This window comes from Streptomyces cavernicola (assembly GCF_029968035.1).
In the GTDB taxonomy this organism is placed as follows: Bacteria; Actinomycetota; Actinomycetes; order Streptomycetales; family Streptomycetaceae; genus Streptomyces; species Streptomyces cavernicola.
Genome location: NZ_JASCIQ010000003.1, coordinates 1 through 57,552 on the forward strand (window position 1 = coordinate 1; position 57,552 = coordinate 57,552).

At 70.2% G+C, this 57,552-nt stretch carries 48 protein-coding genes and 1 tRNA gene (1 of these 49 only partly in view); 16 read left to right on the forward strand and 33 right to left on the reverse strand.

The annotated features are described in order from the left end of the window. Positions 1-67: 67 nt before the first annotated feature. The gene (locus tag QIS96_RS03595) at positions 68-970 is read right to left on the reverse strand and encodes a trypsin-like serine peptidase (protein WP_282540866.1); all 903 of its coding nucleotides are present in this window, start codon (positions 968-970) and stop codon (positions 68-70) included. A 336-nt stretch (positions 971-1,306) separates the two neighbouring features. On the opposite strand from QIS96_RS03595, the gene QIS96_RS03600 reads away from it, so the two are divergent. Then, the gene (locus QIS96_RS03600) at positions 1,307-1,597 is read left to right on the forward strand and encodes a DUF6343 family protein (RefSeq protein WP_282540867.1); all 291 of its coding nucleotides are present in this window, start codon (positions 1,307-1,309) and stop codon (positions 1,595-1,597) included. 37 nt (positions 1,598-1,634) lie between these two features. Here the strand turns inward: QIS96_RS03600 and QIS96_RS03605 are convergent, their stop codons facing one another. The 5 genes from QIS96_RS03605 to QIS96_RS03625 form a co-directional block, all read right to left on the reverse strand. Continuing rightward, a complete protein-coding gene (locus tag QIS96_RS03605) occupies positions 1,635-2,264 on the reverse strand; it encodes a hypothetical protein (protein ID WP_282540868.1) in 630 nt (209 codons plus the stop codon). Positions 2,265-2,433: 169 nt separating this feature from the next. Then, entirely contained in the window at positions 2,434-2,766 is a 333-nt protein-coding gene (locus QIS96_RS03610) for a tetratricopeptide repeat protein (protein WP_282541095.1), read from the reverse strand. 225 nt (positions 2,767-2,991) lie between these two features. Further along, positions 2,992-3,375 (reverse strand): DUF3592 domain-containing protein, encoded by a 384-nt coding sequence (locus tag QIS96_RS03615; protein ID WP_282540869.1) that lies wholly within the window; start codon positions 3,373-3,375, stop codon positions 2,992-2,994. 10 nt (positions 3,376-3,385) lie between these two features. Further along, positions 3,386-3,994, reverse strand: a complete 609-nt coding sequence (coaE, locus tag QIS96_RS03620) for a dephospho-CoA kinase (protein ID WP_282540870.1) — start codon at positions 3,992-3,994, stop codon at positions 3,386-3,388. Between the two features lie 109 nt (positions 3,995-4,103). Continuing rightward, on the reverse strand, positions 4,104-5,042 hold the full coding sequence (locus QIS96_RS03625; protein ID WP_282540871.1) for a PAC2 family protein: 939 nt from the start codon (positions 5,040-5,042) through the stop codon (positions 4,104-4,106). Positions 5,043-5,267: 225 nt separating this feature from the next. Between QIS96_RS03625 and QIS96_RS03630 the strand changes: the two genes are divergently transcribed. Next, a complete protein-coding gene (locus QIS96_RS03630; RefSeq protein WP_282540872.1) occupies positions 5,268-6,227 on the forward strand; it encodes a right-handed parallel beta-helix repeat-containing protein in 960 nt (319 codons plus the stop codon). Between the two features lie 162 nt (positions 6,228-6,389). Here QIS96_RS03630 and rpsA read toward each other — a convergent pair whose 3' ends face one another. Then, complete coding sequence (rpsA, locus tag QIS96_RS03635; protein WP_282540873.1) at positions 6,390-7,901, reverse strand: 30S ribosomal protein S1; 1,512 nt, start codon at positions 7,899-7,901, stop codon at positions 6,390-6,392. A gap of 244 nt (positions 7,902-8,145) precedes the next feature. Here rpsA and QIS96_RS03640 point away from each other — a divergent pair, with 244 nt between their 5' ends. Continuing rightward, positions 8,146-9,111, forward strand: a complete 966-nt coding sequence (locus QIS96_RS03640; protein ID WP_282540874.1) for a class I SAM-dependent methyltransferase — start codon at positions 8,146-8,148, stop codon at positions 9,109-9,111. An 86-nt stretch (positions 9,112-9,197) separates the two neighbouring features. Then, entirely contained in the window at positions 9,198-11,705 is a 2,508-nt protein-coding gene (gene hrpB, locus QIS96_RS03645; protein WP_282540875.1) for an ATP-dependent helicase HrpB, read from the forward strand. Positions 11,706-11,725: 20 nt separating this feature from the next. On the opposite strand, the gene QIS96_RS03650 is transcribed toward hrpB, so the two are convergent. The 5 genes from QIS96_RS03650 to polA form a co-directional block, all read right to left on the reverse strand. Continuing rightward, complete coding sequence (locus QIS96_RS03650) at positions 11,726-12,724, reverse strand: DUF3068 domain-containing protein (protein WP_282540876.1); 999 nt, start codon at positions 12,722-12,724, stop codon at positions 11,726-11,728. 11 nt (positions 12,725-12,735) lie between these two features. After that, a complete protein-coding gene (locus QIS96_RS03655; protein ID WP_282540877.1) occupies positions 12,736-12,870 on the reverse strand; it encodes an SPW_0924 family protein in 135 nt (44 codons plus the stop codon). Between the two features lie 237 nt (positions 12,871-13,107). Continuing rightward, on the reverse strand, positions 13,108-14,946 hold the full coding sequence (locus QIS96_RS03660) for a lytic transglycosylase domain-containing protein (protein WP_282540878.1): 1,839 nt from the start codon (positions 14,944-14,946) through the stop codon (positions 13,108-13,110). A gap of 169 nt (positions 14,947-15,115) precedes the next feature. After that, complete coding sequence (locus QIS96_RS03665; protein WP_282540879.1) at positions 15,116-15,523, reverse strand: hypothetical protein; 408 nt, start codon at positions 15,521-15,523, stop codon at positions 15,116-15,118. Positions 15,524-15,780: 257 nt separating this feature from the next. Beyond that, the gene (polA, locus tag QIS96_RS03670; RefSeq protein WP_408907115.1) at positions 15,781-18,534 is read right to left on the reverse strand and encodes a DNA polymerase I; all 2,754 of its coding nucleotides are present in this window, start codon (positions 18,532-18,534) and stop codon (positions 15,781-15,783) included. A gap of 161 nt (positions 18,535-18,695) precedes the next feature. On the opposite strand from polA, the gene QIS96_RS03675 reads away from it, so the two are divergent. The 7 genes from QIS96_RS03675 (at position 18,696) to QIS96_RS03705 (ending at position 27,887) form a co-directional block, all read left to right on the forward strand. After that, positions 18,696-20,972, forward strand: a complete 2,277-nt coding sequence (locus QIS96_RS03675; protein ID WP_282540880.1) for an FdhF/YdeP family oxidoreductase — start codon at positions 18,696-18,698, stop codon at positions 20,970-20,972. 120 nt (positions 20,973-21,092) lie between these two features. Continuing rightward, positions 21,093-21,590, forward strand: a complete 498-nt coding sequence (locus QIS96_RS03680) for a PaaI family thioesterase (protein ID WP_282540881.1) — start codon at positions 21,093-21,095, stop codon at positions 21,588-21,590. A 647-nt stretch (positions 21,591-22,237) separates the two neighbouring features. Then, on the forward strand, positions 22,238-23,452 hold the full coding sequence (locus QIS96_RS03685) for a branched-chain amino acid ABC transporter substrate-binding protein (protein ID WP_282541097.1): 1,215 nt from the start codon (positions 22,238-22,240) through the stop codon (positions 23,450-23,452). A gap of 106 nt (positions 23,453-23,558) precedes the next feature. After that, the gene (locus tag QIS96_RS03690) at positions 23,559-24,488 is read left to right on the forward strand and encodes a branched-chain amino acid ABC transporter permease (RefSeq protein ID WP_282540882.1); all 930 of its coding nucleotides are present in this window, start codon (positions 23,559-23,561) and stop codon (positions 24,486-24,488) included. A gap of 5 nt (positions 24,489-24,493) precedes the next feature. After that, positions 24,494-26,278 carry a branched-chain amino acid ABC transporter permease gene (locus tag QIS96_RS03695; protein ID WP_282540883.1) on the forward strand — a complete coding sequence of 595 codons (1,785 nt, stop codon included), beginning with the start codon at positions 24,494-24,496 and terminating at the stop codon, positions 26,276-26,278. A gap of 5 nt (positions 26,279-26,283) precedes the next feature. Continuing rightward, positions 26,284-27,174: an ABC transporter ATP-binding protein gene (locus QIS96_RS03700; RefSeq protein WP_282540884.1), complete on the forward strand. Its 891-nt coding sequence runs from the start codon at positions 26,284-26,286 to the stop codon at positions 27,172-27,174. Continuing rightward, a complete protein-coding gene (locus tag QIS96_RS03705) occupies positions 27,171-27,887 on the forward strand; it encodes an ABC transporter ATP-binding protein (RefSeq protein ID WP_282540885.1) in 717 nt (238 codons plus the stop codon). Before QIS96_RS03700 ends, QIS96_RS03705 begins: the two co-directional genes overlap by 4 nt. Positions 27,888-27,975: 88 nt before the next feature. On the opposite strand, the gene QIS96_RS03710 is transcribed toward QIS96_RS03705, so the two are convergent. Next, positions 27,976-28,614, reverse strand: a complete 639-nt coding sequence (locus QIS96_RS03710; protein WP_282540886.1) for an ANTAR domain-containing response regulator — start codon at positions 28,612-28,614, stop codon at positions 27,976-27,978. Between the two features lie 101 nt (positions 28,615-28,715). On the opposite strand from QIS96_RS03710, the gene QIS96_RS03715 reads away from it, so the two are divergent. Continuing rightward, positions 28,716-28,800, forward strand: a tRNA-Leu gene (locus QIS96_RS03715). An 81-nt stretch (positions 28,801-28,881) separates the two neighbouring features. Then, positions 28,882-29,670: a helix-turn-helix domain-containing protein gene (locus tag QIS96_RS03720; RefSeq protein WP_282540887.1), complete on the forward strand. Its 789-nt coding sequence runs from the start codon at positions 28,882-28,884 to the stop codon at positions 29,668-29,670. A gap of 20 nt (positions 29,671-29,690) precedes the next feature. On the opposite strand, the gene pyk is transcribed toward QIS96_RS03720, so the two are convergent. The 8 genes from pyk to QIS96_RS03760 all read right to left on the reverse strand — a co-directional run bounded on the left by pyk (position 29,691) and on the right by QIS96_RS03760 (position 39,794). Further along, the gene (gene pyk / locus QIS96_RS03725; protein ID WP_282540888.1) at positions 29,691-31,127 is read right to left on the reverse strand and encodes a pyruvate kinase; all 1,437 of its coding nucleotides are present in this window, start codon (positions 31,125-31,127) and stop codon (positions 29,691-29,693) included. Positions 31,128-31,294: 167 nt separating this feature from the next. Continuing rightward, a complete protein-coding gene (locus QIS96_RS03730; protein WP_282540889.1) occupies positions 31,295-32,023 on the reverse strand; it encodes an SIMPL domain-containing protein in 729 nt (242 codons plus the stop codon). 75 nt (positions 32,024-32,098) lie between these two features. After that, positions 32,099-33,595, reverse strand: coding sequence for a lysine N(6)-hydroxylase/L-ornithine N(5)-oxygenase family protein (locus tag QIS96_RS03735; RefSeq protein ID WP_408907116.1), 1,497 nt, complete (start codon positions 33,593-33,595; stop codon positions 32,099-32,101). Further along, positions 33,592-34,977 (reverse strand): pyridoxal phosphate-dependent decarboxylase family protein, encoded by a 1,386-nt coding sequence (locus QIS96_RS03740; RefSeq protein ID WP_282540890.1) that lies wholly within the window; start codon positions 34,975-34,977, stop codon positions 33,592-33,594. The genes QIS96_RS03735 and QIS96_RS03740 overlap by 4 nt, the downstream gene beginning before the upstream one ends. A 259-nt stretch (positions 34,978-35,236) precedes the next feature. Then, positions 35,237-37,753 carry an aminopeptidase N gene (pepN, locus tag QIS96_RS03745; protein WP_282540891.1) on the reverse strand — a complete coding sequence of 839 codons (2,517 nt, stop codon included), beginning with the start codon at positions 37,751-37,753 and terminating at the stop codon, positions 35,237-35,239. Positions 37,754-37,954: 201 nt separating this feature from the next. Continuing rightward, positions 37,955-38,317 carry a hypothetical protein gene (locus QIS96_RS03750; protein WP_282540892.1) on the reverse strand — a complete coding sequence of 121 codons (363 nt, stop codon included), beginning with the start codon at positions 38,315-38,317 and terminating at the stop codon, positions 37,955-37,957. A gap of 197 nt (positions 38,318-38,514) precedes the next feature. Further along, positions 38,515-38,898 carry a chorismate mutase gene (locus QIS96_RS03755; RefSeq protein ID WP_282540893.1) on the reverse strand — a complete coding sequence of 128 codons (384 nt, stop codon included), beginning with the start codon at positions 38,896-38,898 and terminating at the stop codon, positions 38,515-38,517. 11 nt (positions 38,899-38,909) lie between these two features. After that, positions 38,910-39,794: a helix-turn-helix domain-containing protein gene (locus QIS96_RS03760; RefSeq protein WP_282540894.1), complete on the reverse strand. Its 885-nt coding sequence runs from the start codon at positions 39,792-39,794 to the stop codon at positions 38,910-38,912. A gap of 145 nt (positions 39,795-39,939) precedes the next feature. Here QIS96_RS03760 and QIS96_RS03765 point away from each other — a divergent pair, with 145 nt between their 5' ends. Next, the gene (locus QIS96_RS03765; protein ID WP_282540895.1) at positions 39,940-41,718 is read left to right on the forward strand and encodes a glycoside hydrolase family 35 protein; all 1,779 of its coding nucleotides are present in this window, start codon (positions 39,940-39,942) and stop codon (positions 41,716-41,718) included. 177 nt (positions 41,719-41,895) lie between these two features. Here the strand turns inward: QIS96_RS03765 and QIS96_RS03770 are convergent, their stop codons facing one another. Then, positions 41,896-44,982 carry an endo-alpha-N-acetylgalactosaminidase family protein gene (locus QIS96_RS03770; RefSeq protein WP_282540896.1) on the reverse strand — a complete coding sequence of 1,029 codons (3,087 nt, stop codon included), beginning with the start codon at positions 44,980-44,982 and terminating at the stop codon, positions 41,896-41,898. A 212-nt stretch (positions 44,983-45,194) separates the two neighbouring features. After that, positions 45,195-45,989 carry a S1 family peptidase gene (locus tag QIS96_RS03775; protein ID WP_282540897.1) on the reverse strand — a complete coding sequence of 265 codons (795 nt, stop codon included), beginning with the start codon at positions 45,987-45,989 and terminating at the stop codon, positions 45,195-45,197. A gap of 218 nt (positions 45,990-46,207) precedes the next feature. Between QIS96_RS03775 and QIS96_RS03780 the strand changes: the two genes are divergently transcribed. Beyond that, on the forward strand, positions 46,208-47,098 hold the full coding sequence (locus QIS96_RS03780) for a hypothetical protein (protein ID WP_282540898.1): 891 nt from the start codon (positions 46,208-46,210) through the stop codon (positions 47,096-47,098). 264 nt (positions 47,099-47,362) lie between these two features. Here QIS96_RS03780 and QIS96_RS03785 read toward each other — a convergent pair whose 3' ends face one another. From QIS96_RS03785 to QIS96_RS03805, 5 genes are all read right to left on the reverse strand, one after another. Then, positions 47,363-49,036, reverse strand: coding sequence for a DEAD/DEAH box helicase (locus QIS96_RS03785; RefSeq protein ID WP_408907121.1), 1,674 nt, complete (start codon positions 49,034-49,036; stop codon positions 47,363-47,365). A 124-nt stretch (positions 49,037-49,160) separates the two neighbouring features. After that, positions 49,161-49,364 (reverse strand): cold-shock protein, encoded by a 204-nt coding sequence (locus QIS96_RS03790; protein WP_282516245.1) that lies wholly within the window; start codon positions 49,362-49,364, stop codon positions 49,161-49,163. Positions 49,365-49,603: 239 nt separating this feature from the next. Then, on the reverse strand, positions 49,604-50,245 hold the full coding sequence (locus QIS96_RS03795; RefSeq protein ID WP_282540900.1) for a TetR/AcrR family transcriptional regulator: 642 nt from the start codon (positions 50,243-50,245) through the stop codon (positions 49,604-49,606). Next, positions 50,232-50,636 (reverse strand): DUF952 domain-containing protein, encoded by a 405-nt coding sequence (locus QIS96_RS03800; protein WP_282540901.1) that lies wholly within the window; start codon positions 50,634-50,636, stop codon positions 50,232-50,234. Before QIS96_RS03800 ends, QIS96_RS03795 begins: the two co-directional genes overlap by 14 nt. A gap of 7 nt (positions 50,637-50,643) precedes the next feature. Beyond that, positions 50,644-51,378, reverse strand: coding sequence for a vWA domain-containing protein (locus tag QIS96_RS03805; RefSeq protein WP_282540902.1), 735 nt, complete (start codon positions 51,376-51,378; stop codon positions 50,644-50,646). A gap of 111 nt (positions 51,379-51,489) precedes the next feature. Between QIS96_RS03805 and QIS96_RS03810 the strand changes: the two genes are divergently transcribed. Next, positions 51,490-52,248 (forward strand): SDR family NAD(P)-dependent oxidoreductase, encoded by a 759-nt coding sequence (locus tag QIS96_RS03810; RefSeq protein WP_282540903.1) that lies wholly within the window; start codon positions 51,490-51,492, stop codon positions 52,246-52,248. Between the two features lie 55 nt (positions 52,249-52,303). Here QIS96_RS03810 and QIS96_RS03815 read toward each other — a convergent pair whose 3' ends face one another. The 5 genes from QIS96_RS03815 to gltB all read right to left on the reverse strand — a co-directional run. Continuing rightward, the gene (locus tag QIS96_RS03815) at positions 52,304-53,140 is read right to left on the reverse strand and encodes a carbohydrate ABC transporter permease (RefSeq protein ID WP_282540904.1); all 837 of its coding nucleotides are present in this window, start codon (positions 53,138-53,140) and stop codon (positions 52,304-52,306) included. Then, positions 53,137-54,165: a carbohydrate ABC transporter permease gene (locus QIS96_RS03820; RefSeq protein ID WP_282540905.1), complete on the reverse strand. Its 1,029-nt coding sequence runs from the start codon at positions 54,163-54,165 to the stop codon at positions 53,137-53,139. Before QIS96_RS03820 ends, QIS96_RS03815 begins: the two co-directional genes overlap by 4 nt. A gap of 13 nt (positions 54,166-54,178) precedes the next feature. Continuing rightward, on the reverse strand, positions 54,179-55,474 hold the full coding sequence (locus QIS96_RS03825) for a sugar ABC transporter substrate-binding protein (RefSeq protein ID WP_282540906.1): 1,296 nt from the start codon (positions 55,472-55,474) through the stop codon (positions 54,179-54,181). Positions 55,475-55,986: 512 nt separating this feature from the next. Beyond that, positions 55,987-57,447, reverse strand: a complete 1,461-nt coding sequence (locus tag QIS96_RS03830; RefSeq protein ID WP_282540907.1) for a glutamate synthase subunit beta — start codon at positions 57,445-57,447, stop codon at positions 55,987-55,989. Then, on the reverse strand, positions 57,440-57,552 hold the end of the coding sequence (gene gltB / locus QIS96_RS03835) for a glutamate synthase large subunit (RefSeq protein ID WP_282540908.1). The gene runs 4,474 nt beyond the window's last position; 113 of the gene's 4,587 nt are visible here — the last part of the coding sequence; its start codon lies beyond the right edge, outside the window; the stop codon is at positions 57,440-57,442. The genes QIS96_RS03830 and gltB overlap by 8 nt, the downstream gene beginning before the upstream one ends.

Genomic DNA, 57,552 nt, shown 5'->3' on the forward strand with positions numbered 1-57,552 from the left:
GGAGGGCGCGGGGCCGTGGGAGGTCAGCGTCGTGGACGCGTGAGCCGGTGCCGTTCGGCTGGTGGGCTCAGCTCGCCTGCGCCTTCTCGTACAGGTTCTTGGCGTCGTCCCCGAAGTAGGGGCCGAACATGAAGCCCGGCAGGAAGGTGTAGCCGAAGCTGTTCACCGAGTTCTGCAGGCCGGTCCCGGTGGATTCGTTGAAGTCCTGGAACCAGGGGCCGCCGCTGGAGCCGCCGGTCATGTCGCAGGACAGGCCGTGGTCCGTGGACATCAGCGGGTCCTGGATGGAGTCCCCGCTGCAGTGGATCAGCTTCGAGCCGTCGTACGGGTCCGCGGCCGGGTAGCCGAAGGCGTACATCTTCTTGTTGTAGCCGGTGTTGAAGGCCACGCCCTGCGCACCCACGACGTCGGTGAGCTTCTTGCCGTCGAGCGGGTTCACGACCGCCGCGCCGACGTCGTAGTTGATGTCCTCGCTCGCGGTCCACTGCGGCGTGGACAGGGTCTTGGCGGCCGTCCACTTGCCGTGCGGCGCCTGCCCGTCCTTGTAACCGGGGACGAACACCCAGTTGGTGTGCCAGGCGCCGTCCATCTTCACGCAGTGCCCTGCGGTGAGGACCGTGGACTTGTTCGCGCTGGTCACGGCGTTGCCGGAGCAGGAGGCCTGGCGCCCCTGATACGTGAAGAAGACCCGGCCCGCGGTGCTGGTGACCTTGCCGCCGCCGGTCCAGGGCCCGCCCGTCTCGTCCTCGGCGCCGGGCAGTCCGGGCAGACCGGTCGCCGGCACCAGCTTCTCCACGCCCTCCTTGACCTTGCTCAGGTCATCGGGGTTCACAGGCAGTACGTCGAGCGGCTCTGCGGCCTGCATCCGCTCTGCCGTCCAGTAGTCCTCGGCCGAGGGGGCGGCGGAGGCGGAGCCGGTCTGCAACAGCAGTCCGGCGACAAGGGCGCTGGCCGCGGCGGCGGCGCTCATGGCCCTGTGGGGTATTCGAAGGCTGCGTCTACTCACGCTGCGGTTCTCCTTCGTCGGGAGGTGGTGCGTGCAGGGGGCAGCGTGCCACGTTTTCGACACCATGTCAGGAGCGTGTCAACACGCGGTCGTTGAGGATCCCGCCCGCCCACGGAACGCGACACTGCCGGCCTTCTCCCCCGCCCTCGCGGACGAATACGGCGTACCTGCGCCTCGACTACCGCATGGCCCCTCACGGGTGGATCCTGGAAGAAGCAGCACAACAGCGACACCAGCAGGGACTCCGGCAGGGGCGCCAGCAGGGACACCGGCCGGGCCCGGCGACGGGAGATGACTCCGATGCGCACGGGCAGTGAACCGATGACTGCGCGCAGTCCGCTCCGGATGCGGTTCTGGCTCAGCCTGTGGGGCCTGATCTGGGCGACCGCGGGCACGGCCGCCTTCGCCGTGACGGGCCGCCCCGGCTGGGCCGCCGCCTGCGGCGTCCTGTGGCTGGTCGTCACCGTCGACATGGCCTTGATCCTGCGCCACATCCACCAGGGCCCCCACTATCAGCCGGGCCGCGACATCCCCCCGTACGAACCGGACCACGGCAACCGCCGCCCGCCCCACCGGCCGCGACACGTCTGACGCGACGGAGGCGTGCCGGGCCGCCCGCCCCGGCTCCTCAGTACACGTGCGCCGCGAGACCGCACAGCCCGAGCCCGGCGGCGGCCGCCTCGCGCCAGCAGCGCAGCGGCCCTTCGAGCGCGCTCTCACCGTCGTCCAACGCGGACCAGTCCTGCTCCTCGGCGGCGGCTCTCTCCTCCGGCGAGAAGGAGAAGGCCTCCTCGACCTGCGCCAAGGTCGCCCGGACCGCGGCCGAGTCCAGCAGGAAGTTCCCGCACCACCCCGGGAGTCGGGCCGCCCGTCCCGGCCCGAGGGCGTGGAACAGGGCCGCGACCGCGTACTCCTTGCTGCGCACCGCGTGGAAGGGCTCCACCTCGTCCGCCGCCACGCACCACACGTCGTCCATGGCGCAGAAGTCGTCACCGAGGTCGGTCCCGTCGTAGAAGGCGTCAAGCGGTCCCGCGGCGGTCAGCTCCTCGAAGTTCCGCACGTCCTCGCCGATCTCGGGCCATCGCTCACGCCACTCCCGCCAGTGCGGCAAGGGCGCCACGCGCTCCCAACCGGCCCAGCGCCGCCGGCCTTCCGGGTCTCCGGCGGCAGCCTCGATGTGGGGTCGCATACGGGGCGCTAGCTCCGCCACGAAGGCGTCGTCGTGCGCGGTGATCAGCCAGGCCGATGTGAATCCCATGAGTGGACGTCACCCCTCCCCCTGGGCGTCTCCCCCGTGGGACGCCCATCTGCAGCCGTCACCACGCGGCCCCCGTGAACCGCGCTCGTGTTCGACTGTTTTCACCGTAGACGCCACCACTGACAACGCCCGCAATCTCAGGGGCAACTGAGGCTTCCGACGCGTCCGGCTACCCGTCGAACCGCGCCGCCGCCAGGTACTCCGGCTGCGGGTCGAGCGCCGCGGCGAGGCGGAAGTGGCGGCGGGCCTGTCCGGGCCGGTTGGCGCGTTCGTACGTACGGGCCAGGGCGAAGTGGGCGAAGGCGTTGTCCGGTTCGCGTTCCAGGACGATGGAGAACTCCAGCTCGGCGGCGCGCAGTTGGGCCGACGCGAAGAAGGCGCGAGCGCGCAGCAGCCGGGCGGCGGTGTTCTCGGGGTGTGCGGCGATGACCTCGTCGAGGAGCTTCACGGCGCCCCGCGGATCACGTGCGGCAAGAAGCTGTTCGGCCGCTCGGAAGTCGATGACATGCGTCTCAGGGTTGCGACCGGCGCCGCTGCGACCACGACCGTCGCCGGACCCGCCGGATGCGCTGCTGTTACGACCGATGCTTTCGGGCACGACTGCGTCCTTCCCTCACTGCTCGATTTCAACGCCCCCCGAACCAGCGCTATTCCACCCGAACCCGCCCGCGGACCCGGCCCGCAAACCCACCCACGAACCAGAGGCGCGCCCCGCACCGGAATCCCCTCAGGACGCCCGCACCACCAGCACCACGCCCAGCACCACGAGCGCCGCCCCGGCCGCCATGAACGCCTGGTCGACGCGGACCCGGTCCCGGCTGAGCAGCACGATCTCGCGCGGGTCGTCGGCGTCGTACGCGATCCTCAGTTCGCTGCCGCCCTGCAGCGGCCTGCGGCGGGTGCGCCGTACCGGCGAGACGATCTCGACGACTTTGCCGTCGGCCGTCTCGAACTGCATCCGCGGCCGGTCGGAACCCGGCTGCGGCGGCTTGACCAGCGCGTCCGCGGCCTGGACCGACTCCTCCATGAGCCGGGTCCTGCGCAGCCCGTAACCGCCGGCGAGGAACGCGACGAGCCCTCCGAGGGCGGTCACCACCGCCAGTACGACCATGGGCGGGGCCTCAGGCGTCGTTCGCGGCGGCGCGCCGTGCGAGGTCCTCCCAGACGGTGCGGACCCGGGGTTCCAGCGCGTCGAGGGGGCCGTCGTTGTCGATCACGACGTCGGCGATCTCCAGGCGCTTCTCGCGCGTGGCCTGCGCCGCCATCCGCGCGCGTGCGTCCTCCTCGGACATGCCGCGCCGCCGTACGAGCCGGTCGAGCTGGGTCTCGGGGGACGCGTCGACGACGATCACCAGGTCGTACAGCGGGGCGAGGCCGTTCTCGGTGAGCAGCGGGACGTCGTGCACGACGACGGAGTCCTCTCCGGCCGCGGCCTCCAACTCGGCGGAGCGCGCCCCCACCAGGGGGTGGACGATGCCGTTGAGGACGGCGAGCCGGTCCGGGTCGGCGAAGACGATGGAGCCGAGCCGGGGCCGGTCGAGGCTGCCGTCGGCGGCGAGGACCTCGGGCCCGAAGGCGTCAACCACCGCACGGAGCCCCGGAGTTCCCGGTTCCACGACCTCGCGCGCGATCCGGTCGGCGTCGATCAGGACCGCCCCGTACGAGGCGAGCAGCCGCGACACCTCGCTCTTGCCCGCGCCGATTCCGCCGGTCAAACCCACTTTCAGCATGCCCGGCAGCTTAGGGCCTCGCTTCACTCTGCGCTGCGCTCCCCCTCGGGATCTTCACGCCGATCTTCACGCCGACGGCACGCCCGCGCGTACGGCCCCGGGCCGCGCCTCAGCCGTCTCCCTCGCGCTCCGCGAGGAACCGCTCGAACTCGCGGCCGATCTCGTCCGCGGAGGGGATCTCCACCGGCTCGGCGAGCATGTTCCCGCGCGTCTCCGCACCGGCCGCCGCGTCGTACTGGTGCTCCAGTCCCTGGACCATGGAGACCAGCTCCTCGTCGCCCTCCTGGATCTGGCGGTCGATCTCGGTCTGTGTGCGGTGCGCCTCGGTGCGCAGCCCGTGCGCTGCCGCGGGCAGCACCAGGCCGGTCGCCGAGGTGACCGCTTCCAGGGCGGTCAGGGCCGCGTCGGGGTAGGCGGAGCGGGCGATGTAGTGCGGGACGTGCGCCGCGACGCCGAGGACGTCGTGCCCCGCCTGCATCAGGCGGTACTCGACGAGCGCCTCCGCGCTGCCGGGCACCTGCGCCTCGTCGAACGGCGTGCCGCGCCCCGGCACGAGGTCGCTGCGGTTGCCGTGCGGCGTGAGGCCTACGGGCCTGGTGTGCGGTACGCCCATGGGGATGCCGTGGAAGTTCACCGCGAGGCGGACGCCGAGCCGCTCGACGATCTGCTTGACGGCGGCCGCGAACCGCTCCCACTCGACGTCCGGCTCGGGGCCGGAGAGCAGCAGGAAGGGCGCACCGGTGGCGTCCTGCAGCAGGCGCACCTCGAGGACCGGGACCTCGTAGTCGGTCCAGCGGTCACGCTCGAAGGTGAGCAGGGGGCGGCGCGCGCGGTAGTCGATCAGCCGGTCGTGGTCGAAGCGGGCGACGACCTGTCCGGGGAGCGTGTCGACGAGCTTCTCGACGATCTGGTCGCCTGTCTCACCGGCGTCGATGTACCCGTCGAAGTGGTAGAGCATGACGAGCCCGGCCGACTCCTGCGCCAGCGCCATGTCGACGACCGCGAGGCCCTTCGGCTCCCACGTGTACAAACCCTCGGGATCAACCACAGTGACCGCTCCTCCTCGTGTTCGTACTCCAGAACACCCTCAGCCCCGCAAGCATTCCCACCCACACCCGTGCCGGATCCCTGAACCCGCCCTCGCCCGCCCCCGGTTGAGTTCCCGATCCTGCACCCCCTGGTCCAGACCTTGACGCGAGCATGCCGCGCCCCTACGTTCCCGGAACAGCCGCCGGTTCACAGACAGGCCCGGCATTCACGTAGGAGAACCCCCATGCGTACGCGTAGCCTCCTCGCCACCGCGCTCGCCCTTGCCGCCATGGGTGCGACCCCCGCCCTCGCCTTACCCGGAGCGTCCCCGGCGGCGGTCATCGACGTGGCCACGGCCGCCGAGCTGGAGTCGGCCCTGTCCTCGGCCAGCCCCGGTGACACGATCCGCCTCGCCGACGGCACGTACAGCGGGAACTTCAAGACCACGACGGCGGCCCGCTCGGACGCCCGTATCACCCTGACCGGCTCCCCGAAGGCGGTCCTCACGGCGGGCGGCGGTTACGGGCTGCACCTCGACGGGGCCGCGTACTGGACCGTGCAGGGCATGACCGTCACCGGCGGCCAGAAGGGGATCATGATCGACGCGGCCCGCGGGGTGGTCGTGGACGCGGTCACGGTGCACGGCCTGGACATGGAGGGCGTCCACTTCCGCAAGTCGTCGAGCGACGGGGTCGTGAAGGACTCCCGCATCTACGACACCGGCAACGACGGCCGCGGCATGGGCGAGGGCGTCTACGTGGGCAGCGCCAACACGCTCGACGACAGGAGCGACCGCGTGCGGATCACCGGCAACACGATCGGCCCGGACGTCGGCGGCGAGAGCGTCGACGTCAAGGAGGGCACGACGGGCGCCGAGATCGTCGGCAACACCTTCGACGGCAAGGGCCTGACCGGCGCGAACTACGACGACTCATGGGTCGACGTGAAAGGCAACGACGTCCTGGTGGAGAACAACAGGGGCAGCAACACCACCAACAACGGTTACGAGACCCACTCACAGCAGCCCGGCTGGGGCTGCGGCGCCGTCTTCCGCGATAACACCTCTGACCTGACGGGCGCGACGGGCGACAAGCAGCTCGCGATCAACGTGACCAACCAGAGCGACGACTGCCGCACGACGGTCTACGCGAGCAACACGGTGACGGGCGGCAAGGGCCTGACGAACATCGACGTCACGCCGTAAGGGGCCCCGACAGGGGCTCGGGGAACTGCGCGAGCAACCACGACGAGACCCGCACGCGCGACCGAAGAAGCAGCCCCACGGCGAGTGGGCGACCAAAGAAAAGTGGGCCCGCACCAGATGGTGCGGGCCCACTTTTTCAACTACCTGCTAGCGCAGAGCGTTTCAGCTCTGACCACCGGCGAGCTTCTCGCGCAGAGCGGCCAGCGCCTCGTCCGACGCCAGGGCGCCGGAGTTGTCGTCCGACTCCGAGGAGTAGGAGCCGCCGCCGCCACCGCCGGCCGCAGCCTGAGCCGCACCGCCGGTCGCAGCCGCACCCTCGGCCTCGGCCTGGGCGTCGGCCTCGCGGGACTTGATGACCTGAGCCTGGTGCTGCTCGAAGCGCTGCTGCGCCTCGGCGTACTGGGTCTCCCAGGCCTCGCGCTGGGTCTCGTAGCCCTCGAGCCAGTCGTTGGTCTCGGGGTCGAAGCCCTCGGGGTAGATGTAGTTGCCCTGGTCGTCGTAGGACGCGGCCATGCCGTACAGGGTCGGGTCGAACTCGACGGCCGACGGGTCGGCGCCGAAGGCCTCGTTGGCCTGCTTCAGCGAGAGGCTGATGCGGCGACGCTCGAGGTCGATGTCGATGACCTTGACGAAGATCTCGTCGTTGACCTGGACGACCTGCTCCGGGATCTCCACGTGGCGCTCGGCCAGCTCGGAGATGTGGACCAGACCCTCGATGCCCTCGTCCACGCGGACGAACGCACCGAACGGAACCAGCTTCGTGACCTTGCCGGGCACGACCTGGCCGATCTGGTGGGTGCGGGCGAACTGCTGCCACGGGTCTTCCTGCGTCGCCTTGAGCGACAGGGAGACACGCTCGCGGTCCATGTCCACGTCGAGGACCTCGACGGTGACTTCCTGGCCGACCTCGACAACCTCGGAGGGGTGGTCGATGTGCTTCCAGGAGAGCTCGGAGACGTGAACCAGACCGTCGACGCCACCCAGGTCCACGAAGGCACCGAAGTTGACGATCGAGGACACGACGCCGGAGCGGACCTGACCCTTCTGGAGGGTGGTGAGGAACGTCTGGCGGACCTCGGACTGGGTCTGCTCGAGCCAGGCACGGCGGGACAGGACCACGTTGTTGCGGTTCTTGTCCAGCTCGATGATCTTCGCCTCGAGCTCCTTGCCCACGTACGGCTGGAGGTCGCGAACGCGGCGCATCTCCACGAGGGAGGCCGGCAGGAAGCCACGGAGGCCGATGTCGAGGATGAGACCACCCTTGACGACCTCGATGACGGTACCGGTGACGATGCCGTCCTCTTCCTTGATCTTCTCGATCGTGCCCCAGGCACGCTCGTACTGAGCGCGCTTCTTGGACAGGATCAGGCGGCCTTCCTTGTCCTCCTTCTGGAGAACCAGGGCCTCGATCTCATCGCCGACGGCGACGACCTCGTTGGGGTCGACGTCGTGCTTGATGGAGAGCTCGCGGCTCGGGATAACGCCTTCGGTCTTGTAACCGATGTCGAGCAGGACCTCGTCCCGGTCGACCTTCACGATGACGCCGTCGACGATGTCGCCGTCGTTGAAGTACTTGATCGTCTCGTCGATCGCGGCGAGGAAGGCTTCCTCGTTACCGATGTCGTTGACCGCAACCTGCGGGGTGGTGGCGGTGGTCTCGGTGCTGCTCGTCATGTGGGAAAGGGCTCCGGTACGGACATTGAAGTCGTAGGTACTGCTACGCCGAGAGCCCATTTCGCCCTGCAGAAGCCAGACAGTTCAGGAGGCGCGGTCTTCCCAGGAAACTTCCCACCGGGAAAAACGGAATCGCCTCGACAACCGAGGGGACATACAACAGATGCGAGCGCACCCTGCTCTGTCTGAGGAGCGCAGGCCGCCAGCGCAACTTGTAGCATACGGGGGCTGCCGGGCAGGGTCAATGCGCGAAGGCGGGCACCCGGGGCAGATCGCCGCATACCCGGCACAAGAACTGTCGCCCGAGGCCAACCGCGTCCCACAGAGCCCCGCCGCGCCAGCGTTTCGACGGAAGAGTACGACGAGGGAGCCGACCATCCAAGAGCACGAGCTGCCCGAACCGGAAGCCACCCGACGCGACTCGGGAGTCGCCGAGAGCAGCCACGCGAACCGCGGCTGGTGGGACCGGAACGCGGACGAGTACCAGGGCGAGCACGGCACCTTCCTCGGTGACGACCGCTTCGTCTGGGGCCCCGAGGGGCTCGACGAGGTCGAGGCCGAGCTGCTCGGCCCGGCGGAGGACCTGAAGGGCCGCGACGTACTGGAGATCGGCGCCGGCGCCGCGCAGTGCTCGCGCTGGCTGGCCGCGCAGGGCGCCCGCCCGGTCGCCCTCGACCTCTCCCACCGCCAGCTGCAGCACGCGCTGCGCATCGACGACCTCCGCTCGGCGGCGCCGCTTCCCCTCGTGCAGGCGGACGCGGGTGCGCTGCCGTTCGCCGACGGCTCCTTCGACCTGGCCTGCTCGGCGTACGGGGCGCTGCCGTTCGTCGCCGACCCGGTGCTCGTGCTGCGCGAGGTGCGCCGGGTGCTGCGGCCCGGCGGGCGGTTCGTCTTCTCCGTCACCCACCCGATCCGCTGGGCGTTCCCGGACGAGCCGGGCCCCGAGGGCCTGTCCGTCTCGGGCTCCTACTTCGACCGCACCCCTTATGTGGAGCAGGACGAGCAGGGCCGCGCCGTCTACGTGGAGCACCACCGGACCGTCGGGGACCGGGTGCGGGACGTGGTGGCGGGCGGCTTCCGACTCGTGGACCTGGTCGAACCGGAATGGCCGGAGTGGAACACCCAGGAGTGGGGCGGCTGGTCCCCGCTGCGCGGCGGCCTGATCCCCGGTACGGCGATCTTCGTGTGCGAGCGGGACGACCGCGACTGACCTCCTCTCTATAGGTGTCCTTATGGGTGCCGGTCTCTATGGGTGTCCTTATAGGTGCCGGGTGGGTGTCCGGGACACTGGTGGGCGTGATCCGCAGTGACGTCCTGGAGCAGTTGCCCGTACGGCAGGCCGTGCCCGCGTTGCGGGCCGCCCTGGAGGGGGCGGGTGCCGCGGTGCTGTGCGCGCCGCCCGGCACCGGCAAGACGACCTTGGTCCCGCTGGAGCTCGCCGGGCTGCTCGACGGGTCCGTGCCGCGCCGTGTGGTGGTGGCCGAGCCGCGGCGGATCGCCGCGCGGGCGGCGGCGCGGCGGATGGCGTGGCTGCTCGGCGAGAAGGTCGGCGCGAGCGTGGGGTTCACGGTGCGCGGAGAGCGCGTCGTCGGGCCGCACACGCGCGTGGAGGTGGTCACGACCGGTGTGCTCCTTCAGCGCCTGCAGCGGGACCAGGAGCTGACCGGCGTCGACGTGGTGATCCTCGACGAGTGTCACGAGCGGCATCTGGACGCGGACACGGTGGCGGCGTTCCTGCTCGACGTGCGGGCGGCGCTGCGGCCGGAGCTGCAGCTGGTGGCGGCCTCGGCGACGACGGACGCGGAGGGCTGGGCTCGGTTGCTCGGCGGGGCGCGGGTGGTCGAGGCTCAGGGGGTCGCGTACCCGGTGGACGTGGTGTGGGCGCCGCCCGCGCGTCCGGTACGGCCTCCTCATGGGATGCGGGTCGATCCGGCACTGCTTTCTCATGTGGCCGCGGTGGTGCGGCGGGCGTTGGCGGAGCGGGACGGGGATGTGCTGTGTTTCCTGCCCGGTGTCGGTGAGATCGCGCGCGTGGCGGGGCAGTTGGGGGATCTGGGCGGCGTCGAGGTGCTGCAGGTGCACGGGCGGGCGCCGGCCGCGGTGCAGGACGCGGTGCTCGCGCCGGGTTCGGGGCGCCGGGTGGTGCTGGCCACGGCGGTCGCGGAGTCGTCGCTTACGGTGCCGGGCGTGCGGGTCGTCGTGGACTCGGGGCTTGCGCGCGAACCGCGTACCGATCACGCGCGGGGGTTGAGTGCGCTGACGACGGTGCGGGCCTCGCAGGCGGCGGGGCGGCAGCGGGCGGGGCGGGCCGGGCGTGAGGCGCCGGGTGCGGTGTACCGGTGCTGGGCGGAGGCGGAGCAGGGGCGGCTGCCGCGCTTTCCCGCGCCGGAGATCAAGGTGGCCGACCTGGCGGCGTTCGCGCTGCAGGCGGCGTGCTGGGGCGATCCGGAGGCGTCGGGCCTCGCGCTGCTCGACGCGCCGCCGGCCGGGGCGATGGCGGCCGCGCGTGAGGTGCTGACGGCGCTCGGGGCGTTGGACTCGGACACCGGTCGGGTGACCGGACGGGGCGTGCGCATGGCCCGGTCGGGGCTGCATCCGCGGCTCGCGCGGGCGCTGCTCGACGGGGCGGCGGAGGTGGGCGCGCGCGCCGCGGCCGAGGTGGTGGCGCTGTTGAGCGAGGAGCCGCCGCGCGAGTACGGGGACGACGTGGCGGCGGCGCTGCGGTCCGCGCGGCGCGGTGGCGACGCGTACGGGGCGCGCTGGCGGCAGGAGGTGCGGCGGCTCACGTCGGCGGTCGGGGAGCAGCGGGGGCGTGGGGCGTCGCTCGGGGACGACGGGGTGTGCGGGCTCGTCGCGTCGCTCGCGTTCCCGGAGCGGGTCGCACGCGCGCGTGGTGACGGCACGTTCCTGATGGCGTCGGGCACGGCGGCGGCGACGGGTCCTGGTTCGCCGCTGCATGCGGCGCCCTGGCTGGCCGTGGCGGTGGCGGACCGTCCGGTGGGCTCGGCGCACGCGCGCGTGCGGCTCGGCGCGGTGGTGGACGAGGAGACGGCGCTACGGGCTGCCGGGCCGCTGCGTTCCGCGGGCGAGGAGGTCGCCTGGGTGGACGGTGACGTGGTCGCGCGGAGCGTGCAGCGGGTGGGCGCCGTGGAGTTGGCGGTGCGCCCGCTCAGGGACGCCGATCCCGCCCTGGTCCGGGACGCCCTGTTGACGGGGCTGCGCGAGGAGGGCACCGGGCTGCTCAAGTGGTCGGCCGACGCACGGGAGTTGCGCCGCCGCCTGGCGTTCCTGCACCTGCATCTGGGGGCACCCTGGCCCGACGTATCGGAAAACGCCCTCTACGCGCGCGTGGAGGAGTGGTTGGAGCCGGAGCTGTCGAAGGCGCGCAGGCGGGCGGATCTGGGCCGGGTCGACGCGGGCCAGTGCCTGAACCGGCTGTTGCCGTGGGCGGGCGGGGAGGCCGCGCGCCTGGACGAGCTGGCGCCGGAGCGCCTGGAGGTACCGAGCGGTTCGCGGATCCGGGTGGACTACTCGGATCCCGAACAGCCCGTTCTGGCGGTCAAGTTGCAGGAGATGTTCGGCCTTGCGCGGACGCCTGCGCTGGCGGGGGTTCCGGTTCTGGCGCATCTGCTCTCCCCCGCCGGCCGGCCCGCGGCGGTGACCGCGGACCTGGCGTCGTTCTGGCGGGACGGCTATCGGGGCGTACGGGCGGAGCTGCGTGGCCGCTATCCGAAGCACCCGTGGCCGGAGGACCCGGCGACGGCGGAGCCGACCCGGCACACGAACGCACGGCTCAGGCGCTGATCGCGTGCGGGTCGCGGCCCTTAGGCGTTGACGGGTTCCGGCTCCGGAGCGGATTCCGCTTCCGGTTCGCCGGGCCTGCGGCTGCGGGCCTCCAGGACGAGGGCCAGGGTCAGCAGGGCGGCGCCGAGGCCGAGGAAGCCCCAGGGCAGGTAGCTGGTGAGGAGCAGGACGAGGACGCGCTGGGACTTGACGAGGTCGACGGTGTAGTCGATGTAGTCCTCGCGGATCTTGGCGTGGCCGGCGAAGGCGGTGACCTTGTCGCGGCCGCTGCCCTCCAGGAGGGTGCCGCCGCGCATCTCCTCCTTGTGGATCTCCTCGCCGTACACGGGTGCTCCGGTGGTCGGTTCGACCCAGAACCTGCGGACGGTCGTGTACCAGAACTTCGTGCCGGTCTTGCGTACCGAGTCCGGCGTGATGCCCTTCACGGGAAGGGTGTTGGGGACCTCGACCTCGGTCCACGGGACGGTCTGCTCGAAGTAGTAGACCTCGACGCCGCGGAAGTCCCGGGTGCCCTTGTAGTGGATAGGCGCGGACTTGTTGGCGCGAGCGTCGTAGTACTGGTAGTCCCGCTTCTCGGTCAGGAAAGGCCACTTGAACTCGATGCCGTCGCGTTTGACGGCCCGCCCGTCGACCATCTCGCCCTTGGCGTTGACCGGTTCCGAGGAGTGGGCGTCGAAGATGTAGCGCTCGGGAATCTGGGAGACCATCTTGCCGTCGGGGCCCACGACGTGGACGAGCGCGTCCCAGACGACGACGTCCTTGCCGACCTTCTTCTCGATCTTCTCGGACTCCTCGACGTTGCCCTTGAGGGTCTGCACGATGGTGAGTTTGTCGACCTTCTTGGGCTGCATCGTGCCGTAGTCGATGAGCGTCGCGGGCTTCACCTCCAGGACCATCTCCTGGTACTGGCTCGGCGGGATCTTCGCCAGGCGCGGGAAGGCGTAGAACCGCATCAGGGGGGACAGGGCCGTGAAGAACACGGCGAACGCGAGCAGTACGAGGCCGGCCTTGCGGCGCATCGCGGCCCTCCCTACGGGTGGTCGGGGACAGTGGTGAGCAACGGCTTCGGCGAGGTCTCGCCCGGTGGCGCGCCGACGGCGGTGATGGTGAAGACCAGCGCGAGTGCGGCGACGAGGCCGATGCCGGCGGAGATCAGGGCACGCATGCTCGGCCTCCCGTGGTGGTGGCCAGGCCGGCCGGAACCGCCGACCTGACATGGCGTCAGGGCGGGCACCGTAGCAACGCGGCCGTGAGATGAGAACACGTTTCACCGACAGGACATGACACCGCCCCCGGGCCCGATGGGGGCACGGGGGCGGAACGATCGGCTCCGTCGGGTAGGTGGGCTCCCGGAGGTACGCGGGCTCCGAGAGGTACGCGCGGCGGCCGGGGCCGGTCGAAGTCAGGAGACCTTGAGCTCCACGGTGACGCTGCCGCCGCCGACCGCCGCGATCCGCAGCAGGTACGTGCCCTGGCTGCCGTCGGCGTAGATCTTCGGGAGCTGCAGGACGCCGTTCGCGTCGGTCTTGAGGCCCTTGAGCGTACGGATCACGTTGCCGTCCGCGTCCTTGAAGTACGGGCCCTTGTCGTTGACGCTCGGGTCCTCCGCCGACTTGATCATCGTCGCGGTGACCTCGACCCCGGCCGCCGCCTCCCCGTTGTAGGTGGCCTTGACCTCGACGGGCGCCGTGTACTCGGCGCCGGACGCGCAGCTCATCTCCTGGTCGCCGACGCGGGACAGGGAGTCGGCCTGCCGTGCGGTGACCTTCGCGGTGTGGTCGACGGGGTCCAGGCTGCGGCCGACGACCTTGGCGCGGACGGTGAACTCGCCGGTCTTCTCGCCCGCCTTGAGCTCGGGCGCGACCGCCTTGCCGCCGCTGTCCGTGGTGACGTTCGCGGCGGTGGCGCCGCCCGCGAAGCGGCTGTCGGTCTCGCCGACGATCTCGAACCGCACCTCCACGCCTGCGACGCCTGCGCCGTCCGCGCCGTGCGCGCGTACGGTCGGCCGGGCCGCGAAGGTCTCGCCCGCGGTGGCGGTCAGCTCGCCGGTGCCCGCGTCCGCGAGCTTCGCGACCCGGTCCTCGGGGGCGGGGGTCGGGGTCGGCGTGGGTGTGGGGGTCGGACTGGGGGTTTCGCTGCCGCCGCCGCCCGTGCTGGGTTCGGAGGGGCTGGTTCCGGTGGAGCCGTCGGTTCCGTCGCCACCGTCGGAGTCGCCCGAGCCGCTCGGGCTCTCCGAGCCGTCCGAGCCATCGGATCCGTCGGATCCGTCGGATCCGTCGGATCCGTCGGTCGAACCAGGGTCACTGGAGTTCGTTCCGGAGCCGGATTCCGGGCCCTTGTTCCCAGAGCCCGTGTTCCCGGACCCCGCGCCCGTCGAGCCCCTGCCGTCGCCCGAACTTCCGGTTCCGGCACCGGACTTGGCGTCGTCGTCGCTGCGGTTGACGGGCAGCACTCCGGTGCCGTCGGGGATCTCGTGGGTGCCCTTGCGGTAGTACTCCAGCCACGACAGGACCGTACGCAGATAGTGCTGCGAGTGGTTGTAGCTGAGGATCGCCTGGTGCAGGCCGGACCGGGTGGACAGGTCGCGGTCGCCCGCGCAGAGGTAGCGGCCGGCGGCGAGGGCCGCGTCGTAGATGTTGTTGGGGTCCTTCTTGCCGTCGGCGTTGCCGTCCTGCGCCCAGGTCGCCCAGGTGGAGGGGATGAACTGCATCGGTCCCACGGCCCGGTCGTGCGTGGTGTCGCGGTCGTAGGAACCGCCGTCGGTGTCGCGGATGTTCGCGAAGCCGACGCCGTTGAGCGGGGGGCCGAGGATCGGCTTGAGCGTGGTGCCGTCGGCGTTGACGCGGCCGCCGCGCGCCTGCCCGGACTCCACCTTGCCGATGGCGGCGAGGAGTTGCCACGGCAGCCGGCAGCCGGGCTTGCTCTCGCGCAGCGCCGCCTCGGCCTTCTTGTAGGCGTCGAGGACGGTCGCGGGTATCCCGGCCTCCGCTTCGCCGGTGTTCCCCTGCTCGTCGCCGTCACCCGGCGGGATCGGGCTGTCGAGGGGCGGAAGGTCCGTGTAGTACGGGGAGTTGCCGGTCGCGGAGTCGTCCGCGGGCGAGGTGGACTCGGTGGTCTTGCGGCCCTGCGGTGTGTCGGTGATGCCCGGGGCCTGCGACGCGGAGAGCGCCGCCACCGCCGCCGCGGCCACCGCCGCGCTCACCGCTGTCTTGCGCAGCCGTCGGCCGTGCAGCGCTGCCATACGTCTGACCCCTCCCGGTCGTGAGCGCGCGCACTCCCCAGCGCGCTGACGCAGGCGACCCTACGGCAACTTCCCGCGCACAGACACCCGTTCCCAACCGCTTTTCACCGCTTGACCACAGGCCGTTCCGGCGCCGTTCCGTACGGAGGGGCCCGGCTCGCGGAGTCGTCTAGGCGCGCGTCAGACGGCGTCCCAGCTCCTGGGCCCGTCGCAGCACGGACTCGACGAGCAGGGGGCGGGGCGGGCCGGTGGCGGCGTGGCGGTGTCCGCCGCCTTCGAGCGCGCACCACAGCACGCTCTCGTCCTCGGGCACCGGTGCCGGCTCGGGGCTCTGGGGTCCGTACGACGACGCCGCCCGCACGTCGGGGGACGTACGGGCGGCGAGGGCGGGCGATGCGGCGGTGCGGCAGGTCGCGGCGCGACGTGCGCGCCGGTCCTCGGCGCGTGCCGCGAGCGCGGATATCGGCACGAGCAGGACGGGGACCGTGGCGGCGAGTGCGACCGCGCGGCGCTGGTGGCTGACCATGTCCGCCACGTTGCCGCCTGCCGCGGGCCACGGCACGGGCACGGCGGCCATACGGGTACGCGACCTGCGGTGACGGGCTTGCGGGGAGGGGCTGAAGGACGCGGGGCCGGTGGAAGCGGGGCCGGGCGACGGAGGCCCAAGGGACGCGAGACCCGGGAACGCGAGACGCAGGGACGCAGGGACGCGAGACCCGGTGACGCGCGGCCGAGCGACGCGCGGCGGCGGGGCTCGGGGCCGCCCCGAACCTCAACCCCGAGGCCGCAGCCCGCCCCGCGCCCCGTCCCGTACGTCTCAGCGCAGCGCAGCGCTCAGTGCGCCGCCGACTCCCAGTCCGCGCCGACGCCCACCGACACGTCGAGCGGGGCTCGGAGGCTGACCGCGCCGGCCATCTCGCGACGAACCAGCTCCTCGACCTGCTCGCGCTCGCCGGCGGCGATCTCCAGGACGATTTCGTCGTGCACCTGGAGCAGCATGCGGGAGGTCAACTCGGCCTTCTCCAGGGCCTGTCCGACCCGCAGCATCGCGATCTTCACGATGTCGGCCGCGGTGCCCTGGATCGGTGCGTTGAGCGCCATCCGCTCGGCGGCCTCCCGGCGCTGGCGGTTGTCGCTGCTGAGGTCCGGGAGGTAGCGGCGGCGGCCGAGGATCGTCGCCGTGTAACCCGTCGCGCGGGCCTCTTCGACGACGCGGTGCAGATAGTCCCGCACGCCGCCGAAGCGCTCGAAGTAGGTGTCCATCAGGGCGCGGGCCTCGGACGCCTCGATGTTCAGCTGCTGCGACAGACCGAACGCGGAAAGCCCGTACGCCAGGCCGTACGACATGGCCTTGATCTTGCGGCGCATCTCGGCGTCGACCTGGTCCCCGGGGACGCCGAAGACCTGCGAGGCGACCGTGGTGTGCAGGTCCTCGCCGGAGGTGAACGCCTCGATGAGGCCCTCGTCCTCGGAGAGGTGGGCCATGACACGGAGCTCGATCTGGCTGTAGTCCGCGGTCATCAGGGACTCGAAGCCCTCGCCGACGACGAAGCCGCGGCGGATGGCCCGGCCCTCGTCCGTGCGCACCGGGACGTTTTGCAGGTTCGGGTCCGTGGAGGAGAGGCGGCCGGTGGCGGCGACGATCTGGCTGAAGGAGGTGTGGATGCGGCCGTCCGCGGCGATCGTCTTGATCAGGCCCTCGACGGTGACGCGGAGCTTGGCCTGCTCGCGGTGGCGGAGCATGATCACCGGGAGTTCGTTGTCCGTCTGGGACGCGAGCCAGGCCAGGGCGTCGGCGTCCGTCGTGTACCCCGTCTTGGTCTTCTTCGTCTTGGGCAGGCCGAGCTCGCCGAAGAGGACTTCCTGGAGCTGCTTGGGCGAGCCGAGGTTGAACTCGTGGCCCGCGGCGTCGTGCGCCTCCTTCACGGCCTGCTGCACGGCGCCCGCGAACTGCTGCTCCATGGCCTCCAGATGGGCCCGGTCGGCGGCGATGCCGGCGCGCTCCATGCGCGCGAGGAGCGCGGAGACGGGCAGCTCCATGTCGGTGAGCAGCTCGGCGGCGCCGACCTCCTTGAGGCGCTCGCCGAACGCGGCGCCGAGGTCGATGACCGTACGCGCCTGGTGCATCAGGGCGTCGGCCTCGGCGGTGTCGTCAGCGCCGAACGCCAGCTGGCCGTCGGCCTCGGCGGCCGGGGCGAGTTCACGGCCGAGGTACTCCAGGGAGAGGGCGTCCAGGGCGAAGGAGCGGCGGCCGGGCTTGACCAGGTACGCCGCGAGGGCGCTGTCCATGGTGATGCCCTCGATGGTCCAGCCGTGCTCGGCGAAGACCCGCAGGGCGCCCTTCGCGTCGTGCACGACCTTCGGCTTCTTCGGGTCGGCGAGCCACTGCGCGAACGCGTTCTCGTCGGCCTCGTCCAGCTGGGACGGGTCGAACCAGGCGGCCGCTCCCCCGGCGTCGGCGAGGGCGACCTCGGCGACGGCGCCGGTGCCGAGCTTCCAGGAGTCGACGGTGGCCATGCCCAGGACGGCCTTGCCGTGCTCGGCGAGCCAGGGGGCGAGCTCACCGGAGCCGAGGACCGCGCCGTCGATCTCCACGCCGTCGGCCGCGGGCGTCTCGTCGGTGTCTTCGGCGCCCGGGTCGACGGCGAGGAGGCGCTCGCGCAGGGAGGGGTTGCGGATCTCCAGGGTGTCGAGGACGACGGCGACGGCCTTGCGGTCGTACGCCGCGCGCTCCAAGTCGGCGACCGTCCTGGGCAGTTCGACGTCCCGGACCATCTCCGTGAGGCGGCGGTTGAGCTTCACAGCCTCCAGGTGGTCGCGGAAGTTCTGCCCGGCCTTGCCCTTGACCTCCTCGGCGCGCTCCACGAGCTCGGCGAACGAACCGAACTGGTTGATCCACTTCGCGGCGGTCTTCTCGCCGACGCCGGGGATGCCCGGCAGGTTGTCCGACGGGTCGCCGCGCAGGGCCGCGAAGTCCGGGTACTGGGAGGGGCTCAGGCCGTACTTCTCCTGGACCTTCTCCGGGGTGTACCGCGTGAGCTCGGAGACGCCCTTGGTGGGGTAGAGCACCGTGACGTTGTCGGTGACGAGCTGGAAGGAGTCGCGGTCGCCGGTGACGACGAGGACCTCGAAGCCGGCGGCCTCGGCCTGGGTGGCGAGGGTGGCGATGATGTCGTCCGCCTCGAAGCCGTCGACCGCGAACCGCTCGGCGTGCATCGCGTCGAGGAGCTCGCCGATCAGCTCGACCTGGCCCTTGAACTCGTCGGGGGTCTTGGAGCGGTTCGCCTTGTACTCCGCGAACTCCTGGGAGCGCCAGGTCTTGCGCGAGACGTCGAAGGCGACCGCGAAATGCGTGGGCTGCTCGTCGCGCAGCGTGTTCGCCAGCATCGACGCGAAGCCGTAGATCGCGTTGGTGGGCTGGCCCGTCGCCGTCGTGAAGTTCTCCGCGGGCAGCGCGAAGAACGCCCGGTAAGCGAGCGAGTGCCCATCCATGAGCATGAGGCGCGGGCGCTTGCCGCCTGCGGACGGGTCGGCGGCCTTCGCGGCCTTCGGCTGGGCGGGTGTCTTCTTCGATGCTGTCTCTGCCACGTCCCCGATCCTGCCACGCCCCACTGACAATCCGTTCCGCGTCCGCCCACGGCCCCCTCGTACGACGGGCCGCGGAGTTATCCACAGGCCGGCCGGGCCGGTCGACGCTCGTGCGAGGATCGAGATGTACGCAGACAGTGACTGTTCGAAGGAGACCGGTCATGGCAGGCAAGCCCCCCGCCGGCGATCCCGTCCAGGACGCCCCGCAGGTCGAAGGCCCCAAGCACGCCGCCGCCGGGCTCCCCGCCATCGGGCATACGTTGCGCATGGCGCAGGAGCAGATGGGTGTGCGCCGCACGGCGCTGACGCTGCTGCGCGTGAACCAGAAGGACGGCTTCGACTGCCCCGGCTGCGCCTGGCCCGAGCCGGAGCACCGGCACAAGGCGGAGTTCTGCGAGAACGGCGCGAAGGCGGTCGCCGAGGAGGCCACGCTGCGCCGGGTCACGCCGGAGTTCTTCGCCGCGCACCCGGTGGCGGACCTGGCCCGCCGCAGCGGTTACTGGCTGGGCCAGCAGGGCCGCCTCACGCACCCCATGTATCTGGCGGAGGGCGCGGAGAGGTACGAACCGGTCACCTGGGAGCGGGCGTTCGACATCGTGGCCGAGGAGCTGGACGCCCTCGCCTCGCCGGACGAGGCGCTGTTCTACACGTCGGGGCGTACGAGCAACGAGGCGGCGTTCCTGTACCAGCTGTTCGCCCGCGAGTTCGGCACGAACAACCTGCCGGACTGCTCCAACATGTGCCACGAGTCGTCGGGCTCGGCGCTCACGGAGACCATCGGCGTCGGCAAGGGCAGCGTCCTCCTGGAGGACCTCCACAAGGCGGATCTGATCATCGTGGCCGGGCAGAATCCGGGCACGAACCATCCGCGCATGCTGTCCGCCCTGGAGAAGGCGAAGGCCGGCGGGGCGCGGATCATCACGGTGAATCCGCTGCCCGAGGCCGGCATGGAGCGGTTCAAGAACCCGCAGACGCCGCAGGGCATGCTGAAGGGCACGGCCCTGACGGACCTGTTCCTGCAGATCCGCCTCGGCGGGGACCAAGCCCTGTTCCGCCTCCTCAACAAGCTCATCCTCGATGCGGACGGCGCCATGGACGAGGAGTTCGTACGCGAACACACCCATGGGTACGAGGAGTTCGCGGCCGCCGCGCGTGCGGCCGACTGGGACGAGACCCTCGCGGCGACGGGCCTGGAACGGTCCCGCATCGAGGAGGCCCTCGCCATGGTGCTCGCCTCGAAGCGCACGGTGGTGTGCTGGGCGATGGGCCTGACACAGCACAAGCACGCGGTGCCCACGATCCGCGAGGTCGTCAACTTCCTGCTGCTGCGCGGCAACATCGGCCGCCCGGGTGCGGGGGTGTGCCCGGTGCGCGGCCACTCCAACGTGCAGGGCGACCGCACGATGGGCATCTTCGAGCGGCCCGCCCCGGCCTTTCTGAACGCCCTGGAGCGGGAGTTCGGGTTCGCCCCGCCGCGCGAGCACGGCCTGGACGTGGTGCGTGCGATCCGCGCGATGCGCGACGGCGACGCGAAGGTGTTCTTCGCCATGGGCGGCAACTTCGTGTCCGCGTCGCCCGACACAGAGGTGACGGAGGCGGCGATGCGCCGCGCCCGCCTGACGGTGCATGTGTCGACGAAGCTGAACCGCTCCCACGCGGTCACCGGGGCGCGCGCCCTGATCCTGCCGACGCTCGGCCGGACGGAGCGCGATCTGCAGGGCAGTGGCGAGCAGTTCGTGGCGGTCGAGGACTCCATGGGCATGGTGCACGCCTCGCGCGGGCGCCTGGAGCCCGCGAGCCGGCATCTGCTGTCCGAGCCGGCGATCGTGAGCCGGCTCGCCCGCCGCGTCCTGGGCGAGAAGAGCGTCACGCCGTGGGAGGAGTTCGAGAAGGACTACGCGACGATCCGCGATCGCATCGCGCGCGTGGTGCCCGGCTTCGACGACTTCAACGCGCGCGTGGCACGGCCCGGCGGCTTCGCCCTGCCGCACGCCCCGCGCGACGAGCGCCGCTTCCCGACGGCCACGGGGAAGGCCAACTTCACTGCGGCCCCGGTCGAGTACCCCGAACTGCCCGACGGGCGGCTGCTGTTGCAGACGCTGCGCTCGCACGACCAGTACAACACCACGATCTACGGTCTCGACGACCGATACCGCGGCATCAGGAACGGCCGCCGCGTCGTCCTCGTCAACCCGGCCGACGCCCGCGAGCTCGGCGGCCTCGCCGACGGTGCGTACGTCGACCTGGTCAGCGAGTGGCAGGACGGCGTGGAGCGGCGCGCGCTGGGCTTCCGCGTCGTGCACTATCCGACGGCCCGCGGCTGCGCGGCGGCGTACTACCCGGAGACGAACGTCCTGGTGCCGCTCGACGCGACCGCCGACACCAGCAACACCCCGGCCAGCAAGTCCGTCGTCGTACGCCTGGAGGCCCGCCCCTAGGGACATCGGGCGGGCGTCTGGAACAATCGCCCCTCGTCTAAGCGTTTGCTCAGGCGGTGGGTACGGTGCAGCGCGCGGCCGTACCGCCGCCACAAGGACGACGAACTGGAGTCGAGGCCCATGGGCGAGAAGCACAACGTCAAGTTCCCGCAGGAGATCGTCGACGAGTACGCCGCGCTCGGCGTCGACCTGCCCGCCCTGTTCTCCGCCGGACACCTCGGCACCCGGATGGGCATCGAGGTCCTCGAGGCCGCGCCGGACCGGGTCGTCGGCACCATGCCCGTGGAGGGCAACACCCAGCCGTACGGGCTGCTGCACGGCGGCGCCTCCGCGGTGCTCGCCGAGACGCTCGGCTCGGTCGGCTCCATGCTGCACGGCGGCACGTCGAAGATCGCCGTCGGCGTCGACCTCAACTGCACGCACCACCGCGGCGTCCGCTCCGGCCTGGTCACCGGCGTCGCCACGCCCGTGCACCGGGGCCGCTCCACCGCCACGTACGAGATCGTCATCAGCGACGAGCAGGACAAGCGGGTCTGCACCGCGCGCCTGACCTGCCTGCTCCGGGACGCCGTCCCGGCGGGCGACCGGGCGGCACAGGGGAGCGGCAAGGAGAGCTGAGCGCCGGCGATCGGCCGAGCACGGCAGCCGGCCCGGCAACCCCGGGTCACCGCGGGCGGGGCGCGTCACTCAAGTGACGTGCCCCGCCCGTCTGTTGTGGGGCTCGGCCCGGCGGACCAGGTTTGCCACACCCTGACGGGTCGACAGACCCGACGGAAACGCACAGAACACCATCGCGAGAACCGGGCGCCCGACGGCTTCCGATAAGACCTCGCACCCCTTCGCGGTAACCGTGAGTAATGAAGCCGAGGCTCACCGACACAATGTGTTCACACAAAGCGAGCCGCCGAAATCCCGTATTCACACTGCAGGATTCACACCCGCGGACACCATCAAGATCATTTGCGGCCACTGAGCGGAACTGCAAATTCTCACCATGCGAACGACGGTGACAGCACCAAAAGGGCTCTTTGGACCTCACTTCCCCGCCCCTCATTCACCCCGCATAACAAGAACGTCACATCCTTCCCCGCACCGCTCCCACACTCCTTCACCTGCGCTTAGAGTCACCGCCAGTCACCGCGCCGCCGGGCGCGAACTGAATTGCACGGCCCTGTACCACACCCAGTACGGCCCGGCGATCACACGGCGCCTCTACCAATGAGGAAGCCGCGCCAGGGAAAGGACCAATCGTGCGAAACCGTTCCTTGCTCATACTCACCACCGTGCTGACCACCGGGGCACTCACTCTCACCGCCTGCGGATCGCGCGACGAAGGAAAAGGCGGCGGTGACGGAGGCAAGACCACCGTCGTCATCGGCGTCGACGCACCCCTGACCGGTGACCTTTCCGCACTGGGCCTCGGCATCAAGAACTCCGCCGACCTCGCCGTGAAGACCGCCAACAAGGAAGGCACCGTCGAAGGCGTCGAGTTCAAACTCGAAGCCACCGACGACCAGGCCCAGCCTCAGGTCGGCCAGCAGAACGCCCAGAAGTTCATCAGCAACGATGAAGTACTCGGCGTCGTCGGGCCGTTGAACTCCAACGTCTCCCAGTCGATGCAGAAGCCCTTCAACGACGCGGGCCTCGTCCAGGTCTCCCCCGCCAACACCGGCACCGAGCTCACCCAGGGCGACGGCTGGAAGACCGGCGACCGCAAGCGCCCCTTCAAGACCTTCTTCCGCACCGCCACGACCGACCAGGTCCAGGGCGACTTCGCCGCCAAGTACCTCTACAACAAGGCGAAGATCAAGAAGGTCTACCTCATCGACGACCAGAAGACCTACGGCGCCGGCCTCGCCGCGTCCTTCAAGGACACCTTCACCCAACTCGGCGGAAAGATCGTGGACTCCGACCACATCAACCCCGAGGACCGCGACTTCAACGCCGTCGCCACCAAGGTCAAGAACTCCAAGGCCGAAGCCGTCTACTACGGCGGCGAATACCCCGCGGCCGGCCCCCTCAGCCAGCAGATCAAGGACTCCGGCGCCAAGATCCCGCTCATGGGCGGCGACGGCATCTACAGCGCCGACTTCATCAAGCTCAACAAGAAGGCCGCCGGCGACCTGGCCACCTCCGTCGGCAAGCCCGTCGAACTCCTCGACTCCGCCAAGACGTTCATCAAGAACTACAAGGCGGCCGGATACAAGGACGCCTACGAGGCCTACGGCGGCGGCACCTACGACGCCACCTGGTCCATCATCGAAGCCGTCAAGATCGCCGTCGAAGAGAACGACGGAAAGCTCCCCGAAAACGGCCGCGCAGCCGTCCTCGAAGCCATGAGCAAGGTCAAGTTCGAGGGCGTCACCGGAAACGTCTCCTTCGACGAGTACGGCGACACCACCAACACCATGATGACCGCCTACCAGGTCGACGGTAAGGCGTGGAAGCCGGAGTTCAGCGGGGCCTACAAGCCCGAATAAAGAACCCGGCCTCCCGGCCAAGAACGGCATTGACCCAGACCGCGCGGGAGCGCTACGAGCGCTCCCGCGCGGCGCCTTATCCGAACCATTCCACGGAGGCCTTGCGGTGAACGAACTGCCGCAGCAGCTGGCCAATGGACTCATCCTCGGCGCGATGTACGGACTCATCGCGATCGGCTACACGATGGTCTACGGCATCGTCCAGCTCATCAACTTCGCCCACGGCGAGATATTCATGATCGGGGGCTTCGGCGCCCTCACCGTCTACCTCGTACTCCCCGACGGCTTCTCCCTCGCCGCCGCCATCCCCCTCATGATCATCGGCGGCATGATCTGCTCCGTCGCCGTAGGCACCGCAGCCGAACGCTTCGCCTACCGCCCCCTGCGCGGCGCACCACGACTCGCCCCCCTCATCACCGCCATCGGCCTCTCCATCTTCCTCCAGCAGGCCGTCTGGAAGTGGTACCCGGACGCCAAGAAGGACCGTTCCTTCCCGCAGTTCGACGGCGAACCCCTCAGCATCCTCGGCGCCAACATCCAACGAGGCAGCCTCTTCGTCCTCATCGCCGCACCGCTCTGCATGCTCGCCCTCGGCCTCTTCGTCAACAAAACCCGATCCGGCCGCGGCATGCAGGCCACCGCCCAAGACCCTGACACCGCCAAGCTCATGGGCGTCAACACCGACCGCATCATCGTCATGGCCTTCGCCATCGGCGCCGCATTCGCCGCCATCGCAGCCGTCGGATACGGACTCCACAACGGCCAGGTCGGCTTCAAAATGGGCTTCATCCTCGGCCTGAAAGCCTTCACCGCAGCCGTACTCGGCGGAATCGGCAACATCTACGGCGCCATGCTCGGCGGCCTCGTACTCGGCGTCGCCGAATCCCTCGCCACCGGCTACATCGGCGACATCCCCGGAATGGAACTCTTCGGCGGCGGCGCCTGGAAGGACGTCTGGGCCTTCACCCTCCTCATCCTCGTACTGCTACTCAGGCCACAAGGCCTGCTCGGCGAACGCGTCGCGGACAGGGCGTGATACCCATGACCACCAAAACCCCTGCCCAGCAGCCCACTTCGCTGCTCCCCCTGCCCGCAACCGCAGCCCGCACCGGCGTCCTCGCCGGCGCCGCGCTCGCCCTCGCCGGCACCTTCCTCGCCTGGACCTGGACCGAGGAATTCCCCGGCAACCTCACCGTCACCGGCTACCCCGGCGGCCTGCAGGTCCTCACCCTCGTCGGCGCCACCCTCACCGCCCTCTTCACCCTCTCCGGCATGGGCATCCGCGGCCTCACCTGGCTCACCCCCGCCGGCAAGAGCAGCCCCGTCCTGCTCACCGCACTCGGCGTACTCGGCACCACCCTCTACGCCATCGCCGCGATCTCCGTACAGCTCGGCGGCATCATCAACCTCGAACCGGGCGCCTGGGTCTCCGGCGTCGGCGCACTCATCGCCGTCATCGCCGCCCTCGGCCTCCCCCACGACCTGCCGGCCGAGGAAGACACCACCGGCGCCTGGGCCCGCTTCAAGCACGCCCTCAAGGCACCCCCCGCACCACGCGCCAAGGAACTGCCCAACTGGGCCGAAATCCTCATCATCACCGCCGCGTTCGGCATCGGCCTCTACGTCTTTGCCTACGGCATCGACGCCTACTCCGAACTCTTCGTCGGCTTCCTCATCACCGTCGCCCTCGTCGCCCCCGCCGTGTTCCGCGCAGGCCTCATCGCCCGCCTCAACCGGCTCACCGCGAAGCACCGCACGATCACCCTCACCGCAGCACTGATCGCCGCCGCCTGCTTCCCCTTCACACAGACCGACGAGTCGTACGCCCTCATCGGCGCCAACATCCTCATCTTCGCGACCGTCGCCCTCGGCCTGAACGTCGTCGTCGGCCTCGCCGGACTCCTCGACCTCGGATACGTCGCCTTCCTCGGCGTCGGCGCCTACACCGCCGCACTCGTATCCGGATCACCCCAGTCCACCTTCGGCGTCCAATTCCCCTTCTGGGCCGCCGTATTGGTCGGCGCCGCCGCCTCCCTCATCTTCGGCGTCCTCATCGGCGCCCCCACCCTGCGGCTCCGCGGCGACTACCTCGCCATCGTCACCCTCGGCTTCGGCGAGATCTTCCGCATCACCATGAACAACCTCAACGGCAGCGCGGGCCCCGACATCACCAACGGCTCCCAAGGCATCCCGAACATTCCCGACCTCGAACTCTTCGGATTCAACTTCGGAATGCCCCACGAGATCGCCGGATTCACCCTCGGCCGATCCGGCAACTACTACCTCCTGATGCTGCTCTTCACCGCAGTCGTCGTCATGGTCTTCCGACGCTCCGGAGAATCCCGCATCGGCCGCGCCTGGGTCGCCGTACGCGAGGACGAAACCGCCGCAACCGCCATGGGAATCAACGGATTCCGCGTCAAACTCATCGCCTTCGCCCTCGGCGCCACCCTCGCCGGATTCGCCGGCACGGTCCAGGCACACGTCTCCTACAGCATCACACCGGAGCAGTACCTCTTCGCCAACACCGTGCCCCCGAACTCAGCGTTCCTCCTCGCCGCAGTCATCCTCGGCGGAATGGGCACCATCAGCGGACCGCTCATCGGCGCCGCCCTGCTCTACCTCATCCCCGCCAAACTCCAGTTCCTCGAGGACTTCCAACTCCTCCTCTTCGGACTCGCCCTCATCCTCCTCATGCGATTCCGCCCAGAAGGCCTCGTCGCCAACAAGCGCGCCCAACTCGAATTCCACGAGACCGGCCAACTCGACGTACCAGACCAACGACTCCCCGACGACGCCGTCGGCACCGCCAAGGCGGGGGCGTGACCACCATGACGACGACCACAAACACCACCGTCCTCGAAGCCAAAGACGTCACCATGCGCTTCGGCGGACTCACCGCCGTACGCTCCGTCGGCCTCACTGTCAACAGCGGCGAGATCGTCGGCCTCATCGGCCCCAACGGCGCAGGCAAAACCACCTTCTTCAACTGCCTCACCGGCCTGTACGTCCCCACGGAAGGCACCGTCGCCTACAAAGGCACCGTCCTCCCCCCGAAACCCCACCTCGTCACCAGCGCCGGCATCGCCCGCACATTCCAGAACATTCGGCTCTTCGCCAATATGACCGTCCTGGAAAACGTCCTCGTCGGCCGTCACACCCGCACCAAAGAAGGCCTCTGGTCGGCCCTCCTCCGCGGCCCCGGATTCAAGAAAGCCGAAGCCGCATCCCACGAACGAGCCATGGAACTCCTGGAGTTCATCGGCCTCGCCCACAAAGCCGACCACCTCGCCCGCAACCTCCCGTACGGCGAACAGCGCAAACTCGAGATCGCCCGCGCCCTCGCCAGCGAACCCGGCCTCCTCCTCCTCGACGAACCCACCGCGGGCATGAACCCCCAAGAGACCCGCGCCACCGAAGAGTTGGTCTTCGCCATCCGCGACCAAGGCATCGCCGTCCTGGTCATCGAGCACGACATGCGGTTCATCTTCAACCTCTGCGACCGCGTCGCCGTACTCGTACAAGGCGAAAAACTCGTCGAAGGCACATCCGACGTCGTGCAAGCCGACGAACGCGTCGTCGCCGCCTACCTCGGCACCCCCTTCGAAGGCGCACCGGGCGACGAAGAAGTAGCCGAAGTCGAAGCAGCCGAAGCCGCCCAGGAAACCCCCTCCGCAAAAGCAGCACCCAGCACCGACACCCGCACGGAGGACGACCAGTGACCGCACTACTGGAAGTCGAGGACCTCAGGGTCGCCTACGGCAAGATCGAAGCCGTCAAAGGCATCTCCTTCACCGTCGAAGCCGGCCAGGTCGTCACCCTCATCGGCACCAACGGCGCGGGAAAAACCACCACACTGCGCACCCTTTCCGGACTGCTCAAGCCGCTCTCCGGAAAAATCACCTTCGACGGGAAACCCCTCAACGGCGTCCCCGCCCACAAAATCGTCGCCATGGGCCTCGCCCACTCCCCCGAAGGCCGGCACATCTTCCCGCGCCTCACCATCACCGACAACCTCCGCCTCGGCGCCTATCTCCGCGACGACAAAGAGGGCATCGAAAAGGACATCCAGCGGGCCTACGACCTCTTCCCGATCCTCGGCGAACGAAGGAAGCAGGCCGCGGGAACACTCTCCGGCGGCGAGCAGCAAATGCTCGCCATGGGCCGCGCCCTGATGTCCCAGCCGAAACTGCTCATGCTCGACGAACCCTCCATGGGCCTCTCCCCGATCATGATGCAGAAGATCATGGAGACCATCGTCGAGCTGAAGTCCCAGGGCACGACGATCCTGCTCGTCGAACAGAACGCCCAGGCCGCACTCTCACTCGCCGACCACGGACACGTCATGGAAATCGGCAAGGTCGTCCTCTCCGGCACCGGACAGGACCTCCTCCACGACGAATCCGTACGCAAGGCGTACCTCGGCGAGGACTGAGCGCACAGCTGCTCGTACGCGGCGGAGGCCCGCACCCGGAACTCGGGTGCGGGCCTCCGCCGCGTACGAAGAGAAAACCAGCGAACTGCTACTTCGCCTTCTTCTCCTCGGAATCCTCGATGACGGCCTCCGCCACCTGCTGCATCGACATCCGACGGTCCATCGACGTCTTCTGGATCCAGCGGAACGCGGCCGGCTCCGTCAGGCCGTACTCCGTCTGCAGAATCGACTTCGCACGGTCCACGAGCTTCCGCGTCTCCAGACGCTGCGAAAGGTCCGCGACCTCCCGCTCCAGCGTCTTCAACTCCGTGTACCGGGACACGGCCATCTCGATCGCCGGAACGACATCGCCCTTGCTGAACGGCTTCACCAGGTACGCCATCGCACCCGCGTCCCGCGCACGCTCCACGAGGTCGCGCTGCGAGAACGCCGTCAGCATCAGGACCGGCGCGATGGACTCCTCGGTGATCTTCTCGGCCGCCGAGATGCCGTCGAGCACCGGCATCTTCACGTCCAGGATCACCAGGTCGGGGCGGTACTCACGGGCCAGCTCGATGGCCTTCTCCCCGTCACCCGCCTCACCGACGACGGAGTACCCCTCCTCCTCGAGCATCTCTTTGAGGTCGAGACGGATCAGCGCCTCGTCCTCGGCGATGACGACACGGGTCGTCAGCGGAGGCACGTGCGACTGGTCGTCGTCGGGCTGGGGCGACTCGGGGGCGGTCACGTGTGGGCTCCTCGTTCGGGCCGGGCAGGTCGTGCTGCTATGCAGCCTACCTAGGGGCGGGGCGACGCAGAGACCCGGTACACTTCCGGGCAGCAAGTCACGCCGGGTTGGTGGAATCGGTATACACACGGTCCTCAAAAGACCGCGCTTCACGGCATGCGGGTTCGAGTCCCGCACCCGGCACCAACTCTCAAGCGGAGGTTCACGTTCGCGTGAACCTCCGCTTTTTGCTGTGCAAAGTCACCCTCGGTCACGCACTGTGGTCACATGCACCAACACAGCACATCAGTTCGACAACGGGCGCTCTCGTTACTCCGGGGCGGAGCCAAGAACGCGGACGTGTCCCGGGAGCTCAACATCCCCTTGGGGACGATCTCGTACTGGAAGCACGTTGACCGCGCCAAGCGTGGCGAGTGTCCCGGCGCCCATAATCCACTGTGTCCACGCTGCGACGGACGCCCGCTGGACGCGGCCGCGTACTCGTACCTCCTGGGCCAGTACCTGGGCGACGGCCACATCAGCCACTACTCGGGACACCGCGTACCGAGCCTCATGATCACCGCCGCCGACGCATGGCCAGGCATCGCCAACGAGACCGAGGCCGCCATGCGCAAGGTCTTCCCGGACAACGGCGTCCACCGCCTACAGCGCACGGGATGCCAGAACATCAAGGTCTACTCGAAACACCTGACCTGTCTGTTCCCCCAGCACGGCCCCGGCAAGAAGCACGAGCGCAAGATCGCCCTGGAGCCTTGGCAGCAGGAGATCGTCGACGCGCACCCCTGGGAGTTCGTACGCGGACTGATCCATTCCGACGGGTGCCGGATCACCAACTGGACGACGCGGATCGTCGCCGGAGTACGTAAGCGCTATGAGTACCCGAGGTACTTCTTCACCAACGTCTCCGACGACATCCGGAAGCTCTTCACGGACACCCTGGACCGCCTCGGCGTGGAGTGGGCGCACTGCGCACGGAACGGAAACCCGTACAACACCTCGGTGGCCCGAAAAGCCTCAGTGGCCCTCATGGACGCCCACATAGGCCCCAAGTACTGAACACCCCCGCCCCCGAACCCCTACTTGGGGCTGTCGTCCTCGCCGATGTGGTGGACGCGGACCAGGTTTGTGGAGCCGGGGACTCCGGGGGGTGAGCCGGCGGTGATGACGACGATGTCGCCCTTCTCGCAGCGGCCGATCTTCAGGAGCTGCTCGTCGACCTGGGCCACCATCGCGTCGGTGGAGTCGACGTGCGGGCCGAGGAAGGTCTCCACGCCCCAGGTGAGGTTGAGTTGGGAGCGGGTGGCCGCGTCGGGGGTGAAGGCGAGGAGGGGGATCGGGGAGCGGTAGCGCGAGAGGCGTTTGACGGTGTCGCCGGACTGGGTGAAGGCGACGAGGAATTTCGCGCCGAGGAAGTCGCCCATTTCGGCGGCTGCTCGGGCGACTGCGCCGCCTTGGGTGCGGGGCTTGTTGCGTTCGGTGAGGGGTGGGAGGCCCTTGGCGAGAATGTCTTCCTCGGCGGCGGCGACGATGCGGGACATCGTCTTCACAGTTTCGACGGGGTGTTTGCCGACGCTGGTCTCGCCGGAGAGCATCACGGCATCGGTGCCGTCGATCACCGCGTTCGCCACGTCTGATGCTTCCGCCCTGGTGGGGCGGGAGTTGTCGATCATCGAGTCGAGCATCTGGGTGGCGACGATGACGGGTTTGGCGTTGCGCTTGGCGAGTTTGATGGCGCGCTTCTGGACGATCGGGACTTGTTCCAGGGGCATTTCGACGCCGAGGTCGCCGCGGGCGACCATGATGCCGTCGAAGGCGGCGACGATGTCGTCGATGTTGTCGACGGCCTGGGGTTTTTCGACCTTGGCGATGACGGGGAGGCGTCGGCCTTCCTCGTCCATGATGCGGTGGACGTCTTCGATGTCGCGGCCGCTGCGGACGAAGGAGAGGGCGATGATGTCGGCGCCGGTGCGCAGGGCCCAGCGGAGGTCTTCGACGTCCTTCTCGGAGAGTGCGGGGACGGAGACGGCGACGCCGGGGAGGTTGAGGCCCTTGTGGTCGGAGACCATGCCGCCTTCGATGACGGTGGTGTGGACGCGGGGGCCGTTCACGGCGGTGACTTGGAGGGTGACTTTGCCGTCGTCGACGAGGATGCGTTCGCCGGTGGTGACGTCGGCGGCGAGGCCTTCGTAGGTGGTGCCGCAGGTCTGGCGGTCGCCTTGGACGCCTTCTTCGACGGTGATGGTGAATTCGTCGCCGCGTTCAAGGAGTACGGGGCCTTCGGTGAAGCGGCCGAGTCGGATCTTCGGGCCTTGAAGGTCGGCGAGGATGCCGACGCTGCGGCCGGTTTCTTCGGCGGCTTCTCGGACTCTTTTGTAGCGTTCCTCGTGTTCGGCGTAGGTGCCGTGGCTGAGGTTGAAGCGGGCTACGTCCATTCCGGCTTCGACCAGTGCCTTGATCTGGTCGTAGGAGTCGGTGGCGGGGCCCAGGGTGCAGACGATTTTTGCTCGGCGCATGGTTCGACCCTAGGGCTTACCGGTGGGTAGAGATTTGGTGTGGCGTGACTGCTCAACAACCTTTGCATGAAGGGTTATTGACAACTGTTGAATTGTGCGTGCTGTTGCTCTGATGAGCGCTCGGACGGTGAATACGGATGCTCATTCGGGCGGTTCAGAGTCGCGGTTCAGAGTCGGGGTGGGGCCATGGTGAAGCGGGCGTTGACGTTGGCGTGGACGGTCTGGCGTTCGGGTTCGAGGTCGAGGGGTGGGGCGCCGGCGGCTTCCGGGCTTCCGTAGGCCATGCTGCGGGCGCCGCCGGGTGCGGGCGGGAAGGGCGGGAGGGAGTTGTCGACGCCGATATCGGCGATGTCGATGAGTCCGGTGAGGTGGGTGTTGAGGGCGTCGGCATATTCGCGGGCGCGTTGGACGGCTTCGTGGACGGCTTGGCGGCGGGCGTGGGCGTGGGCGGGTGAGGCGGGGCGGAGGCTCCAGTAGGGGCCTTCGACGCGGGTGAGGTCGAGGTCGGCGAGGCGGGTGGTGAGTTCGCCGAGTGCGGTGAAGTCGGAGAGTTCGACGGTGATGTGGACGCGGCCCTGGTAGGCGCGGATGCGTTCGCCGCGGCCTTTGTCGGCGAGTTGGGGGCTGATGGAGAAGGCGCCGGTTTCGAGTTTTTCGATGGCTTGGCCGTAGCTCCTGATGAGGTGGAGTGCGGTGTTGTTGCGGTGGGTGAGGTCGTCGAGTGCGGTGCGGCGGTCGCGGCCGCGGGCGGTGACGGTGACGGTGATGCGGGCGATCTCGGGGTCGACTTCGATGCGGGCTTCGCCGCGTACGGCGACGCGGGGCGCGTCGGCGAGGGAGGGGGTGGCTGATGTGGCGGGTGTGACGGGTGTGTTGGGTGTGTTTGAGGTGGTCATGGGGTCACTCTTGCATCCGTCGCGGCTGGGTGGGAGTGATCCGCGCTGATCGCATCGCGGAGTGCGGGACGGGCGTCAGCCTTTGAGGTGGACGAGGGTGCCGTGGCTGCCGTCGGGGCCTGGCGGAGTGCGCTCTCCTCGGGGTCCGGGGAGGCCGAAGGTGGTGAAGGCGGTGCGGGTGGGGAGCGGGTAGGGGGTGGCTCCGGTGAGGGCGTTGAGGATGGTGGCGCTGCGCCAGGCGGCGAGGCCGAGGTCGTGGGCGCCGGCTCCGTGGGTGTGGCGTTCGGCGTTCTGGACGTAGATGTTGCTGCCGGTGCGGGTGATGGCGGGGTCGAGGGCGAGTCGGTAGCAGGAGTCGATGCGGGGGCGGCCGGTGTCGTCGCGGTGGAGGTGGGGGTCCAGGGCGGCGAGGAGTTGGTCGAGGGGGCGTTCGCGGTAGCCGGTGGCGAGGATGACGGCGTCGGTGGTGAGGCGGCTGCGGGTGGCCTGCTCGGCGTGTTCCAAGTGGAGTTCGATCTTGGTGCCGGCGAGGCGGCCTGCGGTGCGGACGGTGACGCCGGGGGTGAGGGTGGCGTCGGGCCAACCGCCGTCGCGGGTGCGGCGGTAGAGCTCGTCGTGGATGGCGGCGAGGGTGTCGGCGTCGACGCCTCGGTGGAGCCGGCCCTGGCCGGGGGCGAGGCGGTCGCGTACGGCCTCGGGGAGGGCGTGGAAGTGGCGGGTGTGGTCGGGGGTGAGGTGTTCGAGGCCGAGTGCGGAGTGCTCCCTCAGGGCGAAGGCCTCGGTGCGGGCGAGCCAGTGGAGTTTTTCGTGGCGTGCGGGGCGGGCGCGGAGCAGGTCGAGGAAGATCTCGGCGCCGGACTGGCCTGAGCCGATGACGGTGATGTGGTCGGCGGTGAGGAGGCGTTCGCGGTGGGTGAGGTAGTCGGCGGCGTGGATGACGGGGACGGTGGGGGCGTCGGCGAGGGGGCGTAGGGGTTCGGGGACGTAGGGGGCGGTGCCGACGCCGAGTGCGAGGTTCTTGGTGTGGGTGCGGCCGAGGGCTTCGGCTTCTCCGTCGGCGTCGAGTTGGGTGAAGTCGACCTCGAACAGGGCGTGTTGGGGATTCCAGCGGACGGCGTCGACCTGGTGGGAGTAGTGGAGTGCGGGGAGGCGGTCGCTGACCCAGCGGCAGTAGGTGTCGTAGTCGGCGAGGGGGATGCGGTGCTGTTCGCCGAAGTAGAAGGGGTAGAGGCGCTGTTGGTCGCGTAGGTGGTTGAGGTACGACCAGGGGCTGGTGGGGTCGGCGAGGGTGACGAGGTCGGCGAGGTGGGGGACTTGGAGGTGGGCGTCTTCGAGGAGTTGGCCGGGGTGCCAGTGGAAGGCGGGGCGCTGTTCGTAGAAGGCGGTGACCAGGGGTTGGAGGTGTTGGGGGAGGCCGTGGGCGAGGGCGGCGAGGGAGAGGTTGGCGGGGCCGATGCCGATGCCGACGAGGTCTCGGGGTGTTCCGGGTGCCGTGGGCGGGGTGCTGGGTGCGGTGGCTCTCGTCGGGTTCGGGGGCTTGGCGCTCATCGGGTTTGGGGGTGTGGCGCTCATCGGGAGGTGTGTCCTTCCACCAGCTTCAGGAGTCCGGCGAGGTCGCCGGGGCGGGTGTGCGGGTTGAGCAGCGTGGCCTTGAGCCAGAGCCGGCCGCCGAGGTGGGCGCGGCCGAGTACGGCGTGGCCGCCGGTGAGGAGGTTGAGGCGGATCTTGGCGATGTGGGGGTCGCTGAGGTGGTGGGGCCTGAAGAGGACGGTGCTGAGGGTGGGGCGGGCGTAGAGCTCGAAGCGGGGGTGGCTGTCGACGGTGCGGGCGAATTCGGAGGCGAGGTCGCAGACCTGGTCGACGAGTTCGCCGATGCCGGTGCGGCCGAGGGCGCGCAGGGTGGTGGCGATCTTGAGGATGTCGGGGCGTCGGGTGGTGCGCAGGGAGCGGTCGAGGAGGTCGGGGAGTCCGGCGCGGGTGTCGTCGTCGGCGTTGAGGTAGTCGGCGTGGTGGGCGAGGGTGCGGGTCTCGCGGGGGTCGCGGACGCTGAGGAGTCCGGCGGCGACGGGTTGCCAGCCGAGTTTGTGCAGGTCGAGGGAGACGGTCTGGGCGCGGTCGAGGCCTTGGAGGAGGTGTCGGCGGCGGTCGCTGAAGAGCAGGGTGCCGCCGTATGCGGCGTCGACGTGGAGGCGGGCGCCGTGGTGTTCGCAGACGTCGGCGAGGGCGGGCAGGGGGTCGATGTGCCCGGCGTCGGTGGTGCCGGCGGTCGCTGCCACGAGGACGGTGTCGGTGGACAGTTCGACGAGCGTCTCGTTGAGCGCGGCGGGGTCGAGGGTGCCGGTGGGGGTGGGCACGGTGACGGGTTCGGGCATGCCGAGGAGCCAGGCGGCGCGCTGCAGGGAGTGGTGGGCGTTGTCGCCGGTGACGAGTTGCAGGGGTGCGGGGGCGTGGTGTTCGCGGGCGAGGAGGAGGGCGAGGTGGTTGGACTCGGTGGCGCCGGTGGTGACGAGTGCGGTGGCGGTGGGGCGCAGGCCGGGGTGGACGAGGTCGGCGAGGGCGTCCGTGACGAGGGTTTCGAGGGTGGAGGCGGCGGGGGCCTGGTCCCAGGAGTCCATGGACGGGTTGAGTGCGGACGCGGCGAGGTCGGCGGCGGTGGCGACGGCGAGGGGCGGGCAGTGCAGGTGGGCGGCGCAGAGCGGGTCGGCGGGGTCGGCGGCGCCTTCGGCGAGGAGGCGGACGACGGTGGCGAGGGCTTCTTCGTCGCCGGTGCCGTGTTCGGGGAGGGGGTCGCCGAGGGTGCGTCGTACGTGGTCGGTGACGGCGGTGGGGCCGCCGGCAGGGAGGGGGCCGGGGCGGGCGGCGGTGCCTTCGTGGAGTGCGGTGAGGACGGTGTCGAGGAGGGGGCGGAGGTGGGTGGGGCCGGTGGGGCCGGAGGCGAGGGGTGCGGTGGGCATGGGGTCCCTTCGGGTGCGGGGGCTTGGCCGGTCGTTACGGCCGGGCCGTGTCCGTCAGCTCAACGAGCTGGACCCGAATGGGGTATCTGTGCGTGGGGGAGGGCAGGGGTTTTGTCCCCTACCCGCCCCTTCCCGTAACTGGGGCTCCGCCCCAGACCCCTCCCCCAAGCTCTCAGCTTCGCTCGAGCAGGGGGGACCCCCATCTCAAACGCCGGAGGGGCTGAATTTTGCGAGCTCGGCGAAATGCTGCGGGTCGAGGCTAGGAAACAGCGCGTACCCGCAACGCCCTTTCCAGGTCGTCCAGTTGGTCGACCAGCTTCCTCCGCAGCGACGGCGGCGGGTTGTCGCGGTCCAGGCAGGTGCGGCCGAGGTCGAGGGTGGTGTCGGTGACCGCGACGGCGGGGAAGGCCCAGCGGCCTGCGGCGTCGCCGATGGCGGGGCCGCGGCGGGCGGCGACGGTGAGGGCGGCGTCGTAGTAGCGGGGGATGTAGTCGCGTACGAGGTCGAGTTGTTCGGGTTGCCAGAAGCCCTGGGCGGTGGCGGTGAACAGGTAGTTGGAGAGGTGGTCCTCGTCGAACATGGCGCGCCAGGCCTCGGCCTTGGCGACGGGGTCGGGCAGGGCGGCGCGGCAGCGGGCGGCGCCTTCCTGGCCGGTGGCGCTGGGGTCCTGGGCGAGTTCGGCCTCGATGACGGCGTCGTCGACGGCGCCGAGTACGCAGAGGCGACCGAGGATGCGCCAGCGGAGTTCGGGGTCGAGTTCGGGGCCGCCGGGGACGCTGCCGGAGTCGAACCAGTCGCGGATGGTGTCGGGTTGGGCGGCGGCGGAGATGAAGTGGCGTACGGCGGTGAGGCGCAGGCCGGGGTTGGAGCCGTCCTCGGTGCGGCGGATGAGGTCACGGCACAGGTCGGTGAGGGTGGCGAGGGCGGCGGGGCGTTCGGTCGCCGGGAGGTAGCGGTCGACGACGTGGGCGGCGGTGAAGGCGAGGACGCCCTGGACGAGGGCGAGGTCGGCTTCGCCGGGGAGGTGGGCGCGGGCGGCCTCCAGGTAGGCGGCGGGCGGGAGTTCGCCGTCGCGTACGGCGTCACGGAGGGCGTTCCAGACGACGGCTGAGGTGAGGGGTTCGGGGAGGTGGGAGAGGCCGGTCTTGAGGGTGGTGAAGGAGTGCTCGTCGAAGCGGATCTTGGCGTAGGTGAGGTCGCCGTCGTTGAGGACGATCAGGTCGGGTCGGCGGCCGGTGAGTTGCCGCGCGTGGACCTGCGTGGCGTCGGCGGGGATGTCGACGTCGAAGCGTTCGCGCAGGTGGAGGCCTGCGGCGGCGGTGGCGGTGGAGAGGGAGACGGTGCCGTAGAGGCCGACGGTGACGTGGTGGGGGCGGTTGCCGTCGTGGTGGACGGTGAGTTGCCATCCGTCGTCGGTCTCGCTCAGCGCGGGTGTGAGGGTGTCGATGCCGGTGGTGCCGAGCCAGGCGCGGGCCCAGGCGTGGACGTCGCGGTCGGTGTGGGCGGCGAGGTTGTCGAGGAAGTCGGCGAGGGTGGCGTTGGCGAACTTATGCCGCTTGAAGTGGGTGTTGATGCCGGCGAGGAAGTCGTCCTCGCCGAGCCAGGCGACGAGTTGGCGCAGCGCGGAGGCGCCCTTGGCGTAGGAGATGCCGTCGAAGTTGAGGTCGGCGGTCGCCGTGTCGGGGACGAGTTCCGGGTCGGGGGCGACGGGGTGGGTGGAGGGGCGCTGGTCGGCGTCGTAGCCCCAGGGTTTGCGGGTGATGCCGAAGTCGGTCCAGGTGTCGGTGAAGCGGGTGGCTTCGGCGGTGGTCTGGTAGCCCATGTACTCGGCGAAGGACTCGTTCAGCCAGATGTCGTCCCACCACTGCAGGGTGACGAGGTCGCCGAACCACATGTGGGCCATCTCGTGGGCGATGACCATGGCGCGGGTCTGGCGTTCGGTGTCGGTGACGGCGGAGCGGTAGACGAACTCGTCGCGGAAAGTGACGAGTCCGGGGTTCTCCATGGCGCCGGCGTTGAACTCGGGCACGAAGGCCTGGTCGTACGAGTCGAAGGGGTACGGCTCGTCGAACTTCTCGTGGTAGCGGTCGAAGCAGCCGCGGGTGACGTCGAGGAGTTCCTCGGCGTCGGCCTCCAGGTGCGGGGCGAGGGAGCGGCGGCAGTGCAGGCCGAAGGGCAGGCCGCGGTGTTCGGTGCGGATGGAGTGGTACGGGCCTGCGGCGATCGCGGCGAGGTAGGTGGAGATCGGCGGGGTCTCGGCGATCTGCCACTGGCCGGGGGCGGTTTCGGTGGCGATGCCGTTGCCGAGGACGGTCCAGCCTTCGGGGGCGGTGACGGTGAACGCGAAGCGGGCCTTGAGGTCGGGCTGGTCGAAGCAGGGGAAGATCCGCTGGGCGTCGTCCATGCAGGCCTGGGTGTAGAGGTACGTCTCGCCGTCGGTGGGGTCGGTGAAGCGGTGCATGCCTTCGCCGGTGCGGGAGTAGCGCATGGCGGCGTCGATGTGCAGTTCGTGCGGGCCCGCGGTGAGGGTGGGCAGGGGGAGGCGGCCGCCGGTGTGGGTGGCGGGGTCGAGGGGGTGTCCGTCGAGGGACGCGGAGCGCAGGGTTTCGGCTTTGAGCTCGATGAAGGTGTCGCCGTCCGCGCGGGTCGTGAAGTGGATCACGGTGCGGGTGTTGAACGTTTCGCCTTCGGCGGTGAGGTCGAGGTGGACCTCGTACCGCTGGACTTCGATGAGCTCGGCTCGGGTTTGCGCTTCGTTGCGCGTGAGTACGGACATGGCTTCATGCTGCACGATGCTGTTCTGTTGGCACAGGGGCACCCTGGTCCGGGGTTCGGGACGCGGTCGGCCTTCAAGACCACAATCGGGTCTTGAAGGCCGATGTCATGCGAGCCCCCGAATTAGCCAAAAGCGTCGCACACACTCTGCGGGGTCTTTTCGCTCACGGACTCATTTGTGCACGCAGCACGCCTGTTGTGCTTACTGGGTTTTCAGCACAACCCCATTGCTGCATGCATCCGGCATCCAGTCGATTTGTTCGCAGACATACATGGCGCCGAGCTTGTACCAGTGCCCGGGTGCGTTGCGGCGGTCGCAGCCCGAGTCCTTGTCGTAGTAGAGCTTGTCCGGGTTGGAAGAGAAGTAGGCGTAGACGGGGCGGCCGTCCTTCTCCTTGTCGCAGACGTCGAAGATGTGGCGGTCCTTGTCGAACACGGCCTTGTCGGAGCCCTGCTTGGTCACCTTCAGGGCGTACGCGTGGGCCGGTGCAGCCACGAACACAGCGGCGAACAGGGCTGCGAGGACGACAAGCGCGGCTCCTGACGCCTTCTTCACGCGGGTCATACGGTCACGCTCCTCTGCGCGTTACTTACGTTGTCCCGCAACACGCTAAAGCGACCCACAACTCCGCAAAATGACTTTCGACCAAGCCCGAAACACGATGGACCGACGCTCACCTCATGGGGAAATTTCCCATGCCGGGTGGTCGACGAATTTCCGCTGAGGTCGGCTGCCTGCTCCCACTCTCCGCCAGGTACCGGCTAGGACCTCGCGATCGTCTCGTGGTGGCGGATTACCTCCGCGATGATGAAGTTGAGCAGCTTCTCCGCGAACGCCGGGTCCAGTTTGGCGTTCTCCGCGAGGGCGCGGAGGCGGGCGATCTGTTCGGCCTCGCGGTTGGGGTCGGCGGGCGGGAGCTGGTGCTCGGCCTTGAGGTGGCCGACCTGCTGGGTGCACTTGAAGCGTTCCGCGAGCATGTGGACGACTGCGGCGTCGATGTTGTCGATGCTGTCGCGCAGGCGGGCGAGTTCGGCGCGGACCGCCTCGTCGACGCCGGAGTCCGTACGCCCGTCCACGTTCTCGTCCACGCGCCCGTCCACGCCCTCGCCGGGCTGACCGTTGTCGCTGTTCGTGATGCTGCTCATGGGGGGAGAGCCTACGTTGCCGGTCGGAGCATGGGCGGATCGTCCGGGTCCGGTATCTGCTGGGACCAGCCCCCCGGTACGGCACGGCCCTGCTGCTCGCGGAAGCGGACGGGGGCGGCACCGACACGGCGGGTGAACAGGCGGGAGAAGTAGGCGGGGTCGTCGTAGCCGACGCGGCGGGCGACGGCGGCGACGGGGAGTTCGGTGGCGGCGAGGAGTTCCTTGGCGCGGCCGAGGCGGATGCCGAGCAGGTAGTCCTTGGGGCTGCAGCCGGCGCCGCGGCGGACGGCAGTGCGCAGCTCGGCGGGCGTCATGCCGTGCCGGGCGGCGTGCTCGGCGACGGAGAGGGGCTGAAAGGCGTCGCGGGCGAGGGCCTGCAGGACGGGGTCGCCGTCGGGGGCGATGTCGGCGCGGGCGCGGCGCAGGGCGACGAGGAGTTCGTGTACGGCGGCGCCGGTCTCCACCTCCAGGAGAGGGTTCCCGCGGCGGGCGGCGCGGGCGATGCGGCCGACGGCGGCGCGGGGCGCGGCGGCGTCGGAGAGCGGGATGACGGGGCGCTCGGGCTCGATGTAGCCGAGTTCGGTGTACGTGCTGGTGGCGGGGCCGGTGAAGTCGACGAAGGACTCGTCCCAGCCGGTGTGCGGGTCGGCGCCGTAGTGGTGCGGGACGCCGGGGATGATCCAGAGCAGGGCGGGGGCGGTGACGGTGGTGCGGCGGCCGTCGGGGCCCTGGTACCAGCCGGTGCCGGCGCTGATGACGATGGCGACGTGGTGGTCGAGGGTGCGAGGGCCGACGGTGGGCAGGGTGCCGTGCTGGAGTCCGACACCGAGGCAGACGAGGCCGAGGCGGTGGTGGACGGGGCTGGGCGTGAAGTACCGCATCCACGTGTGATACATGCCTTGTTGCCCCTTTCACCCCGTCTGTTGGGTGCGTGCTGCGGCCGCCTTGCGTCCAATCAGGGCTGATCTTTGTCCATGGACCGGCCCGCCGCCAGGGGGCGAGGGTGGGCGCACTGCTGCACGTGCGGAAAGGCGGGGCCCGGTGGGCGATTTTGTGGTGGGGGACGCGGACTTCGAGCTGGACGGGCGGCCGGTGCGGCTGCTCTCCGGTGCGCTGCACTACTTCCGGGTGCACGAGTCCCAGTGGGGGCACCGGCTCGCGATGCTGCGGGCGATGGGCCTCAACTGCGTGGAGACGTACGTCCCGTGGAATCTGCACGAGCCGCGCCCCGGTGAGCTGCGGGATGTGGCGGCGCTCGGCCGGTTCCTGGACGCGGCGGCGGAGGCGGGCCTGTGGGCGATCGTGCGGCCAGGCCCGTACATCTGCGCGGAGTGGGAGAACGGCGGCCTGCCGCACTGGCTGACCGGGCCGCTCGGCGGGCGGATCCGGACGCGGGACGCGGAGTATCTGGCGCGGGTGGAGCGCTGGTTCGGGGTGCTGCTGCCGCAGGTGGTGGAGCGGCAGATCGACCGGGGCGGCCCGGTGATCATGGTGCAGGTGGAGAACGAGTACGGCTCGTACGGCTCGGACCAGAGGTACCTGCGTCAACTGGCGGCGAAGCTACGGGACTTGGGCGTACGGGTGCCGCTGTTCACCTCGGACGGGCCCGAGGACCACATGCTGACCGGCGGCTCGGTGCCGGGGGTGCTGGCGACGGTGAACTTCGGCTCGCAGGCCCGGGAGGGCTTCGCGACGCTGCGCCGGCACCGGCCGAAGGGGCCGCTGATGTGCATGGAGTTCTGGTGCGGCTGGTTCGATCACTGGGGCGACGAGCATGTCGTACGCGATCCTGCGGACGCGGCGGCGGCGCTGCGGGAGATCCTGGCGGCGGGGGCGTCGGTGAACCTGTACATGGCGCACGGCGGGACGAGCTTCGCCGGCTGGGCGGGCGCGAACCGGGGCGGGGAGCTGCACGGCGGGCCGCTGCACCCGGACGTGACGTCGTACGACTACGACGCGCCGATCGACGAGTTCGGCCGGGCCACGCCGAAGTTCTGGGCGTTCCGCGAGGTGCTCGCCGCGTACGCGGACGGCCCGCTGCCCGAACTCCCGTCCGCTCCGCCGGAGTTGGGTGCCGGCGCCGAGGCGGAACTCGACGTCTGGACGCCGCTCGGGGAGGTGCTGGACGTGCTCGGCGGGCCGGAACGGGCCTTCGGCCAGGCCCCCACCTTCGAGGAACTCGACGTGGACCGGGGCGTGGTCCGCTACCGCGTGGACGTGCCGGGCCCGCGGCAGCCGTACCCGCTGCGGGCGCGGGGGCTGAGGGACCGGGCGGTGGTGCACGTCGACGGCGTACGGGCCGGGGTACTCACCGAGGACTCCCCCGAACTCCCCTCGCCGGTCGCGGGACCGGCGCGCGTGGAACTGCTCGTGGAGTCCCTCGGCCGCGTCAACTACGGCCCCCGCCTGGGCGAGCCGAAGGGCCTGACCGGGGGCGTCCTGCACGAGCGGCAGTTCCTGCACGGGGTACGGGCGACGGGGTTGCGCCTCGACGCGTTCGACGACGCGGAGCGGGTACGGGGGTTGCGGGGGTTGCGGGGGTTGCCCTCGCGGGCCCCGGAGGGCGAGGCGGGGCTGTACCGGGGCTCGCTCTCCGTCGAGGGCGCGGGCGACGCGGTGCTCGAACTCCCCTCGTTCACACGGGGGTTCGTGTGGGTGAACGGGTTCTGCCTCGGGCGGTACTGGGTGCTCGGGCCGCAGGAGTCGCTGTACGTACCGGGGCCGGTGCTGCGGGAGGGGGCGAACGAGGTGTGGGTGCTTGAGCTGGAGGGGGTCGGGGCGGGGGCCTCGGTGCGGGTGAGCGCGCCTGCGGCGGGCTGATCCCCTCCCCGCCCCTTCCCGAAAGCCCTGCCGGGCGGGCCTCCTCAAACGCCGGAGGGGCTGAAAAATCAGCCCCTCCGGCGTTTGAGATGGGGGTCCCCCCTGCTCGAGCGAAGCCGAGAGCTTGGGGGAGGGGTCTGGGGCGGAGCCCCAGTTCGGGAAGGGGCGGGGTGGGGACTAGATCTCCCGCACCTCGAAGCCGTCGAGGACGAACTCCGCCGTACCGTCCTCCCCCACCTTCCGGAGGCCGACCCACGCCTCCCCCTTCTCCGGAGCCGTGAACTCGTAGGACAGAACCGCAGGTTGGACAGCCACCGGCAGGGCCTCGCGGGAGAGTTCCCGCGGGCCCGGCTCGTCGACCGCCGTGACCCACGCGTACTGGCCGGCCTTCTCGTTCTCGTACCGGAACGACACCCGGTAGCGGCGGCCCGGCGTGAAGCGGACCGTGTGCGGGACCGTGCGGTGGACGAGGCCCGCGTTCTCGCCCCGCGACTTCAACGACTCGGCGCCGTCGATCACGTCGTCGATGGCCTTGCCGTTCCAGCCGCGCTGGGTGTACGGCGCGTGCCGTTGCGCGATATGGGTGCGCGGGTCGGTGGCGCCGCCCGCGTCGCCCTTGACGAAGACGCCCCAGCCCTGCGGCACATGCTCGAAGTCCTCGAAGACCAGGGCCCCTTCGGGGACGGCGGGGCGCTGCGCGGGCACGACCCGGACGTTGTCGAAGCGGACCCGGGCCCGGCCCTCCTCCGCGCGGAGCGTGAGGTCGACGGGCCCGCCGCCCTCGGGGACCGTGAAGTAGGTGAACATGCGCTGGAATCGGGTGCCGTGCTTGCGGTCGGCGGCGACGTGGTTCCCGGCGGTGGAGGTGTGCGTGAAGTTCTCCGCCTTCACCCCGTCCGCGGTGCGCACCTCCAGGGCCGCCCGGCGCCGCTCCCCCGCCTTCGCGCCGACCTCGACCTGTACGGACGCCGCGTACGTGCCGGGGGCGAGGCGGGTCAGGCGCTGGCCGACGGCGGCCGCGGCGCCCTCGCCGATCACCAGCTCGTGGTCGCCGAGCGCGCTCAGCTCCACGGAGGCCGGGCCGGACACCGTCCAGCCGTCCAGGGAGCCGGAGTTGAAGCCCGGGTCGTGCAGCGGCGTGGCCTGCCCCCAGTCGGGGTCGGCGGGTGCGGGCTGCCGTTCGCGGTAGAGGACGTACGGCTGCTTCGCCTCGGCCTTCAACGTCACCTTGCCGCCGCTCGCGACGGGCACGTCGCCCTCGTACACCCGGCCCTGGTCGGTGAGCCGGTACAGCGCGAGCTGGGACGCCGAGGCCCAGCCGCGCGGCAGCTGCCAGGTGCTGGAGCCGGCCTTGGGCGCGTAGTGGTAGAGCTTCGGCGGGTCGAGGGCCTTCTTCGGCTCCCAGGGCAGCAGGTAGGCGCCGTCCTCGTAGACGACGCGGCCGTCGGTGGTGATGACGCGCTTGCCGCTCGCGTCGGAGACCTTGGTGGCGGTGTCGCCGAAAAACGTGATCTCGTGCTCGGTCCACGTCTTGATCGGGTGCGCCTGCAGATACTTGGCGGGCAGCGAGTCCGTCCAGATCTGGTCGTAGAACACGGTCCAGTCGGTCTTGCCGACCCAGCCCTCGAAGTTGCCGGTGCGCGGGATGCCGAGCAGCGTGGGCCACTTGTCGGCGAAGACGTCCTTGTGGTCGTTGCGGATGAACCGGATGAGCTGCGAGTTGATGCCGCGGGAGGTGTCGGGGCCGTAGTCCGTCTCCGTGGCCCAGTGCGACCAGAGGGCGGAGCGCTCCAGGCCGTGGCCCCACTCGGTGGTGACGTGCCAGCCCTGCTCGCGCAGCGCGCGCTGGAGCCGGTCGGAGGTCCAGCCGGACTCGCGGAACACGTCGATGTAGAGGGTGTTGAGGGCCTCGTCCGTCTCCGCGCGCAGGTCCGCGAAGCGCTTCACGATGTCCCCGGAGACCAGGTCGCGGCGCTGGTCGATCCGGTAGCTCTGGTCGAGCCAGTCCCACTGCTCGTTGGTCTTGTCGACGAGGGTCTCGGAGAAGGCGTTGGCGACGGGGTACGACTCTGTGGCGTTGACGTGCACGCCGAAGTCGCTGCCCCACTTCTTCCCCTCCCTGACCAGGGTGTTGAGGTCCTCCAGGCCGCCCGCGCGCTTGTTGTGGTTGTCCGCGTAGTCGGGGTGCGCGGAGTCGTGGCCCTCGGACTGGTAGCCCTTGAGCAGGGTGTACTGGCGCAGCCCGTCGGTGGCCAGCGAGATCCGCTTGACGTGGTCGAGGGTCAGCAGGAACGGGTTGGTGGCCTGCGAGGCGAAGTTGAACGGGATGTGCGGGACGACCCGCAGATGCTGGTCCGCCGCGCCGAGCGGCATCACCATTACGTCCCGGAACGCGATCGCCGCGTCCTGCCAGTCGACCTCGCCGTCGCCGTTGCGGTCCCCGGTGACGATCACGGTGGCGTACGGGAGGGGCTCGGTGGCGTCGACGGGCGCGGTGGCGGCGCGGTGCGTGAACTGGCCGAGGGCGAGCCGCGCCTCGACATGCTCCCCCGCCTCGGCCGTGGAGCGCCTGAGCCGCCCGTTCTCCCAGGTGGTCCCGTCCGCCGAACTGGGCTTGTCGTACACGGTGTTGGTCTCGACGGCCCCGCCGAGCCGGTCGTGCGCGACGACGGCGTACGCGCAGCCCTTCGCCGCCTCGGCCGGAGTGTCCGGGGCGACCCGGACGAGGGTGTCGCCGCTCTTCGCCTTGTCGAGCTCGATGCGGGCGGCGCGCAGGACGGCCCCCGGCTGGTCACTGCGTACCGCGAGCAGCGGAAGGCCGGGGAACTCCAGGGTGCCGACGCGCAGCGCGGCCGTGTCGGCGATGCGGGTGATCCGCCAGTGCACCTTGTCCTCGTCGACGCGGATCTCGGCGTCGATCTCGGTGCCGCCGGGGAGGGCGAGGGTGTACGCGATGCGGTCGCCCCCGGTCTGCGAGGTGACCTTCGGGGTGTGCTCGGCGCCGTCGATCAGCAGGCTTGTGACGGGTGTGCCGCAGCCGTGCAGGACGGCGCCGGAGGCCCGGTGCGTGTAGCCGACGATGCGCGGGAAGGCGGTGTCGACGCGTACGTCGAGGGTGCGGGAGCGCAGCACGGCCTCGCCGCGAGCGGCGGCGGAGGCGGTGGCGGCGGCCGGGAGCTGCACGCCGAGCGCGAGCCCCGCGCCTGCGGCCGCGGTCGCGGCGACGACGCTGCGGCGGGTCGGTCCATCGGTCTGTGCGCGCACTGCACCCCTCCTCGGGACGGTTCCGTGTGGCCGTCACGATGCGCGAGGCGGGGCGAGGGGGCCCATGGACAAAGGAGGGGAAGGTCTTGGACTTAGCTCGTACGCGAGATGCGCGAGGTACGCGAGGCGCGCGGACGCGGACACGCACGTGTCCCCCGACCAGCCGCCGTGCGGGCCGGGGGACACGTGGGCTCAGGAAGCAGCCGGGCGGATCAGAGCTCCGCAGCCGCCTTGGCTATGTCCGCGTTGAAGGTGGACACCTCGGTGTAGACGCCGGGCTTGCCGGGACGCGCGCAGCCCTCGCCCCAGCTGACGATGCCGACCTGGATCCACTGGTCGGAGTCGTCCTTGCGGAACATCGGGCCGCCGGAGTCGCCCTGGCAGGTGTCGACGCCGCCCTCGTCGATGAGGCCGGCACACAGCTCCTCGCCCTCGATGAGGTTCGAGTACGCCTTCTTGCAGGTGGCGTCGTCGACGAACGGGACGGTGGCCTTCAGCAGCTTCTGCTGCTGCTCGCCGCCCTCCTTGTCGGCGCCCCAGCCGGCGATGGTGAAGTCGCCCTTGTTGTAGGCGTCCGAGTCGGCCGTCTTCAGGGTGGGGATGCCGAGCGGCTTGTCGAGCTTGATGAGCGCCCAGTCCTTGCCGTTGCCGTCGTAGCCCGGGGCCTGCAGGACCTTGGTCGACTTCGCGGTGACCGCGTCCGGGGACTCCAGGTCGACGACGCCGCCGGTCGCGGTGATGGACGTGTTGTCACCCGAGCCGTCCACGCAGTGCGCGGCGGTCAGGACGATGTCCTCGGCGTACATGGAGCCACCACAGCCCATGGAGAGCCGCACCATGAACGGGAATTCGCCCTGCTCGGCCGGGGTGCCGCCGACGACGCGGGTGGAGGGGCCGCCGTTGTCGGTGTAGGCCTGGGCCGAGGACAGGGGCTGCAGGCTGACGGCGGCGAGGGTGATCGCGCCGAAAGCGGCTGCTCTCTTGAATGAACCAAAGGGGTTCTTCAACTGTCTTCCTTTCGTGGGGGGTTGCACGCGCACGGCGGAGCTGTACCGAGGGTCATCGGCATGAGCATGCCAAGCACGTGTGTCGGATTATTGGGGTCCGGACGCCGCAGGGGCAAGGGCCTGTTTCAAGTCAGGACCAACAACACGTTTCCCCACGAACCCCCGTACAGTGGAAGTCCCTTGACCGGCCGGGCCCATCGACCGAAGGCGGTGCGGGCGTGACGTACGGCAGCGGCGGAGGACGCCCCGTCGAGCACGGCTTCCCGCATCTGGAGACGGTGCGGGCGGCGATCAACACCCTGTACCGCCGGCTCACCCCCGAGGCGCTGCGCACCTTCGACAGCAGCGTGGCCCCGGCCGACGTGGCCTTCTGCGACCAGGACGATCTGCATCTGGGCGTGCAGCGGGTGGCGCGCGCGATGGTGCAGCACCTGCGGCTTCCGGACGCCCGGATGATCGTGAGCTTCCGGGCCATGGAACACGCCGCGAACGTCGAACTGGCCGCGGGGCCCGAGTACTTCATCGAGCTGAACGACCGCTTCCGCACGCACCGCAGGGACATCGGCGCGGCCCTCGCCCACGAGGTCATGCACGTCTACCTGCACCGCATCGACCTGTCGTTCCCCGGCACGCGCGGCAACGAGATCCTCACGGACACGGCCACCACGTACCTCGGCGCGGGCTGGCTGCTCCTGGACGCCTACCGCGAGGACGACACGTCGTCGCAGAAGCTCGGCTATCTCACGCCGGAGGAGTTCGGGTACGTCCTGGCCAAGCGGGCCGCGCTCTTCGACGAGGACCCGGCGATCTGGTTCACCAGCCCGCAGGCGTACACGGCGTACGCGCGCGGCCGGGACCTCGCCGAGGAGGAGCACCGGCAGCCCCCGCTGACCGCGGCCGGCTGGTCGGGCCGCCACCGGTACGCGAAGGCCCGCCGCCGGGCCGGCGAGCCGCCTCCCGGCGACGTCCGCTACCGCTTCGAGCCGGGTCCGCCGCTGCGCGTCACGTTCCCGTGCCCGACCTGCGAGCAGCGCATCCGCGTCCCGGTCAGGGGGCGGGTCAGGGCCCGCTGCGGGCTGTGCGGGACGGTTCTGCAGTGCGACACCTAGGGCCTGTCGTTTGGATCTTGCCGGGGTCGCGGGGCGTGGCACGCACATCTGCGGCGTTGTCGTCGGTTGCCAACGCTCCGCGTTGACGCCCTCCTCCGCCTTGCAGCTGCACGCACCACGCCCCGCTCGACTCGACCGAACGGCACCACCGACCAGATCCGGCCTGATCCCAACGACAGGCCCTAGGACCGGTGCGCGCCCGCCCGAAGTTCAGACGGGCCCGTCACCGGCCCTGAGTACGACTGCTGTGACCTGTACGAGAGGTCAGGCGGCGGTGCGCCGTCCGTCGCCGCTCTGCGGCCGGCGTCCCCGGCCGCTGCCCGAACCGCGCCGCGCGCCAGCGGACTTGGCGCCCGCGCCGCCCGCCGCGGAGCCGTTCCCGGCCTGAGCGCCACCGCGCCCGGCGGCCCCGGAACCGGACTGCGAGCGCCGCGCGCCCGCGCCCGCCGCCGAACCCGTACCGGCCGAGGCCGCACGGGAGCCGGACCGCGAACGGGACCGCGAGGAACGGGACTTACCCGCCGCACCCGAACCCGAGCCGCCGCCCGAACCCGAGCGCGAGCCGCCCGAGCGGGACGGCCGGGCGGGCTGCTGCGGCTCCGGCACGGGCAGCGTCACGGGCACCCCGGAGGGCTCCCGCGCGCCCGTGATCCGTACGAGCTCCTCGTCCGTGGAGCGGATGCGGGTGGTGGCCGCGTTGATGCCGGCCACCGACATCAGGCGGCTCATCTCGCGCTTCTCCTCGGGCAGGACGAGCGTGACGACGCTGCCGGACGCGCCCGCGCGGGCGGTGCGGCCGCCGCGGTGCAGATAGTCCTTGTGGTCGGTCGGCGGGTCCACGTTCACGACCAGGTCCAGGTCGTCGACGTGGATACCGCGCGCGGCGACGTTGGTCGCGACGAGCGCGGTGACGACGCCGGTCTTGAACTGGTCCAGGGTGCGGTTGCGCTGCGACTGGGAGCGCCCGCCGTGCAGCGCGGCGGCGGCCACGCCCTGGCCGAGGAGGCGCTTCGCGAAGCGGTCGGCGGCGCGCTTGGTGTCGACGAAGAGGATCACGCGGCCGTCGCGGGCGGCGATCCGCAGGGCGACGGCCTTCTTGTCGGTCTCGTCGGCGACGTGCAGCACGTGGTGGTCCATGGTGACGACCGCGCCCGCGGACGGGTCGACGGAGTGCACCACGGGGTCGCTGAGGAACATCCGCACGAGCCGGTCGATGTTCCGGTCGAGCGTCGCGGAGAACAGCAGCCGCTGCCCGTCCGGCTCGACCTGCTTCAACAGGGCCGTGACCTGCGGCATGAAGCCCATGTCGGCCATCTGGTCGGCCTCGTCGAGGACGGTGATCGACACGTTCTCCAGCGTGCAGTCGCCGCGGTCGATGAGGTCCTTGAGGCGTCCGGGCGTCGCCACGACGACCTCGGCGCCGCGCCTGAGCGCACCCGCCTGCCGCCCGATGGAGAGCCCGCCGACGACGGTCGTGAGGCGTATCCGCAGCGCGTCGGCGTACGGGGTGAGGGCGTCGGTGACCTGCTGCGCGAGCTCGCGCGTGGGCACCAGGACCAGGGCGAGCGGCGCCTTGGTCTCGGCGCGGCGGCCCGCGGTGCGGGCGAGCAGGGCGAGGCCGAAGGCGAGGGTCTTGCCGGAGCCGGTGCGTCCGCGGCCGAGGAGATCACGGCCGGCGAGCGAGTTGGGCAGCGTCGCGGCCTGGATCGGGAAGGGCTCTGTGACGCCCTGCTCGCCGAGGGTGGCGAGCAGCGGGGCGGGCAGATCGAGCTCTGCGAACGAGCTCACCGCGGGCAGCGCCGGCGTGACGGACTCCGGTACGGCGAACTCGCCCTGCGGAGGCACGGTGGTGCGGCGGGGCGTGGCCCTGCGCCGGGAGTTGTTGCCGCCGTTCCTCGAGCCGCGAGCGGGACGTGCGGAGCTGGTCGTGCCGATGATGCCCTCCTGAAGCCTGGTCCTTCTGAAGCCTGGTCCCCCGTCCTCGGTCCTGAGGACGGCAGAAACCGGGGCCCGCACCTGCTGGTGCGAGCCCCGGCTCACGGGATACGCGATCCGCCGGCGATCAGGCCGGGAGGATGTTCTCCGCCTGCGGGCCCTTCTGGCCCTGCGTGACGTCGAAGGTGACCTTCTGGCCCTCGTGGAGCTCACGGAAGCCCTGGGTCGCGATGTTGGAGTAGTGGGCGAAGACGTCGGCGCCGCCGCCGTCCTGCTCGATGAAGCCGAAGCCCTTTTCCGAGTTGAACCACTTCACGGTTCCGGTGGCCATGTTCTTCTCCTTGTGCTGGGGCAGATCCGGAGAGTCACACTGTGTGGCTCTCCTTGTCGCGCTTGAGCCCCGTCCGGAGCGGCCGGAATGAAACCGGAACGGCCGGAAAACAGAAATGCGCCTGAGGATCATTCCCGTCAGGCGCACATAAAGTTCATGGGTACCAAAACTGCAACTCGGTCACCCTAGCACGATTCGGGCCGGGCCCCCAGGTCGTCCTGGTGGGCCGTCCTGGGCGGTCACGGGCGTACGGCGATGCCGTCCAGGACCATCGACAGGTACTGGCGGGCGATCTCCTCCGGGCTGTGCAGTCCGCCGGGCCGGTACCAGGAGGCGGCGACCCAGACGGTGTCGCGGACGAAGCGGTAGGTGAGCCGGATGTCCAGGTCGGAGCGGAAGACCTGGTCGGCGACGCCGCGTTCGAGGGTGCCGAGCCAGGCCTTCTCGAACCGCTCCTGGGAGACGGTGAGATAGGCGAAGCGGTCCTGGCGGGCGAGGTGCCTGGACTCCTTCTGGTAGATGGCGACGGCGGCGCGGTGCCGGTCGATCTCGCGGAAGGACTCGGTGACGAGGGCCTCGATGGTCTCGCGGGGGCCGAGTCCGGCGGCGAGGACCGCGTCGTACCCCTCCCAGAGCTCGTCGAGGAAGGTGGAGAGGATCTCGTCGAGCATCGACTCCTTGGAGTCGAAGTGGTAGTAGAGGCTGCCCGCGAGCATGCCCGCCTCGTCCGCGATCTTGCGGACGGTGGTGGCGTTGTAGCCCTGCTCGGCGAAGACCTCGGCGGCGGTGGCGAGGAGTTCCCCGCGCCGCTCGGGGGACGCGACCGTGGAGCTCTTCTTGGCGGCCTTGGGCGTCTTGGGGTTCGGCTTACTGTTCGGCACGCTTCTCATTGTCGCCGTTCGCCGGAGCGGGGTCGCCGAATCCCGTGGCCCGGCCGGTCGTTGGGTCCCACTGCACCTCGCGTACGGCCACGACGGCGGCCCGGTCGAGCGGCCCGTACACATGCGGGAAGAGCACGTCCGCGGCGACGCCGGGCGGCGGGGCGCCGTCGGCGGGTTCGAAGCGGCAGTCGGAGGTGAGCCGGTCCTCGTCGACGAGGAGGGCGAGCAGCGGCCTCGGGGCATCGCCGTAGAAGGCGTTCACGACGGCCAGGGCGGTGGGTTCGTCGGGGGCGCAGTGGACGAAGCCGTCGCGCTCCAGGGAGACGGGGGCGTACGGCCCGTCGGGTGCTTGTGCGGCCCAGTCGGCGGCCGTCACCACGTGGTGGATCATGGCCCGGTCATACCACGGGCGCGGGCACGATCCCCTGGGCGCGGGCGGCCGCCAGCCACTGCGGGAACTCGGCGAGGAGCCGGTCGTAGAGGACGGCGTCCCGGACCTTGCGCGGGTTCTTGCCGGCGTGGAAGAAGCCGGCGTTGTCCACGACGCGGCGCTGCGGGACGGGGAGTTCATCGAGTTTGCGCAGAAAGTCGAACTGTTTGCTGTCCGGGTCGCCGAAGCCGACGAACTGCCAGAACAGCGGGAGTTTCGCGGCCTTGCAGAGGTAGCGCTCGGCGGCCGGGCGGCTGATGGGGCCGCCGTCGGTCTGGAAGACGACGAGGGCGGGGTCGGTGGCGCCGCTGTCGAGGTAGTGGTCGATGACCGCGTCCATGGCCAGGTGGTAGCTGGTCTTCCCCATGTGCCCGAGGCGGGACACGATCCGTTCGACGCTGCCCCGGTGGTCGTCGAGGGCGATGGAGTCGACGGCGTCGACGTCGGTGGAGAAGAACACGGTCGGCACGCGCCCGTCGTCGTCGAGGTGCGCGGAGAGCCCCAACACCCGCTCGGCGAGCGCCTGGACAGTGCCGTCGGCGTAATACGGGCGCATCGAGCCGGAGTAGTCGAGGACCAGGTAGACCGCGGCGCGCGCCGAGTCGAGGCCGTGCTCGGCCAGGCTGGCGCCGGCGCGCTTGTAGAGGGAGACGAGGGCGGGGGCCCTCTCCTCGACCTTGCGCAGGCTGATGGCGGACGGCATAGGGCGCTCCTGGTGCGTGCTGACGACCCGACGGCTGCTGCTGGTTGAGGTTACGACACCGCATCCCCGACTATGACTATTAGTCATATCCAGCCAGCGGGAGGCACGAGCATGGGCGGTACGAGCGTGAGCGGCACGAGCACAAGCAGCACCCTCGACGGCACCACGGTCCTGATCACGGGCGCGGCCCGCGGTCAGGGCGCGGCGGAGGCCCGGCTGTGCGCGGAGGCGGGGGCCCGCGTCGTGGTCACGGACCTCCTTGAGGAGGAGGGCCGCGCGGTCGCCGAATCCCTGGGCGGGCAGGGCCTGTTCGTACGGCACGACGTGTCGGACGCGAAGAGCTGGGCGGACGCGGTGGGTGCGGCCGTGGAGCGGTTCGGGCGGCTCGACGCGCTGGTGAACAACGCGGCGCTGTGGCGTACGGCTTCCGTGGAGGAGGAGACGTACGACAACTTCGAGGCGCTGCTCAAGGTCAATCTGCTCGGGCCGTTCCTGGGGATACAGGCGGTGGTGCCGGCGCTGCGCGAGGCGGGCGGGGGCTCGATCGTGAACATCTCGTCGACGGCGGGGCTCACGGGCCTGCCGGGGCATGCGGCGTACGGCTCGTCGAAGTTCGGGCTCCGGGGTCTGACGCGGTCGTCGGCGCTGGATCTGGCGCCGTACAAGATCCGGGTGAACTCGGTGCATCCGGGGGCGATCGACACCCCGATGATCGCGGCGGCGACGGCGGGCCGGGACTGGTCGCATCTGCCGGCCGGCCGCACCGGACGCCCGGAGGAGGTCGGGGAGTTGGTGCGCTTCCTGGTGTCGGACGCGTCCTCGTACATCACGGGCGCGGAGTTCACGGTGGACGGCGGGATGACGGCCTGAGGAGACACGGGTGGGCCCCCGCCGGCCGACGACGGGGGTCCACACCACGCGAGGTTCAGCCCTTGACCGCTCCGGCCGCGAGTCCGGAGCCGAGCTTCCGGTGGACCACGACGAAGAAGATCATCACGGGCAGGGTGACGAGCGTGGAGCTGGCCATCACCGGGCCCCAGGCCGTGGAGTTCTCGCCGAAGAACTGGTAGATGCCCACGGCGGCCGTGTACTTGTCGCTGCCCTTCATGAAGGTGTACGCGAACACGAACTCGTTCCACGCGGTGATGAACGCGAAGATCGAGGTGGCGACGAGACCGGGTGCGACCAGGGGCAGCAGCACCGACCAGAACATCCGCGGCCAGGACGCCCCGTCGATGTACGCGGCCTCCTCGACTTCCTTCGGCACGGTGGCGACGAAGCCGCGCAGCGTCCAGATCGCGAACGGCAGCGACAACGCGATGTAGACGACGCTCAGGCCGAGCAGCGAGTTGAGCATCTCGTAGTCCCGCATCTGGATGAAGAGCGGGATGACCAGGGCCTCCAGCGGCACCATCTGCACGATCAGGATCATGATCAGCACGGAGGTGCGGAAGCGGAACCTGAACCGGGCCACCGCGATCGCCGCGAACAGCGAGAGCACGGCGGCGGCGAGGATGGTGGCGCCGCCGACGATCGCCGAGTTCAGCAGGTACGTGCCGAAGTTGCCGCGCTCGAAGACCAGTTGGAAGTGGTCGAGGGTGACGCCGCTGGGCAGCAGGTCGGAGCCGCGGGTGAGGGCCTTCGGGTCGAAGGCGGTGGAGACCATCCAGTAGACGGGGAACAGCGTGAAGACGAGGAGCGCGGCGACGGCGGCGCCGAGCCCGATCCGGCGTGCGGGTCCCCGCGTGGCGAGCGACGTCACAGCTCCTCCTCCCCTTGCCGGAACAGGGTCCTGATGTAGACGACCGTGATGGCCAGCAGCAGCAGCGTGAGCAGCACGGCCGCGGCGGAACCGGCCCCGTAGTCGTTCTTGGCGAAGGCCTCGATGTACGAGAAGACGCCGAGGTTGTACACGTCCGGGTTGGAGCCGTTGCCGCCCGGCATCACGAAGATCTGCGTGAACACCTTGAAGTCCCAGATGGTCGACAGGATCGTGACGACGAGGAAGACCGGCTTGATGGTGGGCACGGTGATCTTCCAGAACCGCTGCCAGGCGTTGGCGCCGTCGATCATGCCCGCCTCGTACAGCTCCTTGGGGATGGTGAGGAGGCCGGCGAGGACGGTGATGGCGACGAACGGGAAGCCGTGGTGGACGACGTTCACCGTCGCGATGGCGTAGAACGGCAGCCGTTCGGTGAACCAGTTGGTGGTCTCGGGGTCGATCAGGCCCGCGGCGCCCGCGAGTTGGGAGAACAGTCCGTCCTGCGGCTGGAACAGCCAGATCCAGACGTACGTGCCGGTGACGGCGGGCATCGCCCAGGCGGCGAGGATCGCGACCGAGCAGATCAGCCGCCAGGTGGTGCCGAGCCGGTTGAGGAGCAGCGCGACGAGGGTGCCGAGGGCGATGGTCAGGCCGACGCAGGCGACGGCGAAGAACACCGTGTTGGGCAGGACGGTCTTCCACAGGAGCCCGCTGGTGAGCAGGTCGGCGTAGTGGTCGAAGCCGGTGAAGGTGCCGACGCCGCCGCCGAACTTGACCTCGTAGTCCTGCAGGGAGAGCTTGCCGACCTGGACGAGCGGCCAGAGCAGCAGCCCGGCCAGGACGATCAGGGCGGGCGCCAACAGGAGCCAGGGGCGGGTGAGTTCGACCCTTCTGCGGCGGCGGAGCGCGGTCGCGTCGGTGTCGGTGCCGGGTCCGGGGTTCGCGGGGGCGGTGCGGCCGGCCGCCAGGGTGTCCTCGGTGTCCCTGGCGGCCCGGCCGCTCCCGCCGATGAGCGTGTCTTTCACGTGCCCGCCGTCCTCACTCGCCCTTGGCGAAGATGGCGTCCATGCCCTTGGCGGCCTTGTCGGCGGCCTCCTGGACGGTCGCCTTGCCGCTCAGGATCGACTGCACCATGCCGGTGACGACCTGCGAGGCCTGGATCTCGCCGTACGCCTTGGTCTTCGGGACGGTCGCGCCGGCCTCCAGCATCTGCTTCGCGAACGGCTCGACCAGCGGGTCCTTCTTCGCGGCGACCTTCTCCAGCTCGGAGTTCTGGCCGGGGAAGTAGTTGGTCTGCTGCGCCCACTTGGCGGCGAACTCGCCGGTGGTCAGGAGCTTCACGAACTCCCAGGCCAAGTCCTTGTTCTCGGTGTTGAACGTGGAGAGGTACGAGCCGCCGAGGAAGGAGCGGCTCATGCCGCCGTCCTGGCCGGGGATCGGGATGGCGCCGAGCTTGCCCTTGAGGTCCGGGTTGGCCTCGACGATGGCCTTCGGTGTCCAGTTGCCGCCGACGGCCATGGAGATCTGGCCCTTGTTCCAGGCGTCGCCGACCTCCTTCTCGGTCCAGGTGTTCACCTTGGCCGGGGAGACCTTCTCCTCGGTGGCGAGGCCGGTGTAGTACTCGATGCCCTCGACGGACTTCGGCGAGTTGATCGCCGACTTCCACTTGCCGCCCTTCTCGGTGGCGAGTTCGCCGCCCGCGCCCCAGATGAACGCGGTCGCGAACATCTCGGCGCCGCCGGCGACGGGGAAGGCGACCTTGTCGGGCTCCTTCTCCTTCAGCGTCTTGGCGGCGGCTGTCAGTTCCTTCCAGTTCGTCGGCGGCTTGATCTTGTGCTTCTCGAAGAGGTCCTTGCGGTACACGATCGAGCGGACGCCCGCGTACCAGGGCATGCCGTACTGCTTGCCCTCCAGCGTGCCCGCGTCCTTGAGGCCCTCGACGAGGTCGCCGCTGAGCCCGGACTTCTCCACCTTGCCGGTGACGTCGACGAGCGCGCCCGTCTCGGCGAACTGCGGCACCCAGGTGGTGCCCACCTCCGCGACGTCCGGGACCTGGTCGGCGCCGCCCTCGATCGCGGTCGTGAACTTCTTCTGGGCCGTGGCCCACTGCTGGTACTCGACCTTGATGTTCGCGCCGGTCTTCTTCTTGAACGCCGCCGCGGCCTCCTTGAAGAAGGGCCGCGCGTCCGGGTTGGTGCCCTCCATGATCCATACGGTGAGGGTCTTGCCCTTGCCGTCGGTTGCGGCGCCCTCGTCGCCCGAGCCCTCGCCGCATGCCGTCGCGGTCAGGCCGAGCGTCAGGGCGATCCCCGCCGCGATGACACGTCGCTTCATACCGGCGCCTCCTGGATGGCGGTCCATACGCTCCACTCGGAGGTCTCGGTGAACGACCCCCGCTGAGTGATTCTCACCACGTCGGAACAGGGCGGTCTAGACCCATCCGGATACGCGGCCGAACCGTGACTCTCATTGCGGGGAGTGCAACATACGCTTCGGCGGTTGCGGGCTGTGCAACGTTCACACGAGTGGGGCAGCGCCTGCGGCGAGCTCCTTCCCCACCCCGCCCCTTCCCGTAACTGGGGCTCCGCCCCAGACCCCGCTCCTCAAACGCCGGAGAGGCTGATCTTGGGGCGCCCTACAGGGGCGTGGGGAACTGCGCGACCAGCCACGACGAAGCCGCAGCCGAAAGACAACCGAGGGCGCGGGGCACAGCCCCGGAGTTGTCCGCAGGACTGGGAGGAAATGCCGCAGCGCCCGCCCAAAGTCCGGTCGGGGACAGTAGGGCAGGCGCTGCGTCAGGTCCGTACGCCGTTGTACGGAGCGTCAGTTGGGGCCGTACGGACCACTCACACCGTGAGGGCGCGGTCCGTGGGCCGGATGGGGGCCGGGAGGTCCGACGCCCCGGTGAGGAAGCGGTCCACGCCGCGGGCGGCCGAGCGTCCCTCGGCGATGGCCCAGACGATCAGGGACTGGCCGCGGCCCGCGTCACCGGCGACGTACACGCCGGGGACGTTGGTCTGGAAGTCGGCGTCGCGGGCGACGTTGCCACGAGCGTCGAGCTCCAGGCCGAACTGCGAGACCAGACCGTTCTCCTGGTCGGTGCCGGTGAAGCCCATCGCGAGGGTGACCAGCTGAGCGGGGATGCGACGCTCCGTCCCCGGCTTCTGCTCCAGCTTGCCGTCCTTGAACTCCACCTCGACGAGGTGCAGGAACTGGACGTTGCCGTCCTCGTCGCCCTCGAAGTGGGTGGTGGAGACGGAGTAGACCCGCTCGCCGCCCTCCTCGTGCGCGGAGGTGACCTTGTAGAGCATGGGGAAGGTCGGCCAGGGCTGGTTCGCGTTCCGCTCCTCGCCCGGCTGCGGCATGATCTCCAGCTGCGTGACGGAGGCCGCGCCCTGCCGGTGGGCGGTGCCGACGCAGTCCGCGCCGGTGTCGCCGCCGCCGATGACGACGACGTGCTTGCCCTCGGCGGTGATCGGGGGCGCCACGTAGTCGCCCTCCTGCACCTTGTTGGCGAGCGGCAGGTACTCCATCGCGAAGTGGATGCCGTTCAACTCGCGGCCGGGGACCGGGAGATCACGCGAGACCGTGGCGCCGGCGGCGATGACGACCGCGTCGTACCGCTTGCGGAGCTTCGCGGCGTCGATGTCGCGGCCGATCTCGATCTCGGTGCGGAACTTGGTGCCCTCCGCGCGCATCTGCTCGATGCGGCGGTTGATGTGCCGCTTCTCCATCTTGAACTCGGGGATGCCGTAGCGGAGCAGGCCGCCGATGCGGTCCGCGCGCTCGTACACGGCGACCGTGTGACCGGCCCGGGTCAGCTGCTGGGCGGCGGCGAGGCCGGCGGGACCGGAACCGATCACCGCGACCGTCTTGCCACTCAGCCGCTCCGGCGCCTGCGGGGCCACGTCGCCCGCGTCCCACGCCTTGTCGATGATCGAGACCTCGACGTTCTTGATGGTCACGGCAGGCTGGTTGATGCCGAGCACACACGCCGACTCGCACGGAGCGGGGCACAGCCGGCCCGTGAACTCCGGGAAGTTGTTCGTGGCGTGCAGGCGCTCGGACGCCGCCGACCAGTCCTCGCGGTACGCGTAGTCGTTCCACTCGGGGATCAGGTTCCCGAGCGGGCAGCCGTTGTGGCAGAACGGGATGCCGCAGTCCATGCAGCGCGAGGCCTGCTGGGAGATGATCGGGAGCAGCGAGCCCGGAACGTAGACCTCGTTCCAGTCGCGCACCCGCTCGCCGACGGGGCGGGTCTCGGCGACCTCGCGGCCGTGGTTGAGGAAGCCCTTCGGGTCAGCCATTGATCGCCGCCTCCATCATCTTCTCGTGGGTCTCGGACTCGGGGAGCCCGGCCAGCTCGGCGGCGTCCTTGGCGGCGAGCACTGCCTTGTACGTACTGGGGATGA

Excerpts from the sequence above, each read along its gene's own strand:
- QIS96_RS03730 (WP_282540889.1), bottom strand. The coding sequence starts at position 32,023 with ATGACCACCTCAAACACACCCAACACACCCGTCACACCCGCCACATCA.
- QIS96_RS03740 (WP_282540890.1), bottom strand. The coding sequence starts at position 34,977 with ATGCCCACCGCACCCCTCGCCTCCGGCCCCACCGGCCCCACCCACCTC.
- QIS96_RS03640 (WP_282540874.1), top strand. The coding sequence starts at position 8,146 with ATGCGCGAAGGCGGGCACCCGGGGCAGATCGCCGCATACCCGGCACAA.
- QIS96_RS03810 (WP_282540903.1), top strand. The coding sequence starts at position 51,490 with ATGGGCGGTACGAGCGTGAGCGGCACGAGCACAAGCAGCACCCTCGAC.
- QIS96_RS03655 (WP_282540877.1), bottom strand. The coding sequence starts at position 12,870 with ATGCGTGCCCTGATCTCCGCCGGCATCGGCCTCGTCGCCGCACTCGCG.
- QIS96_RS03805 (WP_282540902.1), bottom strand. The coding sequence starts at position 51,378 with ATGCCGTCCGCCATCAGCCTGCGCAAGGTCGAGGAGAGGGCCCCCGCC.
- QIS96_RS03825 (WP_282540906.1), bottom strand. The coding sequence starts at position 55,474 with ATGAAGCGACGTGTCATCGCGGCGGGGATCGCCCTGACGCTCGGCCTG.
- QIS96_RS03750 (WP_282540892.1), bottom strand. The coding sequence starts at position 38,317 with ATGACCCGCGTGAAGAAGGCGTCAGGAGCCGCGCTTGTCGTCCTCGCA.
- QIS96_RS03695 (WP_282540883.1), top strand. The coding sequence starts at position 24,494 with ATGACCACCAAAACCCCTGCCCAGCAGCCCACTTCGCTGCTCCCCCTG.
- coaE (WP_282540870.1), bottom strand. The coding sequence starts at position 3,994 with ATGCTGAAAGTGGGTTTGACCGGCGGAATCGGCGCGGGCAAGAGCGAG.
- QIS96_RS03790 (WP_282516245.1), bottom strand. The coding sequence starts at position 49,364 with ATGGCCACCGGAACCGTGAAGTGGTTCAACTCGGAAAAGGGCTTCGGC.
- QIS96_RS03630 (WP_282540872.1), top strand. The coding sequence starts at position 5,268 with ATGCGTACGCGTAGCCTCCTCGCCACCGCGCTCGCCCTTGCCGCCATG.
- QIS96_RS03700 (WP_282540884.1), top strand. The coding sequence starts at position 26,284 with ATGACGACGACCACAAACACCACCGTCCTCGAAGCCAAAGACGTCACC.
- QIS96_RS03720 (WP_282540887.1), top strand. The coding sequence starts at position 28,882 with ATGCACCAACACAGCACATCAGTTCGACAACGGGCGCTCTCGTTACTC.
- QIS96_RS03650 (WP_282540876.1), bottom strand. The coding sequence starts at position 12,724 with ATGCGCCGCAAGGCCGGCCTCGTACTGCTCGCGTTCGCCGTGTTCTTC.
- pepN (WP_282540891.1), bottom strand. The coding sequence starts at position 37,753 with ATGTCCGTACTCACGCGCAACGAAGCGCAAACCCGAGCCGAGCTCATC.
- rpsA (WP_282540873.1), bottom strand. The coding sequence starts at position 7,901 with ATGACGAGCAGCACCGAGACCACCGCCACCACCCCGCAGGTTGCGGTC.
- QIS96_RS03800 (WP_282540901.1), bottom strand. The coding sequence starts at position 50,636 with ATGATCCACCACGTGGTGACGGCCGCCGACTGGGCCGCACAAGCACCC.
- QIS96_RS03830 (WP_282540907.1), bottom strand. The coding sequence starts at position 57,447 with ATGGCTGACCCGAAGGGCTTCCTCAACCACGGCCGCGAGGTCGCCGAG.
- QIS96_RS03660 (WP_282540878.1), bottom strand. The coding sequence starts at position 14,946 with ATGGCAGCGCTGCACGGCCGACGGCTGCGCAAGACAGCGGTGAGCGCG.
- QIS96_RS03605 (WP_282540868.1), bottom strand. The coding sequence starts at position 2,264 with ATGGGATTCACATCGGCCTGGCTGATCACCGCGCACGACGACGCCTTC.
- QIS96_RS03760 (WP_282540894.1), bottom strand. The coding sequence starts at position 39,794 with ATGTATCACACGTGGATGCGGTACTTCACGCCCAGCCCCGTCCACCAC.
- pyk (WP_282540888.1), bottom strand. The coding sequence starts at position 31,127 with ATGCGCCGAGCAAAAATCGTCTGCACCCTGGGCCCCGCCACCGACTCC.
- QIS96_RS03755 (WP_282540893.1), bottom strand. The coding sequence starts at position 38,898 with ATGAGCAGCATCACGAACAGCGACAACGGTCAGCCCGGCGAGGGCGTG.
- QIS96_RS03600 (WP_282540867.1), top strand. The coding sequence starts at position 1,307 with ATGCGCACGGGCAGTGAACCGATGACTGCGCGCAGTCCGCTCCGGATG.
- QIS96_RS03680 (WP_282540881.1), top strand. The coding sequence starts at position 21,093 with ATGGGCGAGAAGCACAACGTCAAGTTCCCGCAGGAGATCGTCGACGAG.
- QIS96_RS03595 (WP_282540866.1), bottom strand. The coding sequence starts at position 970 with ATGAGCGCCGCCGCCGCGGCCAGCGCCCTTGTCGCCGGACTGCTGTTG.
- QIS96_RS03735 (WP_408907116.1), bottom strand. The coding sequence starts at position 33,595 with ATGAGCGCCACACCCCCAAACCCGATGAGCGCCAAGCCCCCGAACCCG.
- QIS96_RS03665 (WP_282540879.1), bottom strand. The coding sequence starts at position 15,523 with ATGGCCGCCGTGCCCGTGCCGTGGCCCGCGGCAGGCGGCAACGTGGCG.
- QIS96_RS03615 (WP_282540869.1), bottom strand. The coding sequence starts at position 3,375 with ATGGTCGTACTGGCGGTGGTGACCGCCCTCGGAGGGCTCGTCGCGTTC.
- QIS96_RS03675 (WP_282540880.1), top strand. The coding sequence starts at position 18,696 with ATGGCAGGCAAGCCCCCCGCCGGCGATCCCGTCCAGGACGCCCCGCAG.